The organism is Spirosoma endbachense, from assembly GCF_010233585.1.
Taxonomy (GTDB): domain Bacteria; phylum Bacteroidota; class Bacteroidia; order Cytophagales; family Spirosomataceae; genus Spirosoma; species Spirosoma endbachense.
The window spans coordinates 5,558,065-5,615,735 of record NZ_CP045997.1 but is presented as its reverse complement, the minus strand read 5'-3'; the positions used below and the strand labels follow the sequence as shown (position 1 = coordinate 5,615,735).

Annotated in this window: 48 protein-coding genes and 1 riboswitch; of the genes, 21 read left to right on the top strand and 27 right to left on the bottom strand. The window is 48.1% G+C overall.

The window, feature by feature from the left end; translation table 11 throughout:
- Positions 1–24 precede the first annotated feature (24 nt).
- The gene (locus tag GJR95_RS22670; RefSeq protein WP_162388030.1) at positions 25–1,731 is read left to right on the top strand and encodes a hypothetical protein; all 1,707 of its coding nucleotides are present in this window, start codon (positions 25–27) and stop codon (positions 1,729–1,731) included.
- Positions 1,732–1,877: 146 nt separating this feature from the next.
- Here GJR95_RS22670 and GJR95_RS22665 read toward each other — a convergent pair whose 3' ends face one another.
- Both GJR95_RS22665 and GJR95_RS22660 read right to left on the bottom strand, forming a co-directional pair.
- The gene (locus tag GJR95_RS22665; RefSeq protein ID WP_162388029.1) at positions 1,878–2,132 is read right to left on the bottom strand and encodes a hypothetical protein; all 255 of its coding nucleotides are present in this window, start codon (positions 2,130–2,132) and stop codon (positions 1,878–1,880) included.
- Between the two features lie 169 nt (positions 2,133–2,301).
- On the bottom strand, positions 2,302–2,649 hold the full coding sequence (locus tag GJR95_RS22660; RefSeq protein WP_162388028.1) for a hypothetical protein: 348 nt from the start codon (positions 2,647–2,649) through the stop codon (positions 2,302–2,304).
- Between the two features lie 525 nt (positions 2,650–3,174).
- Between GJR95_RS22660 and GJR95_RS22655 the strand changes: the two genes are divergently transcribed.
- Complete coding sequence (locus GJR95_RS22655; protein ID WP_162388027.1) at positions 3,175–3,903, top strand: DUF72 domain-containing protein; 729 nt, start codon at positions 3,175–3,177, stop codon at positions 3,901–3,903.
- Positions 3,904–4,120: 217 nt separating this feature from the next.
- On the opposite strand, the gene GJR95_RS22650 is transcribed toward GJR95_RS22655, so the two are convergent.
- On the bottom strand, positions 4,121–4,528 hold the full coding sequence (locus GJR95_RS22650; RefSeq protein ID WP_162388026.1) for a response regulator: 408 nt from the start codon (positions 4,526–4,528) through the stop codon (positions 4,121–4,123).
- Between the two features lie 264 nt (positions 4,529–4,792).
- On the bottom strand, positions 4,793–7,720 hold the full coding sequence (locus GJR95_RS22645) for a PAS domain-containing protein (RefSeq protein WP_162388025.1): 2,928 nt from the start codon (positions 7,718–7,720) through the stop codon (positions 4,793–4,795).
- 789 nt (positions 7,721–8,509) lie between these two features.
- Here GJR95_RS22645 and GJR95_RS22640 point away from each other — a divergent pair.
- Positions 8,510–9,958 (top strand): RNA polymerase sigma factor, encoded by a 1,449-nt coding sequence (locus GJR95_RS22640; protein ID WP_162388024.1) that lies wholly within the window; start codon positions 8,510–8,512, stop codon positions 9,956–9,958.
- Positions 9,959–10,283: 325 nt separating this feature from the next.
- Here the strand turns inward: GJR95_RS22640 and GJR95_RS22635 are convergent, their stop codons facing one another.
- From GJR95_RS22635 to GJR95_RS22625, 3 genes are all read right to left on the bottom strand, one after another.
- Positions 10,284–11,144, bottom strand: coding sequence for a UbiA prenyltransferase family protein (locus GJR95_RS22635; protein ID WP_162388023.1), 861 nt, complete (start codon positions 11,142–11,144; stop codon positions 10,284–10,286).
- Between the two features lie 393 nt (positions 11,145–11,537).
- A complete protein-coding gene (locus GJR95_RS22630) occupies positions 11,538–12,152 on the bottom strand; it encodes an outer membrane beta-barrel protein (RefSeq protein ID WP_162388022.1) in 615 nt (204 codons plus the stop codon).
- 270 nt (positions 12,153–12,422) lie between these two features.
- Positions 12,423–13,415, bottom strand: coding sequence for a multidrug DMT transporter permease (locus GJR95_RS22625; RefSeq protein ID WP_162388021.1), 993 nt, complete (start codon positions 13,413–13,415; stop codon positions 12,423–12,425).
- Between the two features lie 130 nt (positions 13,416–13,545).
- Here GJR95_RS22625 and GJR95_RS22620 point away from each other — a divergent pair, with 130 nt between their 5' ends.
- Together GJR95_RS22620 and GJR95_RS22615 are read left to right on the top strand one after the other, a co-directional pair.
- Positions 13,546–13,989 (top strand): DMT family transporter, encoded by a 444-nt coding sequence (locus GJR95_RS22620; protein WP_162388020.1) that lies wholly within the window; start codon positions 13,546–13,548, stop codon positions 13,987–13,989.
- A 61-nt stretch (positions 13,990–14,050) separates the two neighbouring features.
- Complete coding sequence (locus GJR95_RS22615; protein WP_162388019.1) at positions 14,051–14,668, top strand: PD-(D/E)XK nuclease family protein; 618 nt, start codon at positions 14,051–14,053, stop codon at positions 14,666–14,668.
- 355 nt (positions 14,669–15,023) lie between these two features.
- On the opposite strand, the gene GJR95_RS22610 is transcribed toward GJR95_RS22615, so the two are convergent.
- A complete protein-coding gene (locus GJR95_RS22610; protein ID WP_162388018.1) occupies positions 15,024–16,313 on the bottom strand; it encodes a dipeptidase in 1,290 nt (429 codons plus the stop codon).
- Between the two features lie 71 nt (positions 16,314–16,384).
- Positions 16,385–17,086 carry a YceI family protein gene (locus GJR95_RS22605; protein WP_232540828.1) on the bottom strand — a complete coding sequence of 234 codons (702 nt, stop codon included), beginning with the start codon at positions 17,084–17,086 and terminating at the stop codon, positions 16,385–16,387.
- 284 nt (positions 17,087–17,370) lie between these two features.
- A riboswitch (SAM riboswitch) is annotated at positions 17,371–17,470 on the bottom strand.
- Positions 17,471–17,825: 355 nt separating this feature from the next.
- On the opposite strand from GJR95_RS22605, the gene GJR95_RS22600 reads away from it, so the two are divergent.
- The 3 genes from GJR95_RS22600 to GJR95_RS22590 are packed head-to-tail and all read left to right on the top strand — an operon-like array spanning position 17,826 to position 21,927.
- A complete protein-coding gene (locus GJR95_RS22600; protein WP_162388017.1) occupies positions 17,826–20,825 on the top strand; it encodes a glycoside hydrolase family 3 N-terminal domain-containing protein in 3,000 nt (999 codons plus the stop codon).
- Entirely contained in the window at positions 20,822–21,277 is a 456-nt protein-coding gene (locus GJR95_RS22595) for a DinB family protein (protein ID WP_162388016.1), read from the top strand. The genes GJR95_RS22600 and GJR95_RS22595 overlap by 4 nt, the downstream gene beginning before the upstream one ends.
- Positions 21,278–21,309: 32 nt before the next feature.
- Positions 21,310–21,927: a class I SAM-dependent methyltransferase gene (locus GJR95_RS22590; protein WP_232540827.1), complete on the top strand. Its 618-nt coding sequence runs from the start codon at positions 21,310–21,312 to the stop codon at positions 21,925–21,927.
- Positions 21,928–22,100: 173 nt separating this feature from the next.
- On the opposite strand, the gene GJR95_RS22585 is transcribed toward GJR95_RS22590, so the two are convergent.
- The 3 genes from GJR95_RS22585 to GJR95_RS22575 form a co-directional block, all read right to left on the bottom strand.
- Positions 22,101–22,409, bottom strand: coding sequence for a nucleotidyltransferase family protein (locus GJR95_RS22585; RefSeq protein ID WP_162388015.1), 309 nt, complete (start codon positions 22,407–22,409; stop codon positions 22,101–22,103).
- 228 nt (positions 22,410–22,637) lie between these two features.
- On the bottom strand, positions 22,638–24,530 hold the full coding sequence (locus GJR95_RS22580) for an amidophosphoribosyltransferase (protein WP_162388014.1): 1,893 nt from the start codon (positions 24,528–24,530) through the stop codon (positions 22,638–22,640).
- 168 nt (positions 24,531–24,698) lie between these two features.
- On the bottom strand, positions 24,699–25,268 hold the full coding sequence (locus GJR95_RS22575) for a hypothetical protein (RefSeq protein ID WP_162388013.1): 570 nt from the start codon (positions 25,266–25,268) through the stop codon (positions 24,699–24,701).
- Positions 25,269–25,485: 217 nt separating this feature from the next.
- Here GJR95_RS22575 and lpdA point away from each other — a divergent pair, with 217 nt between their 5' ends.
- Complete coding sequence (gene lpdA / locus GJR95_RS22570) at positions 25,486–26,886, top strand: dihydrolipoyl dehydrogenase (RefSeq protein WP_162388012.1); 1,401 nt, start codon at positions 25,486–25,488, stop codon at positions 26,884–26,886.
- Between the two features lie 94 nt (positions 26,887–26,980).
- On the top strand, positions 26,981–28,345 hold the full coding sequence (locus tag GJR95_RS22565) for a M28 family peptidase (RefSeq protein WP_174260218.1): 1,365 nt from the start codon (positions 26,981–26,983) through the stop codon (positions 28,343–28,345).
- Positions 28,346–28,419: 74 nt separating this feature from the next.
- Here GJR95_RS22565 and GJR95_RS22560 read toward each other — a convergent pair whose 3' ends face one another.
- The 4 genes from GJR95_RS22560 to GJR95_RS22545 all read right to left on the bottom strand — a co-directional run bounded on the left by GJR95_RS22560 (position 28,420) and on the right by GJR95_RS22545 (position 33,967).
- Positions 28,420–29,568: a BamA/TamA family outer membrane protein gene (locus GJR95_RS22560; protein WP_162388011.1), complete on the bottom strand. Its 1,149-nt coding sequence runs from the start codon at positions 29,566–29,568 to the stop codon at positions 28,420–28,422.
- Positions 29,569–29,742: 174 nt separating this feature from the next.
- Positions 29,743–31,428: a hypothetical protein gene (locus tag GJR95_RS22555; protein ID WP_162388010.1), complete on the bottom strand. Its 1,686-nt coding sequence runs from the start codon at positions 31,426–31,428 to the stop codon at positions 29,743–29,745.
- 79 nt (positions 31,429–31,507) lie between these two features.
- Entirely contained in the window at positions 31,508–31,999 is a 492-nt protein-coding gene (locus GJR95_RS22550; protein ID WP_162391821.1) for an NADH-quinone oxidoreductase subunit C, read from the bottom strand.
- An 18-nt stretch (positions 32,000–32,017) separates the two neighbouring features.
- Entirely contained in the window at positions 32,018–33,967 is a 1,950-nt protein-coding gene (locus tag GJR95_RS22545) for a M1 family metallopeptidase (protein ID WP_162388009.1), read from the bottom strand.
- Positions 33,968–34,166: 199 nt separating this feature from the next.
- Between GJR95_RS22545 and GJR95_RS22540 the strand changes: the two genes are divergently transcribed.
- From GJR95_RS22540 to gpmI, 5 genes are all read left to right on the top strand, one after another.
- A complete protein-coding gene (locus tag GJR95_RS22540) occupies positions 34,167–35,756 on the top strand; it encodes an N-acyl-D-amino-acid deacylase family protein (RefSeq protein ID WP_162388008.1) in 1,590 nt (529 codons plus the stop codon).
- Positions 35,757–35,927: 171 nt separating this feature from the next.
- The gene (eno, locus tag GJR95_RS22535) at positions 35,928–37,208 is read left to right on the top strand and encodes a phosphopyruvate hydratase (protein ID WP_162388007.1); all 1,281 of its coding nucleotides are present in this window, start codon (positions 35,928–35,930) and stop codon (positions 37,206–37,208) included.
- Between the two features lie 72 nt (positions 37,209–37,280).
- Complete coding sequence (locus GJR95_RS22530) at positions 37,281–37,592, top strand: FtsB family cell division protein (RefSeq protein ID WP_162388006.1); 312 nt, start codon at positions 37,281–37,283, stop codon at positions 37,590–37,592.
- A gap of 65 nt (positions 37,593–37,657) precedes the next feature.
- Entirely contained in the window at positions 37,658–38,176 is a 519-nt protein-coding gene (locus GJR95_RS22525) for a low molecular weight protein-tyrosine-phosphatase (protein ID WP_162388005.1), read from the top strand.
- Between the two features lie 58 nt (positions 38,177–38,234).
- Positions 38,235–39,806, top strand: a complete 1,572-nt coding sequence (gpmI, locus tag GJR95_RS22520; protein WP_162388004.1) for a 2,3-bisphosphoglycerate-independent phosphoglycerate mutase — start codon at positions 38,235–38,237, stop codon at positions 39,804–39,806.
- A gap of 65 nt (positions 39,807–39,871) precedes the next feature.
- On the opposite strand, the gene odhB is transcribed toward gpmI, so the two are convergent.
- The 3 genes from odhB to mce all read right to left on the bottom strand — a co-directional run bounded on the left by odhB (position 39,872) and on the right by mce (position 45,269).
- The gene (odhB, locus tag GJR95_RS22515; RefSeq protein ID WP_162388003.1) at positions 39,872–41,515 is read right to left on the bottom strand and encodes a 2-oxoglutarate dehydrogenase complex dihydrolipoyllysine-residue succinyltransferase; all 1,644 of its coding nucleotides are present in this window, start codon (positions 41,513–41,515) and stop codon (positions 39,872–39,874) included.
- A 78-nt stretch (positions 41,516–41,593) separates the two neighbouring features.
- On the bottom strand, positions 41,594–44,380 hold the full coding sequence (locus GJR95_RS22510; protein WP_162388002.1) for a 2-oxoglutarate dehydrogenase E1 component: 2,787 nt from the start codon (positions 44,378–44,380) through the stop codon (positions 41,594–41,596).
- Between the two features lie 454 nt (positions 44,381–44,834).
- On the bottom strand, positions 44,835–45,269 hold the full coding sequence (gene mce, locus GJR95_RS22505) for a methylmalonyl-CoA epimerase (RefSeq protein ID WP_162388001.1): 435 nt from the start codon (positions 45,267–45,269) through the stop codon (positions 44,835–44,837).
- 130 nt (positions 45,270–45,399) lie between these two features.
- Here mce and GJR95_RS22500 point away from each other — a divergent pair, with 130 nt between their 5' ends.
- Positions 45,400–45,726 carry a HesB/IscA family protein gene (locus GJR95_RS22500; protein ID WP_162388000.1) on the top strand — a complete coding sequence of 109 codons (327 nt, stop codon included), beginning with the start codon at positions 45,400–45,402 and terminating at the stop codon, positions 45,724–45,726.
- Positions 45,727–45,801: 75 nt separating this feature from the next.
- Positions 45,802–46,371: an acyl-CoA thioesterase gene (locus tag GJR95_RS22495; RefSeq protein ID WP_162387999.1), complete on the top strand. Its 570-nt coding sequence runs from the start codon at positions 45,802–45,804 to the stop codon at positions 46,369–46,371.
- 18 nt (positions 46,372–46,389) lie between these two features.
- On the opposite strand, the gene GJR95_RS22490 is transcribed toward GJR95_RS22495, so the two are convergent.
- The 6 genes from GJR95_RS22490 to GJR95_RS22465 all read right to left on the bottom strand — a co-directional run bounded on the left by GJR95_RS22490 (position 46,390) and on the right by GJR95_RS22465 (position 51,852).
- Positions 46,390–47,418 carry a methionine synthase gene (locus GJR95_RS22490; RefSeq protein ID WP_162387998.1) on the bottom strand — a complete coding sequence of 343 codons (1,029 nt, stop codon included), beginning with the start codon at positions 47,416–47,418 and terminating at the stop codon, positions 46,390–46,392.
- An 83-nt stretch (positions 47,419–47,501) separates the two neighbouring features.
- The gene (locus GJR95_RS22485) at positions 47,502–48,464 is read right to left on the bottom strand and encodes a phytanoyl-CoA dioxygenase family protein (RefSeq protein WP_162387997.1); all 963 of its coding nucleotides are present in this window, start codon (positions 48,462–48,464) and stop codon (positions 47,502–47,504) included.
- A gap of 232 nt (positions 48,465–48,696) precedes the next feature.
- Positions 48,697–49,206 carry a GNAT family N-acetyltransferase gene (locus GJR95_RS22480; protein WP_162387996.1) on the bottom strand — a complete coding sequence of 170 codons (510 nt, stop codon included), beginning with the start codon at positions 49,204–49,206 and terminating at the stop codon, positions 48,697–48,699.
- 6 nt (positions 49,207–49,212) lie between these two features.
- Positions 49,213–50,046 carry a sugar isomerase domain-containing protein gene (locus GJR95_RS22475; RefSeq protein ID WP_232540826.1) on the bottom strand — a complete coding sequence of 278 codons (834 nt, stop codon included), beginning with the start codon at positions 50,044–50,046 and terminating at the stop codon, positions 49,213–49,215.
- Positions 50,047–50,089: 43 nt separating this feature from the next.
- Positions 50,090–50,980, bottom strand: a complete 891-nt coding sequence (locus GJR95_RS22470) for an ROK family protein (RefSeq protein WP_162387995.1) — start codon at positions 50,978–50,980, stop codon at positions 50,090–50,092.
- 89 nt (positions 50,981–51,069) lie between these two features.
- Positions 51,070–51,852, bottom strand: a complete 783-nt coding sequence (locus tag GJR95_RS22465; RefSeq protein ID WP_162387994.1) for an SDR family NAD(P)-dependent oxidoreductase — start codon at positions 51,850–51,852, stop codon at positions 51,070–51,072.
- A 277-nt stretch (positions 51,853–52,129) separates the two neighbouring features.
- Between GJR95_RS22465 and GJR95_RS42560 the strand changes: the two genes are divergently transcribed.
- Complete coding sequence (locus GJR95_RS42560) at positions 52,130–52,258, top strand: hypothetical protein (RefSeq protein WP_262889725.1); 129 nt, start codon at positions 52,130–52,132, stop codon at positions 52,256–52,258.
- A 7-nt stretch (positions 52,259–52,265) separates the two neighbouring features.
- On the opposite strand, the gene GJR95_RS22460 is transcribed toward GJR95_RS42560, so the two are convergent.
- The gene (locus GJR95_RS22460; RefSeq protein WP_162387993.1) at positions 52,266–52,979 is read right to left on the bottom strand and encodes a hypothetical protein; all 714 of its coding nucleotides are present in this window, start codon (positions 52,977–52,979) and stop codon (positions 52,266–52,268) included.
- A gap of 62 nt (positions 52,980–53,041) precedes the next feature.
- Positions 53,042–54,235, bottom strand: a complete 1,194-nt coding sequence (locus GJR95_RS22455; RefSeq protein WP_162387992.1) for a Gfo/Idh/MocA family protein — start codon at positions 54,233–54,235, stop codon at positions 53,042–53,044.
- Positions 54,236–54,308: 73 nt separating this feature from the next.
- On the opposite strand from GJR95_RS22455, the gene pnuC reads away from it, so the two are divergent.
- From pnuC to GJR95_RS22440, 3 genes are all read left to right on the top strand, one after another.
- A complete protein-coding gene (gene pnuC, locus GJR95_RS22450) occupies positions 54,309–54,974 on the top strand; it encodes a nicotinamide riboside transporter PnuC (RefSeq protein ID WP_162387991.1) in 666 nt (221 codons plus the stop codon).
- Positions 54,975–55,660: 686 nt separating this feature from the next.
- The gene (locus tag GJR95_RS22445) at positions 55,661–55,960 is read left to right on the top strand and encodes a chitobiase/beta-hexosaminidase C-terminal domain-containing protein (protein WP_162387990.1); all 300 of its coding nucleotides are present in this window, start codon (positions 55,661–55,663) and stop codon (positions 55,958–55,960) included.
- A 740-nt stretch (positions 55,961–56,700) separates the two neighbouring features.
- Positions 56,701–57,351 (top strand): response regulator, encoded by a 651-nt coding sequence (locus tag GJR95_RS22440; RefSeq protein WP_162387989.1) that lies wholly within the window; start codon positions 56,701–56,703, stop codon positions 57,349–57,351.
- Positions 57,352–57,671: the final 320 nt, after the last annotated feature.

Sequence of the window (57,671 nt, the reverse complement as noted above, 5' to 3'; positions counted from 1 at the left end):
CCGATATAGGTAAGATATTCTGCAATGAAAAGACGAAATTTTGTAACACTCAGTGCTTCATCCCTTTGCCTGATTCCGGCACTGGGATTTAAGGGGATTATCACTATAGCTCCCACCAAACCAGCCTGGTTGCTCGAGTGGATAAAAATCAACGATCAGCAATTGGCCAATTATAAACCGATAAAGGTCACAGACCCGGCCAGCAGGTATGTGGGGAGCTACATGAACGATATGGACATACCGAATCCGCATTCTACAAGCGGGTTTATCATGCGGGCATCCACCTTGATTGCCTGTCCGGAATCTGCTCATTATCAATCCAAAGAGGTTCTAAAAGAGGTGGAGGCTGCGGTTCGGGCTTTGCTTAAGATGCAGCATGCCGATGGCACGATTGATTTGCTGGAAACCAATTTCCATTCAACGCCCGACACGGCTTTCCTGCTGGAGAATATCATTCCGGCGTATAAATTTCTGAAACAAGCCAATAGTACCGGTTCGGAAACAACCCTCGATTTACTAAAAACATTTTTGACAAAGGCGGGTGACGCCCTTAGTGTAGGTGGTATTCATACGCCAAACCATCGGTGGGTGGTATCGGCGGCACTGACAAAATTAAACGAGGTGTTTCCTGATCCCCGGTACACCAAACGTATCGACCAATGGCTGGCCGAGCATATTGACCTGGACCCCGACGGCCAATTCAATGAAAAGAGCACCAATACCTATTCGCCCATTGTTGATCGATCGCTGATCATCATGGCCCGAGGCCTGAAAAAGCCGGAGCTATATGAGCCGGTTCGCAAAAATCTGATGATGACGCTTTACTACGTCCACCCGAATGGCGAGGTCGTGACGGAGGCTTCGAATCGGCAGGACAAGGGCACTATCGGTACTATGGCCAAGTATTACTACTGCTATCGCTACATGGCCCTGCTCGACAAAAACGGTGAAATGGCAGCCATGTGTCGGTTAATTGAAAAGACCTGTCCCTCAGAGCAACTGGCGGGCTATCTCGATTATTTCCTGGAAGACCCAATGCTCTGGAACGAACTACCGGCCAGCAAGCCTTTACCAACCAGCTACGCCAAAGCCTTTCCCTACTCAGGTGTGGTGCGTATCCGGCGAACTAACTGGGACACCACGCTCTTGTCGAACAATGCCAGCTGGCTCACCTTTCATAAAGGTAATGCTGTTTTGCAAGGTATGCGAGTGGCGGCTTCATTCTTCGGGAAAGGACAGTTTCAAACCGACAAAATTGAGCAGCAGGGTGATACGTGGGTTATGCAGAAATCGCTCGATGGCCCTTATTATCAGCCATTTTCTGCCGACAAGATTGACACTGAGGGTGATTGGGACAAAATGCCAAGGGCCGACCGCCAACAGAGTGAAGTCCAGATGCTTGATACGACTGTAAAAGTTAAAGAGGCAGCGAATGGGCTACAGATAGCGATTGACATTACAGGTACGGAAGGCGTACCCGTGGCGCTTGAACTCATCTTTCGGGCGGGTGGTACATTGGCGGGTGTGATCAAACATCCGAAAAAAGTTAATTCGTACCTCTTATCAGGTGAATCGGGCTCGTATACGGTTGGTTCCGACACCATCAATTTTGGGCCGGGTAAAGCCGAACACAAAGGCGTGCAGCTACGGGGAGCCCTTCCGGCAATGGATACGCCCACCGTTTATCTAACCGGGTTTACACCATTTCACCATATACTTAATCTTTCGTGACCACTGGTCTATTGGTCAAACTAAAAGTCAACATCCTTCCGTATTGGTCATAATCCGTGAAGCAGTAGCTAGTTGCTTTGGCAGAAAACTCCCTCCCCTCTCGGATCGAGATCGTTTCGCGTTAAGTCACAGTTGACTTACAGAATTTAATCTGCTTGGCTGGTTAGCCTGCCTAGCTGACGAAGCAGCTCATCATGATGAGCAGTGATCGTTTCATACTGCTGACGTTCTGCAACAAGTCGATCAGTCATATCGATGATTAACCGACTCCCGGTTTCCAGATCGGCTAGCTGACTATAACTAAATAAAAGGCTCATATAAGCCTGGATGGCTTGGCGGCTGCGAGCAATGTCGGCTTCGAGTTGTTGTAGTTGCTGATTAAGTTGCTGTCGTTGAGGCATTGTCATCCTGTGGTTAAAAATAGTATCGAACTTAAGTTACGGCCGGCGTAATTCTATTTCGTCGTGAGGAATCTGTTTACTCGTTGCAGGCTATTCATACTGAATAGGACTTCGCCGTATTGATGCTCCTCAAGTGGTAGCCGTGTTCCCCGAATAAGGTTTTGTCGTCTCAGCTCACTATAGCCTGTAAGACCTCCTTAAATTCAGACAACGGGAGGGGTTGCCGTATCGCCTTACTGGCCTGTTGACCCACCCAGGTAAAGGTGACCAGATAGTATGATTCGCCATAGAGCTGAGGTCTTGTTGATTCAGGATAATGTTCAATCAACAGCAGCCGTTGGGGGATCAGCTGGTACTGCTTCACGAGTTCGGTAGCCATCAATTCAGATGTTGTTGTGATACTGATTCTTTGCTGCGTCTCAGTTGCGATCACGATTTGCAACTCGCGGTCGATTCGAATCAGGCAGGTGCTGGCCATTCGATTGGGTGTCTGAAAGATGAAGATAGCTTCCTCCATGAATTAAGCCGGCAATACAGTTGGTCTTCTGAAATTGACTGGCCACTGCCTGTACATAGTTTCGCCTGGGCCTGGCTCAACAAAATTGCCACCTGCCAGCGACAAATGGCTATTTACACCCGAATCTGGATCAGCGATGAATTCCCAATTAACAAACATGGCAATGACGATTGATTTAAGTAGGCTGGTATCCGTTGGTAGTCAAACGGATCAGGGCAAACTTCGGCATATTACAGGAAAGGAGTGGCCTGGAATCGATTAGAAAAACCTTAGAAATTGTCGATGGTGTTTTGTTGTGCAGGTCATGCCGCCTTTTTGCTAAAAAGAATGCGCTTTCCCCTGTTCGTTGACTTTTTAAGTTGGCTACCAAAAATGTTACTTAATGCTTTATCTCTGGTTCCCAGGTGATGCCATGCGAACGAGCGTGTGCCGATAAAAAAGGTTTGGCAACCCTACAATCAGATTTTTTATCGATTTCTAACCGATTGTTTTTCCTACGGTTTTGTTCCTGTTAGCCTTTTTCCTATGAGCATCTACATTGGCACCTCTGGCTGGAGTTACGACCATTGGCAAGGGGTTTTATACCCCAATCCCACCCCCGTCCATCAGCGGCTGGGCTACTACGTGCAACAATTCCAGACCGTCGAACTCAATAGCAGCTTCTACCGATGGCCTAAACAGGCTACCTTCGCTAGCTGGTATGAACGCTTACCTGCCGATTTCCGCCTGTCGGTCAAGGCACCCCGAGGACTCACGCATGCCAAAAAGCTCTATGCGCCCGAGGCCTGGATGAAACGAATCAAAGAATGCTGGCACCTGCTCCACCAAAAACGAGCCGTTCTACTGGTCCAGCTGGCCCCTCAACAAGGGTATGATTATGACCGATTGGCTTATTTCTTAGCCCAGATTCCGGGCTGGATGCGGGTAACGCTTGAATTTAGACACCCCAGCTGGCATACCGAAGCTATCTTTCATCTACTGGAAGCGCACCAGGTCGCTTATTGTATCATGAGTGGTGCTCACTTGCCCTGCATCCTGCGGACTACAGCAGATTTTGTGTACGTGCGCTTGCATGGCCCTGACTTCCAGTACTTGTATGGAGGCAGCTATTCTGATGCAGATCTGGGCTGGTGGGCAGATCGAATCCGGGAATGGGCGACAATGGGTAAAGACGTGTATGCGTATTTTAACAATGATGGAGCAGGCCATGCCGTACGTAACGCACAACGCTTGCAGCAGTTGTTAACCAGCTAATTTTTTAAGGGATACCTTCGGGCATCAAGGGCAATTATACTATCTCAACCCAATAGCCCAGAGTTTATCGATGATCCGCTGAAGATCAGCCAGACTATTGGATTTAAGTAGCAAGGAGCCGGTACTGGCTTCCTTACACTGTCTGATCGGTGACCAATAAGTCCGACCAATTGATACGAGGAATTACCTTCAGAAGAGAATCCGCTTTCAGGGAAGATCACAGATGGAGTTCCCACTGCTGAGCCAATTGGCCAAACAGGACCAACAGGAGATCCATGGAAGGCGGCTTGGTCAAAAAACCATTGGCCCCCAGCCGGCCCGCCCGCTCCTGATCGTCATAGCTCGACGAAGTGGTCAAAACAACGACCGGTATTTCCCGATAGACAGCATCCGCCCGCAGTTGTTCCAGAGCCTCAAATCCATTCACTCGCGGCATATTCAGGTCCAGAATAATCAGGCTAGGTAACGCAACGCTTTGCCGGAGGGCGGGCAATAACTCCTCTCCATCACTCAGCAGTTTGATGACGATTGATGGATTTACTCGCTTAAGGGCAATCTCGAAGAGGTATTGGTCGTCCGTATCGTCATCGACAATCCAAACGTGAGCTGGGTTAAGACTGGACATTCGTGGCAATAAAGGATGTAGGCAATAAATCGCTCAGGGTACTATACGTAAACATATCAAAAAAAATTCTCCACTTCCATGCACAACGTAAAATATGTACCAAAATCATTGATTACAAACCTATACGGTTTTTGACACTGCATCGACGGCCCGGCTTATAGGTTTAAATTGGCCGAGCACTCCCTTCGACGTTGTCAGTCTACTGCCCTCAGCCGCCCGGAACTGGTATCTCATTCACGGTAACGGGTCATCCATCGAGCGATTCTAAATGGGCAAGTATATTCTAAACGTGGCGCCCTGGCCTGGTTGACTACTAGCCGTAATGGCTCCACCATGGTTAGCCACTACCTTTTCACAGATGGCCAGACCAATACCCGTACCGGCAAACTCACTTTTACCATGCAACCGCTGGAACACCTGAAAGATGCGATCCAGATATTTTTCATCGAAGCCAATTCCATTGTCCACTACATCAATCCTGTAGTAGTTTTTGGCCGTTCGGGCTGGCTTTACTGAAGGCGGTAACTCACTCGCCTGTAAGGTATGGGCGGTGATTTGAATCACCGGGTTAACCGATGGGCGACGAAACTTGATGGCATTACCCAGTAGATTTTGGAATAACTGGTTCAACTGCGACGAATCACCCTCAATGGCAGGTAACGGTTCCACATTAACCTCCGCATTCGTTTCCGCTATCGTCAGTTCTAAGGTAGTCAGCACCTGCTCAACAACCCCATTGAGCGATACAGATACGCTGGTGTTACCCTGCCTGGAAATGCGCGAAAAATTCAACAGGTCCCGTATCAGCGTAGCCATTCGGCTGGCCGCTGACTGCATTCGCTCAATGTAAACCAACTCATCCCCCGATAATGAAGTCTGTCGCATTTTGAGTAAATCACCGAACTGCTGAATTTTACGAAGCGGCTCCTGCAAGTCGTGAGAGGCTACGTACGCAAACTGCTGGAGGTTATCATTGGACCGATTCAGTTGTTGAACCGTTTCTTCCAATTCCTGATTGATGGCCGAAAACTGCTCATTGCTAGCCGCTAACTCCTCATTACTAGCCGCTAATTCCTCATTGGCGGCTTCCAGTTCTTCTGTGCGGAGCTGCACTTCGGTTTCGAGGGCCAGCTGAAGTTCCCGCTGGAGGGTAATATCCTGGGCGGTGCCATTCATCCGAATGGCTATACCGGCGGCATCAAATACAGCCTTACCGTGCGCATGAAGGATTCGTTTCTGGCCCGTTCTGGGATGGATGACGGTATAGATATCATTATAAACACCGTCGGATTCAGGATTTAAGGCCCAGGCAACTGCGGCTGCCACTCGCGGTTGATCTTCAGGCTGAAGGATCGGAATCATCTCCTGATAGTCTTTTCCGTGCGGGTTATATCCAAACCACTCGATTAAGCGGTCGGAGTAGGTAAGCCCATTGGTGGCTACATCAATACTCCAGGTGCCTAGCTGCGCCAGTTCGATCGCCCCACGCAGGCTTGCCTCCGCTTCTTCCAGCTTTTGGCGAGCCAGTACCTGCTCGGTCACCTCGATAGTCGTACAGATGACTCCATAGACTTTTCCGATGTGGTCAAACAACGGTTTGTAGGTATAATCGTAATAGCCATAATGGACAACGCCCTGTCTGATCAATGCAATGGGCTCTGCCTGCTCCACATGGATCTCGCCGGTAGCCAATACCCGCTGGTACTTGTCAAAAAGTTGTGTTCGTTTCAATTCCGGGATGGCATCCATAATTGGCTTTCCAATGATTGAAGCGTCACGCCCAAAGATGGCGAGCATTTTTTCATTGGCTTCGCGCAGGATCATATCCGGTCCTACAAACACCAGCTTGGCAACGGGTGAATTGTAGAAGACGGTGCGCGAAAACCGCTCACTTTCCTCCAGCGCCTGTCGGGCCAGTACCTGCCCGGTCACATCGACCGCCATATTCAGAATCGCATACACCTGTCCCTGCTCATCAACGATAGGCTGATAGGTGAAATTAAAGTAAAACGTACGCAACTGACCATCAATAACGAGATCACAGCGATCTGCCAGCGCCTGATAAGCCTGCCCCGTGGTGTACACCTGATCCAGAATTTGAAGGAAGGGCTGATCGACCAGTTCGGGTAATATGTTGGCTAAGGGTTTGCCAAATACATCCGGGCCTTTTCCCCAAAACCGGAGCATCGGCTCATTTGCCAGCTCGATGAGTAGATTCCGACCTACGAACAAGCCGGTTGCCACGGGTGCCTGTTCGATCAAAGAGCGAAACCGGGCTTCCCGATCAGCTATTTTCTGGCGGCTTCGCACCTGCTGGGTGACATCGGTAGCTACTACCAGAATGCCGGTGATACGCTCATCGTCTTCTCGCAACGGCTGGTAGGCCAGATCGACATAAATAGTTTCCAGCTGATCATTGCGGACAATATCGGCCGCCACCTCTGGGGCAATAAACGGAACACCCGTATCCAGCACACCTCTGAGAAGCTGGTCAAAGCCCTGGCCGCCAAGTTCGGGTAAAGCCTCCAGTAGCGGTTTGCCAACAATCTGATCAAGTCGACGACCTACTAATTGCCCATAAAAGGGATTTGCCATGCGGAAGGTCAGATCTGGATCACTGATGATGGCAATCGCCACGGGTGATTGCTCAAAATAGGCCAACACCTGACGTTGACTTTCGGACAGTCGTTGATGGGCAATGACCTGTTGGGTGGTTTCCTGACAGATGACCTGTACACCGGCAATCTTACCTGTTTCATCGCGAACGGGCCCGTAACTAAAGGTCCAGTATACGTCCTCCAATCGACCATTTCGGTAAATTGGGATGAGTTGATCTTCGCTCCAGGTCGATTCACCACCAGCCATGACCTGATCGATCAGGGGCTTAATGGTAGGCCAGATTTCAGGCCAGCAGTCTTGCCCATGCTGGCCGAGAGCGGTTGGGTGTTTACCTTCGTTTCCCAGGCTAGGGCGATAGGCGTCATTGTAAAATTGAATCAGCTCAGGTCCCCACCATAAAAACATGGGAAATTTTGACGAGAGTAAGGTGCTAACGGTTGTCCGTAAGCTTTGGGGCCATTGATCGGGCGTTCCGACAACTGTTTTCGACCAGTCATGATTGCGCGTGAGTTCTCCCATCTCACCTCCACCGGCCAAAAAAAGATAGCTATTACTGAAGTCGGCGGGTTTCAAGGCAGAAAAGTATGGCTAGTTTGTGTGCCAGGCTATCCTCTCTAGAGGTGCCATAGCTTACACAGGTGGTTAGAAACTGATCGATCAAAGATAGGGCACGTAGTTAAAACATAGTAGACCAGTAAAATAAGAAAATGTTTATTCATCGCCGTTGAAAGTTCCGGCTACAAACCAATAGTCAGCGAGCAAAAAAAAGCTTCTTAAATTTAGGCCGTTGGCTTCGAGCCATGCCACTCAATCAAACCAATAGAGTATTACAGAAATCGTTGAGATAACGCGTCTTTCTTAGGTCTTTCGCTCAGTGTTGTGCGACCAAAACGGTAAGCGAAAGTGCTTAATCAAACGATTGAGGACATGAAAAAAAGTGAAAAATAAGGCCCTTCCTGTTTCAGGGTACACAATAAACCAGTCAAACCGACGTTTTAGATCTGTTACGTTTCTTCAGCCCCACTGGTTCAACAGATGGGGCTTTTTCATTTCCTGATACGCTTAACGTCGCGATCATGGAAAGCGTGTCTAATTTATTAAGCTCCAAAACACGATCCAGTAGCCATTCAGAGATGGTAGATGCTTGCCAGTAATCATTCTGCGCTTATCCTCAGACGGGATGTATGATCAGTTTCGGTCGGAGGAATGCGAACCGTTGCATCGGCAAACCGTCCTCGCTGTGTCGGTTTAAAGAAACCGACACCACAACAAACCCATCGATTGCTTTATTGACGAATTTACCAATAAATAATTTGGCCTGTTCAAACTGCCACCATTTGAAAAAAAAGCATCATTGTCACTATGAATGATGTACCGAAGAGTTTTTGGGAAACTATTTATAAGCATAACATAGCTAAAATGATTGGCGTCTGCTATCGATACACGTATAATAGGCAGATCGCAGAAGACTTAGCTCATGATGCTTTTCTGGTAGCTATTGATAAATCGTCAAGCTTTGAAAACAAAGGTTCTTTTGAAGCCTGGTTAAGGCGTATAGTGGTCAATACAGCCTTGCAATACCTCCGGGAGCAAAAGAAAAAGAAGTGCCATCTAGGCAGGATTGCCTATGTCATGGCTTCAACCGAACCCCAGAATGAAAATCAACTCAATGAGGAAACTAACTTCTCTGAGGCTGAGCTCCTGGAAGCGATCGAGTGTTTGCCCGAGCATCATAAACTCGTCTTTAATCTATACGTATTCGACAATTTCACGCATGCTCAAATCGGGGTCGAATTGGGAATTAGCGAGGGAACGTCAAAATCACATTTGGCAAGAGCCCGAAAGTCGATTCGGGGAATTCTTACAAAGAAGGCAAAAGGGAACAAAAAAAGGAAGAAGTTAGCAGTATTGATATTGCTCCCGGATAGGCTTTGGCATATAGATGATTTGTTTACCAGGAAATTAAATTATTTCGAGATACAGCCTCAAAAATCAGCTCCAATCGATACAATAGATTTTAGTGGAATTTCAATACCAAAATTCAAGTCGCCTACCATATTCTCTGAAAACTACCTAAAGACTGACGTTTCAACTTTGGCAATTGTGGTGAATATAGCCGTTGTTTTGTTTCTGCATTTTAATTCGTACAAGGAGATTAAAGTTTCTACGTCAATGGATAATTCTACTGTGCGCTCGCTTGGTTTTTCTGATATAGATTCAAAAAAAAATCATGATAAAAAGGTTTTAAATTTTGATACAACAACTGCCACCATTTCAGATAATGGCATCATATCAAATGAAAAAACTAAACATATTGAGAAGATGAAAACAGTAAACACTTTAGGCGCATTGCTCCTTACAGGCTCGACGCTGGCTTTTGATTCAACAAACTTATTGAACAAGCCCCAACAATCCACTCAATTAAAAAATCAGGAAATAGTCGAAAACAATGCATCAGAAACGACGATATCAACGGGACTAATTAAATCAGATAACAAAGTAGATTCTTCTGAAATGTCTGGTACGTTTTATGCCTCAACATTGTTTTGGTCAGCTGTAAATAATGGACTTTACCTCATGGGAAAGCATGTAAAGGTCAATATCAACTCAAATAAGTTTAGCGGAAGTGGCACCTTTTCATTTATAACTAAAATAAATTATCTGGTAATTAATGGAACTCCAATGAAGTTAAATGAAACAATACAGTTATCTGACAAGAAATATAGCCTGATCAAGTTATCTGAAGCAGAGGCAATTAAAAAGTATGGAGATAAAGGAAAATTGATCGTCGAAATAACGTTGGCTGAATAGATCATTAAAGTATAATTTTCTTACCATCCGTTTTATGGTGGCATCTGGAAACGGGATGTTAGTAGTGCTGTAAACTTAGCTGATAAGAATAATAATAGACGTAAGTAGCTAAGCAGGAATATATAGAATAAAGGCTTCATTGTGTCGGTGCAACAAACCAGTACTCTTCCAATTTCTATTTAATACGTAATAGTGACAAACCTATAAGGTTTTTTGAAACCTTATAGGTTTAAATTGGCCGAGCACTAGTTCTATAATCACTGTGGTTAATGTAAACGTAATGACAGGTGGTTATTAGAACCCATCCGGTACGCCAACTAAAGTACTATGGCAGGAGCTTCAGTAATATACCGGGCAACATCAACAGGCCATCTAAATAGATGTAATAGCTATAATCAGATTCATTCCTGACGATACGGCCCACTGTTAGTACTAACAACATCATGGGCAGGCTTAAGCAGACAACCTGCCGCAAATCAAAGCCATTTGCATACAATAGGGCAATCGATAGCCCGAAGCAAAGAGCAATGGCAGCACTAAATAAGCGTAGTTGCTTGTTGGTCAGCATCGACACAATTGTCAGCCACCTCGACTGACGATCCTGGTCACGATCGCGATAGTCAAAACACAAGGCCACACTGTAGATAAACAGGAATCGATTCAGTAGCAAAACGCTTATCAGTGACCCGTCAGGACCGCCAACGGGTGGTACTATCAATAGGGGTACGGCTACTGTTACATAAGTCCAGACCAGGGCCAGATAAGTCGTCTTTAAAACAGCAATCCGGCGCAAGGCACGAAACGGTGGCCAATTGATTTTAGGGGCCGTATACAAAAAAGTCAGCACGATAACCGGCAATAGATCGACCAGGTAGCGCATTAAATGGCTTAACTGCCAGACTCCGACAAAAACCGCACTCATTAACAAGACGAGCAGTGTCAGTTTATGCTCCTTATTCCAGCTACTTCGTTGCGATGTGGCTGTCGTATCGGTCAGATACCAGTGCAGCGAATAACTTCCTAATGTACCGGCAAAAATGAACAGTAAAAACGAGTTAGGTAGCTGTAGGGTGAATAAGTCGGCCGTAGTCTGGCACATAACCACCGCACAAAGTGCGATATAAGCATTGCCAAAGATCAAAAATTGACCAAGAGCCTTTAAACAATGGCGAATCGAATGATTCATAAGCAATAATCGACTAGACTTATCCTTAGTTCTAATACCCTTTATTGCGATAAAGTTTCCAACCTATTCTGGAGCAAAATGATTATTTGTTTACCTGCTTGTTGATCTTATGTTTCTGTCTTACGCTGCGTTATTAACTGAATTTGACAGCTAGTAAGGAGCCACCGGGCTGGCATCCTAAAGTAACTTTGTACGCTTTCGACCGCGACGGCAGACCGTAACTGGGTCAACAACAGCACTCCGTCGCCTTTTCAACCGCTTACCTTTCTCGCTACTCAGGTGAGTGATTATCCGCTCATATTCACGGTCAGGGTGAACGAACAAAAAAAGGCGTCCTATCGGCGAGTTTTCTCTACCGATAAGACGCCTTCCGTCAATAAGTTACCAGCCTGTTTAATGCCGGCTACCGCCAAGTGTGTAGCCAGCCTTCACGCTGAAATATTCATTTTTCCCAATCAACTTAGCATTGGTGAATTCGTTGGTGACGGTTGTATCCTCCAGCAGATTGAAAGCCGCTTCGACGTTAAACTGGAAAATTTTAACCCCTGCTCTTACCAGGGCTCCCCATTTATTCGTGATGGGCAACGAGTAATAGAGCGTTGTGTTTCCTGCGCCCATCACCTGCTGGTCACTCTGTGCGGCCCGAAAAAATCCGGCACCGGCACCGATGTAAGGGCGAAATGCAGGGGTTTTACCAACTACATAATTGAGCGTCAATGCCCCCGACATAATTGATTTAGCCTGTGTCTCAAAATAAATGAGATTCCCCAATACTTCGGGGCGCTGAATAAAAGCCTGTTCAAACCGGATTCCAATATCGAAGTGATTCGTAATTCCATATTGCGGCTCAATGCTATAGACAAACCCTGGACTGCTTCCATCTTTATTACCAGACCGGTCGGCAGGAGACGCGTAGCCCACCGACAGATTTAATTTAAAAGGCTCCAAGCGTTGGGCAGAAACAACGGTTGAGACAAGAAAAAAAAGAGCAAATAGCGACTTGTGCATAGTGGTTTGGCAATTGAGGGAACGTGGTGAATACAGTAAAAAGAATACGCCTTAGGCCGTTGTGCCAGGCCCAAAATGAGCTGCACAACCAGAACAAGGCTCTACTGCTGTTACCCTCAACGGCCTCAAACCGTTGCAATGTTCATGCTATTTTTATGTCATTTTAACCGCACCAGGTTATTTAATCCGATTCTGATCTAAAGAAATTGTCTGGTAAGAAGCAGAAGGCCAGCTCCTTTAGCTCAATAAATAACGATTGCCTTTAGCGGCTCATTTGGCCGCAATAATCAGCACCAGTCCCAGCACATAACACAGGCCCATTAGGGTCAGGTAGCGACTGGACGTTGCCGGTGCACCCCGGAACTCATTCCAGATAAATACACCCCACAAAACCGCAATGATGGTTGCCCCCTGGCCAAGCCCGTAGCTGATGGCATAACCCGCTTCGCCTGAAGCCAGCAAACTGGATGCCATTCCCAGACACCAGATCATACCGCCCAGCATGCCGATGCCGTGATTACGAGTACTCACCTCGCCATACCGCACTGTGCTATTGGCTGCTTTACCCGTAAAGCGACGCAGAATGGGCAGAAACAAGGGTGTGCTGATCACGACGCCAAGACCGAATAAAACCAGAGCGGTATAGGGCGTTAGTAGCCCCGGTGCAGGATTGGCGAAATCGGTAGCCATTGCTCGTGCCACGAAGTAGAAAAAGAAACTCATCAGGAAACCGCCAACCAGCGAAATCACCAACCCGTTTGTGCTAACCGCCTGCCCAACCGTACTCTTCGATCGATAGGCCAGAGCACTGAAGACTACCGCCAGAAAGATGGCGAATACCCCACCCGACAGCAGCCCAACATTGCCAATCGGTGATAAAATATAGTTGACCACTACCCCCAAAATCAAAGCCAGCCCAATGCCTACGGGCATGGCGACCGACAACCCCGCGAGTTCGATACCGACAACAATAAGGATATTCGCGATATTAAACACAAAACCGCCCACGAGGGCGTAGAGTAGATTCTGTTGATCGGCCTGACCAATGTCAGTCAGAAATGATCGCCCGGCCGAGCCCGAGCTACCCAGCGTGAATGCTAGTAACAGGCTCAGAAAGAGGATGCCATAGGTATAATCGCGATAGAAAATCGTGGTCGGCACCGACTGAGTTGCCAGTTTCTGGGTGTTCGCCCATGAGCCCCAGCAAAGCATCGTAACAAAACAGACAACTACAGCCAGTGGGTAGTGTGTAATAATAAACATAACCAATAAGAGGATTTAGGATGAGTCTGGGCAAGCTACAAAAATGCACACTTTACCACAACGCGATAAGTTGCCAGAAAAGCAGGCTTAAAGACAAAGCTACAGCCACCTATTGCCTACCTTTGTGATCATGAATTACATCTATATTCTCTTTGCCTTTCTAGTCGGTTTAGCCATTACCGTTCAGGCAGGTGTGAACGCAAATTTGCGACAGGCAATGGCCAGTCCTATTCTGGCAGCGGCCATTTCGTTCGGCTCCGGCTTTATCGTACTCGTGCTGCTTTTACTGGCTTCGGGCGGTTCGGTTCCTCCGCTCGATACGGTCAAACAGGTAAGCTGGTGGAAATGGATGGGGGGCGCAATGGGTGCCGTTTATATGATCACAGTGATTGTCAGCGTACCCAAAATCGGAACGGCTAACCTCGTAAGTCTGAGCGTAGCGGGGCAATTGCTGGCCGCTGTTGTTCTGGATCATTACGGTTTTATGGGCTTTGCACTCCACCCCGCCAACGGCTGGCGATTACTCGGTCTGGTGCTGATCATGGCCGGAGTATTGCTGGTGGTGAAAAACTAAGTCTGCTATTTTCGGTTTACAGTTTTCAGTAGACTGGCGCATCAACTGTAAACCGAGAACCGTGATAAATTACCGCTTCTATCCTTCTCTGCTCAATGTATTTTCGCATTATCTGGGCGGAGGAAATCTCTCTGCTCAGGAATTGATTGACTCGATCAATCGCGTACCAACACCGACCACAGCCGCGCAGGAGCGTGGCATTTCCTTTGAGGAAGCGGTCGTAAAGGGTACTGACGAAGAGCGTTTTGATGCCGAAATCCTCCGAAAAGTCAGGAAGCTTCTCCCCCGCCCTATTGTCGAAACACAGGTCTATTGCCAATGGCAGATTGACGATGTGCTGTTCTACGGCTATGTCGATCTAATCGGAAAATTCAAGGCCGTCGATATAAAGACAACGGCCTCTTATCAGCCTGGTCGCTATGTTCATAACCACCAGAATCTGTACCTCCACGCCCTGAAGCGCAAAGGGATCAAGCTCATGGAATACGTGATTGCTGAATTTCAGCCGGGTGGTCGTACCGAAGCCTATGTCGAGAGTTATACGCTGACCCACCCGATCGACAAGCAACTGGAGGACATCCGTTTATTCAAGGCGTTTCTGGAAGAACACCGACCGCTGATTACAGATAAAAAAATATTTGTAGCCCCAGGCGAGGATGCCGACGCCCGACGACACTGACCAGCCATTCACACTAAATACGTACCCTGCTTGTGCCTACCCGGCCAGCCCGGATCAATGGCCGGCCGGATTTGTAGGACTTGTTGGGCACTCGAAATGTATGCTTAGCTTATGCTGATTTCGCCGGTGTATAGGCGCAATCAGCTGTATGTATTGTCGGCCTTAGTAATACTGTTGTCAGTCCGACCCCCGATGGGAAGGGTCGGCTGACGCAGTGGGTACTACTCACCTATCATGTGCAAGACGTTAACGTTACTGGAACGGCTACCTCCTGCAATCTACTGTCTTCACCGATCGGTCGTTGATCAACGCGTGTTCAGATCGGTCAACGCTCCAGCTCGTACCAGGAAGCGTTTTATTGTTTAGCGGCCAGTTTCTGTTCTCGCTGCAATTCCTTTGCAGTGGCTTCTGCCTCACGGAATACGCGCAGAAAATTCCCACCCCAGAGTTTTCGAATCTCCTCCTCCGAATAACCACGTTTGAGCAATTCGCGGGTCACATTCGGCAACTCGCCAACGTGAGCATAGCCAGTCACCCCACCGCCATGATTGAAGTCCGAAGCCAGACCAACGTGATCGATGCCAATCAGGCGAACGGCATAATCAACCGCATCCAGATAATCAGCCAGGGTGGTGTATTTGTAGCCGCTACTCGAAAAATCGCGATAGGCCGCCTGAAATTTCTGGTAATCGGCTGCATTGAGTTTCGACTTGGCATCGTCGCCGGGTTGCAGGCCAAACGGTTCCCAAACGTTCTTTTTGTAGTTAGCTAACTGCTCTGTCGATGGATGCAAGTAGGCCGAAAAGGCGACAATACTCACCACACCTCCATTGGCTGCAATGGCTTTTAGCTCGTCATTATTGAGATTACGTGTGGCATCGACCCGCCCCCGCACTGCCGAATGGGAGGCAATAACGGGTGCGCGACTCAACTGAATTGTCTGAAAAACGCCCGCTGGCGTCAACTGCGAGACATCAATAATAGCACCGAGTCGATTCAGTTCCGAAACCGATTGTTTGCCCAACACCGACAATCCCCCCAGTTCGTGGGGTTTGTCGCCAAATCCCACCGATGGCCGTGATGAATCAGCCCAGTCGTTGTTACCGGCATGCGTCAGACCAAACACCCGCACGCCCTCCCCATAAAGCAATGGCAGTTGAGTCAGGTCTTTGCCGAGCGAGAAAGCATTCAGAAAGCTCAGTAAAATGGCATGTTTCCCTTTTGCCGGAATGCGTTCCAGATCGGCCGCCGTGTAGGCAAACTCCAGCCGATCGGGGTGCTGGCTCACAAACCGGCGTAAAGCGGCCAACTTCGTATCGATCTCCTTTCGGGCTTTGGCAATATTCTCCGGGGTCTTTTTGGCTGTACCGGCAAACAAGGCCACCGTCGCTACGTCCAGGTCGCCCCGCTCCAGTTTAGGCAGATCAAACTGGCCTTTCGTTTCTGTACCGGCATCATTACCGGCGGTATTAAAATCGGCCAGAATGTCCAGATGCGGATCGATGGTTAGGGCGTATTTATGCACCCGACGCACGACCGCATCGGTTAGAGAGTCTGATTTGACCGGAACTTGCTGTGCACTGGCCGTAAGCCCAAGGGCTAACGACCAGGCGAGTCCGGTGGTGAAAAACGGGGAAGGTTTCATAGTGAGGATTGATGAAATTTGATTTCTAGTTGTTGATGAAGTGGACACGTAACAATAACCCAATTATAGTCTTACCGACTCGCTACAGCATTCGACGGTATGGCTACCACCGTTACATCGAGTGTGAAGTCGTCGTAAATCGCTTTGTCGCCAATGGTTTCGAAGAAGCTCTTTGAGCCATAATTGATGCCGTATTTAGTCCGGTCAACTGTCAATTTGGCCGTTGCCGTCAGCTTGCCACTCTCTGTTTTGAGCTGAGCCGGAAATTTGATGTCGTGCGTAATGCCTTTGATGGTCAATTTCCCCTCTAGACTATATTTGCCGTCGCCTGTTGGCGTTACCGACGCAATTGCCAATCGAGCCGTCGGATACTTTTCAACCCCGAAAAAGTCGTCATTTTTCAGGTGTCCTACCAGCTTGGCATTTTTATCAGCATCGGTTAAATCACTCACGGTCAATGCCTTCAGATTAACCTCGAACGTACCACTTTTCAGCCTGTCTCCTGCCAGCAACAGCGAACCGCTACTGATTGGAGCCAGTCCCGTATGCTCACCGGTTACTTTTTTACCTGTCCAGACGAGTCGGCTTTGTTGGGTATCGACTTTATACGTGACTTCTTTCGCTTTTGGCGGAGTTGGATTTGCCACCGAAACCAGCGAGAGGGCCATCAGGCCAAACAGGAGTTGAATTGTCTTTTTCATATCGATCCGCCGAAGCGGTATTTTCAGGTATTTAGTTTTGGTTTTTTGATGAGCCGGTACATTGAGTGTCATGGCTCGTGGCGTGTATTCGGCAAGGTATGCAGGCGTATCTAGCTGGTATCGTTACTTGTGTTTTTCGTCATTTCCCTATAAAGATATTTATTCCATAGATTTAATAGAATAAAATTGAAAATAGCCTTCTTGCTGCTCATCAATAAATAGAATTTACTGACTAGAGCGAAGCCAGCCGAACAAAATGACTCAATGGCAACAAAAGCAGGATATTGGGCTCATGGAGCGGGCTGCTCCGGAAAAACGAGAAAAGCAGCGTTGGGCGTGCGTAATCATGGAATGTAAATTTATAGTTCCTAACGAAGTAGGCAGGTTAGCACTATCGCCAACTGGCAAGTTGCTAAGGGTTCAATGAGCCTGTCTCTCCCCCTTTCGGTATAAATCCACAGCTACTTTGCAGGTAGTAAGTGTAAGACGGTTCAAAGATAAATGACTCGTTTCCAGAAAAGCAAACTTCTCCTATAGATTTTGTTATTTTTTTAATTCTTCAATGAATAGATGCTTTCACTTTACGTAAACCTGAAATCAGAAGGCACCAAAACCGGCTATTCGTTGCCGGTGAATAAATCGTGTAGGTCGAACCGTTCGTTTGGCCCGCGCAATTTTGTTTACAGAAGCGATACAAATACAGATTTAAACCCTCCAGTAAATTAATCCAGCATATAGAGCAAGTTGTAAAGAGTGTGTTGTAGCGGAGCTTTTCGTATTTTTGACCCTTCACGACCCAATTTTTTCGCTCATGCCTTATTGTCGGCTCCTGATTATTACTTTCATCAACGTTATTTTTCTCACAAAGGCTTTTTCGCAGTCAACAACTCCTTCTTTCCTGCAACTGAATGCCAGTCAGAACCGCTGGGCCGACTCCGTCTTTGCAACGCTGACACCCGATGAACGCATCGGTCAGTTGATCATGGTTTCGGGCTACTCGAACCGAAAACCCACCTATGAAGATTCGCTCGTAAATCTGGTTAGAACCTATAAGCTTGGCGGAGTAGTCATGTTTCAGGGAGGGCCAATCCGGCAGGCAAAACTCACCAATCGGTTACAGGCACTTTCGACAGTCCCCCTTTTAATTGCGATGGACGCCGAGTGGGGGCTGGCCATGCGGTTGGATAGTACGGTTCGCTATCCCTACCAGATGACACTCGGAGCCATGCAGGGCAACGATTCGCTCATCTACACCATGGGCGCAAATCTGGCTAAACAGGCCCGCCGGTTAGGTGTTCATGTCAACTTTGCCCCTTCGGTCGATGTCAATAATAATCCCAATAACCCGGTTATTAACTTTCGATCTTTTGGCGAAGATAAATATGCGGTTGCACGTAAAGCCCTTGCCTATATGCGGGGCATGCAGGACAACCATCTGTTAACCAGCCTGAAGCACTTTCCGGGTCATGGCGATACAGGTACCGATTCGCACTATGATTTACCGCTGATCAATAAAAGCCGGGCGCAACTCGACTCGCTGGAGTTGTATCCGTTCAAACAGTTGATCAACGCCGGAGCCGCCGGTGTCATGATCGCTCACCTGAGCATCCCCTCCCTCGACACAACCCGTAACCGCCCCTCAACACTTTCACCCGCCATCGTCACCAACCTGCTCAAAAACGAACTGGGTTTTCAGGGATTGATTTTCTCAGACGCGATGAACATGAAGGGCGTCACGAAATATTTCCCATCCGGCCAGGCCGATGAGCTTGGTCTGGAAGCGGGTATGGATGTCCTGGAATTTACCGAAGATGTTCCGGCGGCTATGGCTCAGATTAAACAGGCTATAGCTACTGGTCGTATGACCCAGGAATCGCTGGACGCCCGCTGTCTGAAAGTACTACGCGCGAAGGCGTGGGTTGGTTTGAATCAATACAAACCCATTGTGCTCGATAATCTGGTCAATGACCTGAATCCGGTTAGCGATGACCTGCTCAACCGCAAACTCACTGAAGCAAGCCTGACGGTTCTGAAAAATACCAATAATCTGTTGCCCCTGCAACGGCTGGATACGTTACGGATTGCCTCAGTAGCCATTGAAAGCGATAAAGTCACGGCCTTTCAGAAAATGGCCGCCAACTACACACTGGTTGATCATTTCAATATTACCTCCAAAACACCCGATTCGACACTGGCTCAGGTTCGGGATTCGCTCAAAAATTATAATTTGATTCTGGTCGATGTGCATCTGAATAACATCCGGCCTGCGGTCAAGTATGGCCTCCAGTCAAAAACTGCGGGGTTGGTCAGTGAATTAGTGGCGACGGGCAAAGCCGTGGTTACAGTCTTTGGAAACGTCTATGCGCTCGACAAGCTGACCTTTCCGGCAGATACTGTTCTTGCTAGCCGCAACATCGAGCAGGCGCGGGCCATTGTGATGCCCTATCAATTGACTACCTACGCCGAAGAGCTCTCGGCCCAGTTGATTTTTGGCGCGATTGGCGCATCGGGCAAACTCCCCGTTACGGTTAACCAACGCTTCCGGGTGGGCGATGGACTGGCGATCAAACCGCTTGGCCGTCTGAAATACACGATCCCCGAAGAGGTTGGCATTGATAGCCGTTACCTGATGCAACAGGTTGATTCACTGGTAAATGTTGGGCTGGCCCAGAAAGCGTTTCCGGGCTGTGTGGTACAAATGGCCAAAGATGGCAAAGTCATCTTTCACAAAGCATATGGTACACACACATACGATGCATCGCTGGGTGCCGAGCCAAAGCCAACGCAGTTAGACGATCTGTTCGACATGGCCTCTGTAACGAAAGTAAGCACCTCAACGCCCGCTCTGATGAAGCTGGTCGATGAAGGGAAGTTCAACCTCGACGGTAAAATGGTCGATTACCTGCCCTGGCTCAAGAAATCGAATAAAGCCGATTTACGCTGGCGCGATGTACTGACTCATCAGGCCCGGTTGAAAGCCTGGATTGCTTTCTGGAAAGACACCAAAAATGAAGATGATTCCTGGAAACCCAAAACGTTCAAAGCTGAGCGCTCCGGTCGTTATCCCATTGAAGTGACTGATAGCCTGTTTGAATTCAAAAAATATCCCAAAACGATCTATCAGCAAATTAAAGACTCGCCACTGAACGAAAAGAAAGAGTATGTATACTCTGACCTATCGTTCATTCTGTATCCCCAGGTGGTGAAGCGAATCACGAAAACGAATTTCGAAGACTATCTCAAAACAAATTTCTATCGGCCATTGGGCGCTACAACGCTAACGTATCACCCCAGAAATTTCTACTCGCTCAATCGCATTGCGCCGACTGAGTATGACTCACTGTTTCGCAAAACACTGATCTGGGGGCGCGTTCATGACGAAGGAGCTGCCATGCTCGACGGCCTGTCGGGTCATGCGGGCTTATTCGGTACTGCAAATGACCTGATGAAATTAGTGGAGATGTATTTGCAGAAAGGGAATTACGCGGGCCAGCAATTTATTTCAACCAAAACGATGAATGAATTTACCCGTTATCAATTCCCTGAACTGGGCAACCGACGCGGACTTGGCTTCGATAAACCGTCGTTCAAATACTCTGGCAATGCGCCCCAATCGGCCACTAAGGACAGTTTTGGGCATTCGGGCTTTACGGGTACGTTCATTTGGGCCGAACCAGCCTACAATCTGGCCTACGTTTTCCTGTCGAACCGCGTCTACCCGACCCGCAACAATAATCGAATTAGCGAGTTGAATACGCGTACAAACGTGGTTGAAGCGTTATATCGAGCGGTTAAACGTGGCATTCAATGAAAAATTACCTGATCCACTTACTGAACTACGAGCTCTGGGCTAACCTACGTGTCATTGAAGCGATAGAAGGTATAGACAATCCACCAGCGCGGGCGCTTGCCGTCATGGGGCATATTTTATCCGCACAACAGGTCTGGTTTGGCCGTGTGACAAAAGAGACAACATTTGTTTCCATCTGGGAAGATATTCCGGTAAGCTGGATGGGTGAAACCGCCGAGCGCCAGCATCGCAAAATAGTCAGTTACATCAACGCCCTTGCCGAACCGGAGTTATTACAGTCTTTTGACTACGTTACGTCCAAAGAGCAACCATTTCAAAGCACCCTGATCGACATTGTGACGCACATGAGCCATCATGCGGCTTATCACCGGGGACAAGTGGTGCAACTCATACGGCCGATGTTGAAGGAAGCACCCATCACAGACTTCATTGTCTGGGTCAGGGAGAGCTAGCAAGCGCAAGAACGTTTTATAGCTAGCTCTAAATGGTGAAAACGCCCAAAGACATCGTACGGGATGGATATGATCGATTGGCCAGCGCTTACCGTAAACACTATCAATCGGATCACGAAACGAACTACCCGAATTGGTTAGCCAGCTTAGTTCCCCTCTTACCGCCGACTAGTAAAGTGCTGGAACTGGGGTGCGCCGATGGCCTACCAACGGCCCGTTATCTTAGCCAGCAATTCGATTATCTGGGCATTGATCTGTCGCCGGTACAAATTGAATTAGCCCGGCAGAACGTTCCGGCGGCTCAGTTTGCCGTAGCCGATATGACAGCACTCTCGTTTCCAGAACAGACGTTTAGTGGTATCGTGGCGCTCTATTCAATTATTCACATTCCGCTAACCGAACAGCCAGTTTTACTAAGGTCGTTATATAGGTGGCTTAAGCCCAATGGCTATTTACTCTGCACTGTTGGAGCGGGCGAATGGACGGGCACTGACGAAAACTGGATAGTACCCGGTGCATCAATGTATTGGAGCCATACGGATGCCAGCACTTATTTGTCCTGGTTTACAGCAATGGGCTTTACAGTTGTACACAGCGATTTTATTCCAGAAGGTAATTCAGGCCATACCTTGTTTTTGCTGAGAAAGTAAAATGCGAAGACTAGGTACAGTAACCTGCTAGTCGCTTATTTTTCAGTCAGGCCTTTCGCTTCGAGCCGTGCCACGGTTCCTGATGACGATTAATAAACAACGGTCCGCCGTGCGGTGGCACGGCTCGAAGCAAAAGTCCTGTTAGCGTTAATATTGGCTATTAGCTAAGCTCGTCACTCATAAATAGCCATTTTCGTTTGATCCAGTATTTTACTGAAATAAGGGTTTTTCACCGAGCGCTGTGTGACTAAATCGACAGGGCGCTTTAATATTGACTCCAGGGCATCAGCTATGGCAAAAAAGTTTTCTCCATAGCTGATAGGATCTAACAGCTCGTCAAAATCAATTAGCAAATCAATATCGCTGGTTTCAGTAAATTGCTCCGTGCAAACTGACCCAAATGCATACGCTCGCTTAACACCGTTTTCCTTTAAAATACGGGTCACAATTGATAATTTATCAGCCAGAATGGCATGTATCATCGTTGATTTATCTATCCAGACAACGCTGCCTGTAGAATACTACTATGCGTTGCACTCCTGACAACGTGGAAGAACCTGCAACCATCACCGACTACCGCATTCCTGCTCATATTCATGCCGACTTTTCTGCTACAGACTCCACTCCTCAACGCATTTATCAGGTTGTAATAATACAAAAAAAGAGACGCAAGTTGATTGCGTCTCTTCCAGTTACTTATCAGTTACAGGTTAGTAGGCCCGTACTAAACGGCCTTCCATGAAGTTTACAAATGCTTTGTTCACCACGTTGTTACCGCCGGGGGTTGGGTAATCGCCTGTAAAATACCAGTCGCCGGAGTGATTGGGGCAGGCCCGATGCAGATTCTCTACGGTTTGATAAACAACTGCTACTTCCGCGTTCAGATCAGCAGGTGTGACGATCTGGGCCACCTTCCGCGACAATTCTTCGTGGGTGAAGGGCTCAAAAATTGCCTTCACGTAATTCTGCTGCGACGAATTACCCGACTCAATGGCTGCTACGCTCTGTGCATACACTTCATCGACAATGTAGTCCTGTCCGCGTTCGCGGAGTAGTTCAAGAGCGGCCCGAAAACCGACAAACTCTTTGAATTTCGACATGTCGATACCATAGCAATCCGGGAAACGAATCTGTGGGGCCGACGACACAATGATGATCTTCTTGGGGCCAAGCCGATCGAGCATACGCAGGATACTTTTCTCCAGCGTCGTACCGCGAACGATAGAGTCGTCGACAACGACAACGTTATCTCTCCCCTTCTTAATTACTTCAAACGTAGTGTCGTACACATGCGACACCATGTCATCGCGTTGCGAATCTTCGGCAATGAAGGTTCGCATTTTCACGTCCTTGGAAACCAGTTTCTCAACCCTGGGCCGGAATGAAAGCACCCGATCCAGTTCTTCCTCGAACAGAATCCCCTCCATAATGGCTTTTTTGCGCTGTTTATAGAGGTACTCTTCCAGACCCTCAACCATACCAAAGAATGCCGTTTCGGCCGTATTCGGGATGTAGGAGAAGACTGTATTTTCGAGGTCGTAATCGATCTCTTTCAGAATCTGCGGAACGAGGAGCTTACCTAATGTTTTGCGCTCGTTGTAGATATCGGGATCGGTGGCGCGGGAGAAATAAATGCGTTCGAAACTGCAGGAACGCTTTTCGATCGGCTTCACAAACTGGAGTTCGTTGTATTCGCCGTATTTGTCGATGATGAGCGCGTGGCCTGGTTGCACTTCTTTAATTTCGCTGTATTCGGCGTTGAAAGCGGTTTTGATGGCGGGCTTTTCGGAAGCTACAACCACTACTTCATCGTCGGCATAATAATAAGCAGGGCGAATACCGGCTGGATCCCGGGCTACGAATGCGGCCCCAAAGCCGGTCATGCCCACCATTGCATATCCTCCGTCGAAATCGCGGCACGAGCGGTGCAGAACGCGCTGAAGATCAAGATTATCCTCGATAATGTCCGACAGGTCGGGGTTTTCGTAGATGCCTTTAAACCGGTCGAATACCCGCTGGTTTTCTTCATCCAGGAAGTGACCGATTTTTTCCATTACCGTAACGGTATCAACCTTATCCTTCGGATGCTGGCCAAGCGAAACGAGTTTATCAAACAGGGTTTCGACATTGGTCATGTTAAAATTCCCCGCCATGACCAGGTTCCGGCTCCGCCAGTTGCTTTGCCGAAGCATAGGATGGCAGTTTTCAATTTCGTTGGCTCCATGGGTGCCGTATCGGAGGTGCCCCATCCAGACTTCGCCCGTAAACGCGATATTTTCCTGGAGCCATTTGGCGTCTTTTGCTTTTTCCCGATTGCCTTTCAGGGCTTTGCGGAATTTCTTGTTAACCTTCTCAAAAATGTCAGTTACGGGTCGCTGGTCAACGGATCGGTAGCGGCTAATGTAGCGGTGACCGGGCGGTACGTCGATCTTGATGTTGGCAATACCGGCTCCATCCTGGCCCCGGTTGACCTGCTTTTCCATCAGCAGATACAGTTTGTTTGCGCCGTAGAGAGCCGTACCGTATTTATCGATGTAATACTGATACGGTTTGCGGAGTCGAATAAGGGCAATTCCGCACTCGTGTTTAATAGCGTCGCTCATAACAAGGACCGTTGTACCGGCAAAAATCGCCGAGGCAATTGAGTATTTGGTTGATGAAAAGGTAACGGACTACTGGCGGGTTTCGTTCGACAATAGACTTGAACAAATATAGAAAAAGATATAAGAAGGGGAGTGGACAAAGCCAATATCGACCAAAAGAATGTTTATTTACTGGACCTGACCTTCGACCAAAAACTCGTTTTTGTCGAAATAAGGCAGCTTTTGATAGCCGGATAATTTATAGTGCCGTACGCGCCATAACTGCCCGCCAGCCGGACCACTTTCGAGCAATAAATGTCGCTCCGACGAATACAAGGGGTTATCGGTCTGCAAAATGGCTTCGATTAGCCGGGGCTGATGTGTCACAGAATCCAGACGTACTTTTAACGATCGTACGGTCAGTCGTTCTTCCGAATTTTTCAGCGTGTACTGGTAGGTGAGCGAATCGGGCCGAACAATTTGATAGCTACTCCGGAGAGCTGGCTTATTTATATCGGCCTGCATAAATAGTTCAAGTTCTCGGCTCCAGTTAACATCATTCTTGTTCTCCTGGCTCTGCTTTTTATTGACAGCCACCGTTTTATGAACGAGTGGTTTTTTAGCCGATAGTTCGGCGATCTGATGCTTGACAAAGCCTAAAACGTCGTAATAAACAATAGGCTGATTTTGTTGAACAGAGTCGGTACAACTGCTGATCAGTAGGATCAACAACAGGCAACAAGAATAAACGAAACGCATAAATCTATACTAAACGGCACCGGATGGGGAGCACCTTATCGCATCATCAACACCTTTTTTTGCAAATCGGTTTGGGTAATCAAATTCTGAACCAAATTTGCAGTCATAATGCTTTACTTACGGACGCAGGATGGTAAACAGTTGGGACTAGATTGATCATTTTCAGATCCGGTACCTACTGTCTAACATCCGGTCTCCAGACATAACAATCATCTTCATGGAATACGATGTTATTATCATTGGTTCGGGGCCAGGCGGCTATACAGGTGCAATTCGTTGTGCTCAACTCGGACTCAAAACAGCCATTATCGAAAAATACCCCACGCTGGGTGGCACCTGTCTAAATGTCGGCTGCATTCCGTCGAAAGCGCTCCTCGACTCGTCGGAACACTTTTATAATGCAGCCCATACGTTTACCGAACATGGTATTAAGTTGTCGGATTTACAGGTCGATCTGGCACAAATGATTAAGCGCAAGCAGGAAGTTGTTGATGCGACGACCAAAGGCATCAACTTTCTGATGAAGAAAAATAAAATCGATGAAATTCATGGCGTTGGTTCGTTTGTTGATCCCCATACGGTGAAAATCGTTAAAGCCGATGGTTCAGAACAGGTCATCAAAGGCAAGAATATTATCATCGCTACGGGGTCGAAACCCATGTCGTTCCCATCGATGCCCATCGATAAAAAACGCGTCATTACGTCAACCGAAGCGCTGACCCTACAGGAAGTACCCAAGCACCTGATCGTGATTGGAGCAGGTGTGATCGGCGCTGAATTAGGATCGGTCTGGGCACGGCTTGGCGCCAAAGTGTCGTTCGTTGAGTTTGCCGACTCCATGATTCCGACAATGGATAAAACACTCGGCAAAGAACTCCAGAAAGTAGTCAAAAAACTCGGTGCTGATTTCTACTTCAGCCATAAAGTCACGAAAGTAGAAAATACGGGCGACGAAGTAGTTCTTAGCGTTGATACTCCCAAAGGCGAACAGATTACGCTTACTGGCGATTACTGCCTGGTTTCGGTTGGACGACGGCCCTACACGGATGGTCTGAATCTGGAAGCAGCTGGCCTGAAAGCTGACAATCGGGGTCGGGTAGAAGTAGACGACCACCTGCGCACGAGTGTTCCGCACATCTATGCACTAGGTGATGTGATACGCGGGGCTATGCTGGCCCATAAAGCCGAAGAGGAAGGTACATTCATTGCCGAAACCATTGTCGGTCAGAAACCCCACATCCATTATCGTTTGATTCCCGGCGTAGTTTATACCTGGCCCGAAGTAGCTTCCGTTGGCTATACGGAGGAAGAAGTAAAACAGGAAGGCATTCCTTATAAAGTGGGTTCATTCCCGTTCAAAGCGTTGGGCCGCGCGCGGGCCAGTATGGATATCGACGGTCTGGTAAAAGTGCTTGCACACAAAGAAACCGACGAAATCCTGGGCGTTCACATGATTGGTGCCCGGGCCGCCGATATGATTGCTGAAGCCGTTACGGCCATGGAATTCCGGGCCTCAGCCGAGGATGTATCCCGGATGTCGCACGCCCACCCGACCTACACGGAAGCGTTTAAAGAAGCCTGCCTTGCCGCTACCGACAACCGGGCCATTAATATGTAATGCGTTAAAGCGAACGAAGGAAACACGCCCGGTTGCTGGAAAGCGGCCGGGCTTTTCTGTATATTGCTCCCTTAACCAATACAACCGCCCAATCATGAAAAAATTGTTTACAGCTCTTTTGAGCCTGTCTGTTGCCTGTGCCCATGCCCAGAACGCAGACTCGGTCACCATTCGAAAGATTTACAACGAAGCGCTGGCCAATGGCAAATCCTACGAATGGCTGCGCCATCTGACCAAGCAGGTTGGGCCACGACTGAGTGGTTCGGAGGGTGCGCAAAAAGCCGTTGACTGGACCAAACAGGTCATGGAACAGCAAGGGTTCGATCGCGTCTTTTTGCAGGATGTCATGGTGCCGCATTGGGTGCGGGGTGCCAAAGAAGAAGCCTTCATCCATAACGGCAAACAGAAAGTCACGGTCCCGATTGCGGCTCTGGGCGGATCAGTAGCGACCGCGCCCAAAGGGGTTGAAGCGGGTGTTATTGAAGTCAAAAGTTTCCCGGAACTACGGGCCATGAGCCCCGATAAGGTCAAAGGGAAAATTGTGTTTTTCAATCGCCCGATGGACCCAACCAAGATCAACACCTTTGAAGCCTATGGCGGAGCTGTCGAGCAACGGGCCAATGGTGCCACCGAAGCGGCCAAACTCGGAGCCGTGGGTGCCATTGTCCGCTCGATGACGAATGTTCACGATGACTACCCGCACGTTGGCGGTATGCGCTACGCAACGGGCGTTCCGCTGATTCCGACTGCGGCTATCAGCACAAACGGAGCTGACCTATTGAGTAAATCGCTGGCAGAGAATCCAAACCTTACCTTTTATTTCAAACAAAACTGCGAATCATTGCCCGATGCAAAATCGTATAACGTAGTTGGCGAAATCAAAGGCAGCGAAAAACCGGACGAAATTATTGTGGTTGGCGGCCACCTCGACTCATGGGATCTGGCCGAAGGAGCCCACGACGATGGAGCAGGCTGTGTTCAGTCAATTGAGGTACTTCGGATTCTGAAAACACTGGGTATCAAGCCAAAGCGCACCATTCGAGCCGTGATGTTCATGAACGAAGAAAACGGCTTGCGGGGTGGTGTCCAATATGCAGATCTGGCGAAGAAAAACAACGAAAAACATATTGCTGCTGTCGAATCCGACAATGGCGGCTTTACACCACGCGGCTTTGGCATCGTTGGAACGCCAGCGCAACGGGAAAAAGTAACGCCCTGGAAACCGCTGTTAGCGCCCTATGGCCTGACAGACATTGGCGCTGGTGGTGGTGGTGCCGATATTGGCCCACTGGCTCAACTAGGAACGGTATTGTTCGGATTTAAACCCGATTCGCAGCGTTATTTCGATTACCACCACACCATGGTCGATCGCTTTGAAACCGTCAGTCAGCGTGAACTTGAACTGGGAGCCGCGTCAATGGCTTCATTAATCTATTTACTGGATCAATACGGCTTGTAATCGAATGGTTCAAGTTTAATGTCCCACAAACCACCTTCTCAAAGTTTCTGTACTTTCGGGAAGGTGGCTGTCTTTTAAAAAGCTTCCCCCGTAAGGATATAAAATCCTAGCCCTTCGCGGGTGACGCCAACGTCGGCTCGCAGATACACGTCTTTCTTTTTGAACAATAAGTAGCGAACTCCACCACCACCCGTAGGCAACAATTTATCAAGCTGAATCTGTCCCGGCGATGCTCCTACCGTACCCACAGCCGCAAATACCGCGGCTCCGAACCGTCGACTAAATGGAAACGGCAACCAGCGATACTCAAGCTGTGTTGCCATGTACATTTTATCCCGATAGCGCCCCGGATAGTATCCTCGCATGATAATCTCACTTCCCAGTAGTGCCATCTGGTTAAAGGGTACGTTACCGCTGGTCAGGGCACCATAGGCCTGCCAGGCCAATACCTGTCCGGGTCGAACGGTTCGAAAGAGTCGAACATCCACGGATAGGTTCGAAAACGACAGCGAGCTTCCCCGCGATCTTCCGTAATTCAGGTAGGCAAGCTCAGCGAAAATACCCCGTCGTGCATTCAGTGCATTAGGTCGGCTATCATAAACAAACCCCGCCCCCAGCCCAAGATTAGTGGTTCCATTATTTCCCAGCGGCAACTCACGCGTGATCGTCTCCGACTGCTTAAATTCGACCCGGCTTAACTGCTGATAATCGACTTCAATACCACCAAACAGATTTGGTGCAATCCGGCGCATGGCTCGCTCCCGAAGCTGAATCGACATGGCATCAATCGTTGCCGGATGGTCGGGTTTGGTATCGGGGCCAATGCCGTAGTAGAGCAACGGAAACCGCTGAAGTCGTCCTCGTCCCAGAAAAAACCAGCGATCATGGTCGCCATAGATGGTATGATCGATATTCAGTCCGTATTGCCCGCGCAGTGTAACAAAACTAAACGCCTGAATTTCGCTGAGACGGTTATGCGTTACGTCGTTATTAGCATGATAGAGGTACAGCGCCGAAACCCCGAACTCAAAACTGGTTTCGGGTGCATAACTAAACGTCGGATAGAAGGATACGTGGGGGTTTGCCGCCGAAGTTGTATCATTAAAAAACCGGTTATACGCCCGTTGGATTATATTTTGGGCCACTGATGGCTGAATTAGTCCTATCAGGAACCCAGTGGTAAGTAGTAAGCCTGATTTGATTTTATTCTGTGATCTGCTCATAGAACTGCGCCTTGTTGAATTCCTGCAAGGCTTTGGTCTGATCAACCAATTACAGGAGTCTTACTCGAAGATCGCTCCAATAGTTTTGAATTATTAAAATATCATTAAAAAAATGGTCACTTAGACATCTCTTTTACGGAGGGCTGTCTCGAGGCTCCCGTCGAAAACCATGTTTTATAAATTTTTATTAATTGCCTTTCGTGCTTCATCAAATGCACCAGGCAATGGCGCGTTTCGTTTGTCGATTTTGCCGACCCGATTAATGATGGTTACCGACAGCTCACCCTCCGCACGCATCCGTTCAACGGCATCGAAAAGCTGTGAATCGGTCAGCAACAGGTGATCACCCGAAAGATTATAGCGGGTAGCCATCTCCGGCCATAACGACTTATCGTTTCCCGACATGGGCAAATAAACCAGCGCAAAATCTCGGGAGCTATACGAACTTCGCAAACGCTGGGCATCGAGTGCGGCCTGCCGACCGGCTTCATCGGAAGGGGATGTTAGCAGCAGGTAAATAACTTTACCCCGGTTGGCATTGATGACCTGATCAAGTAACGACGAGCCGTTGCCCAGATCGTCGCGCGTTACAAACACACCCGGCGAAATCTCAAGGCTGCTTGCCTTACGCCCGGCATCTCGTAATGTTTTCATGGCTGACCGAATGCGGGTACTGTCTTTCACTTCCAATCGATACAATTCGTCGAGCGATCGTTCCAGATCGGGTTCGTTTACCTGCGGCCGGGCGTAGTCATAAAGCAAACGGGCGTAGTCGAGTGTCAGACCGGGCAGTGAAGTAGCCAGCCAGTAGGCCGCCAGGTAATCTACGGACGAACTATCATACAGCCGAATACTGCGCTGAATCAGCGTTTCGTAATTCACCAGGCGCTGTAATGTATCAGGATTACGCTTAACCAGCCCATCGAAAAACTTAAGATCTGATGCACGGGCCGAGTTATTTAGGGCATAGTCGTTTAATCGAAGCCGTTCTTCAGCCGTCAGGTTTTTACCGTAACGTTCCAGCAAAATCGACAAAGCCCGTACCGTAAGTCCGTTTGAGCGGCCGTTGCTGACCTGGGCCGAAATGCGTTGCGTCACATAACTGGCGAAGCGATTCATGGCCGATGCACGGGCAGCGGTCAATACCTGATCGTGGGCCGGCCGGAGCGAATCGGTTAATACTTTACCTAATTCTTCGTTTTCATAAGTGGCCTTATCGTACATAAATGCAGCCGCATTGTAGCGATCCGTAAAGCCAACCCATCGATTCAGGAGAGGGAATGTTTTCTCTTTGGCCGCAAAGGCCAGAAATGGCATATGATAGGCGCTCGAAATAATCCGGTATGCGTTTTCATCGCCCATTCCATTAACCCTGGCCGACAGTTTTTGGCCATCCGGCTTATTGGCATACGTCGCTTCAAAGGCTTTATAACGGGCAAATTGCTGGTTTACCTGTGCATTAACGCCCCCAAACCGAAACGGCACCGCCACCGTGAATAACGAATCGGCATCCAGTTCAATACTTAAGGCACCTGCCGAAGCCAGGAAAGCCGTTGAGATACGCCCATAGGTAAAATACATTTCTTCCTGCGTGTAGATGAGGGGCATCGACACCCGAAACGTACCATCTACATTCAACGGTGCCGGACGAACCAGTTCCCGGCTGGCCTGCAAAATATTATTTCGGCTGACCAGCACCGTCGGGGATTCCCGATACAAGCGTGCCGATAGATTTCGGATTCGACCCGTCACGATAACCGAGTCTACAGACTGGCGATCCGTTTGGGCATGGGATAGACCTGGAAGTAAATAACAGGCAGTAAACAGCAGGCTAATCAGGAGCCGAAAAGGGTTTTCCATTGCTTCAAGAGGAACAAGATAAAGCAATAACTAACTGAACCCTCAAAATGTCAACTTTCGGCAAAAAAATGCCAGAGGCTTACTTCGTTTTTATGCCGTGATATTGCTCTTCTTCCTGATAATCGGTGCGCAATGGATACCCAACCCAATCGGTTGGCAACAAAATCCGGCGCAGATCAGGATGGCCTTCAAAATGAATACCGACCAGATCGAATGCTTCGCGCTCATGCCAATCGGCAGTACGCCAGATGTGCGCCACACTCGGTACAGATGGCAACTGGCTACCAGCCGTCTTTCGCGATACCACCACTTTCAGCATCAGATTATGCTCGTAGGGAATTGATGTGAGGTTGTAAATAACTTCCATCGTATCAGCCTCTAAACCGTTGTCGATAGCCGTAACGCAGGCCAGCAGGTCAAAAAATAACCGGTCGTCATCGCGCAGGGATTGGCAGAGTTCAACCAGCTGACTGGCTGGAACAACAAGGTACGGTTGCAGATTTTGCGTATTGGCTTGTAGATCCAGGCCAAACCGGGCAGTTAATGTATTGGTTATTTCGGAGAAGGTCATCATCTAAAAATCGCAGAATTAGGCCAGCCAGGCCAGCCATTGCATCCAATTTTCAATCCAGAACAAAAACTTAGTGGCAAATTTAGCCGCCGGAGCCGATGATGGTTCAAGTGTAAGGCTATTATTGTTCAGGTCGGTATCCATGTAGATTTTCTGCTTCGGATCTACTTTTGCCCACAAAACCCTGGCTTTTTCGGTGAGTGTAAACTGCCGCTGACGCGCTTTACCATCCCAGAACAACATGAGCTCTTTCCCATTGGCAAAATGAACCAGCACGTCCACAGGCATTTTTCCATCGCCGTTACGCTGAACCGTTATAATGGCCTGTTGCTGACCATTACGCTTCCGGTTTTTGAGCGAGCTCAGTTCATAGTCGACAACATTGTCGCCATATAATGCCTGATCGAAAAACCAGTTCATATCGGCCCCGTATTTGGTACCAAGCCGCTTCGTCACGATTTCGTTCACAATCGCAATGAAGTTATCGGCATCAGGGTGTTTAAATTTCCAGCGAATAAAATACGTCTGCATGATCTCGTCCATCACCGGCAGGCCAACCAGACCTTCCAGTGTTTTCAGCCAGGTTGCAGTTTTGGAATAAGTCAGAACACCGTATTGCCCCTCTGGAAGTTGCCACGTATTACCGAACGACGAGCCAATGGCCGGGTTATCCTGATGCACATAACTCGACCGTGAACTTTCCATATCGCCCATTTTAAAGCCCAGCAAATCGAACTGCGAGGACCGGACTCCATACGTTGCGTCCATAATCCGACCCTCGTAGTACTGATTAAACCCTTCATCCAGCCAGGCTTCTTCAAACTCGTTGGACGCTATGAGCTGCATAAAATACTGATGACCAAATTCATGAATAGTCACCTCTTCCGGGAATCGGGCTCCGGCAGGCAGAAACCAGGCCGAGCCAGCCGTTATGAATGTTGGGTATTCCATGCCAAATGACCCACTGGCATGCAAGGGTGGATCAACGATCGTTAAATTGGGAAACGGATATTTCCCCAGATGCTTATCAAAATAAGCCAGAGCCGCCTTAGCAGCCGTGAAATGCCGCTCAGCCTGGTGTCGATGCTCCGGCTGCATCACCAGTTCAAGCTTTACCTCCCCGCCAGAGGGTCGTTTCCAGGTATCATTCACCACCTGAAAATGAGGAGAAGCCGTCCACGCGAAATCGACTACATCTTCGGCGTGGTAGTGAATCTTTTTGGTGCCATTTGAGAATAATTTTTCGGACTGATAGAGCCCCGTAGCGCTAACCCAATATTCTTTTGGGGTTGTAATGTTTACGTCATAAACTCCATAATCGGCGTAGAACTCCGAATGAGCATGAAACTGGTGACAGTTCCATTGGCCTTTTGTGGCATAACGCGTTCCGGCAGGTTCATACACACCGATTTTAGGAAACCACTGCCCAACCAGAAAAAAGTCGCGGCTGAAGCCCGTACGGGCAAAAATTTTAGGGAGCTTGGCCCGAAACTTTATGTCAAGCGTAATCGTCTCGCCCGGACCAACGGGTTTCGATAAGGGTACTCGAATAACCGTGTGATCGTCCGTATTTTGGTCATCAGGCTGGACGAATTTATAGGCCAGCGGTTCCCCTTTGGTTTTCATCGATAAAACCTCAATGGAACCATACGGGTCTTCTTTCGAACTAAGATCAATTTCGGTTCCCCGCAACTGCCCGCCCGATTCGCGCATAAACGTTGACTGATCATTGCGAAAGGCATTCAGGTACAGGTGAAACTGCAATTCCCGAATAACATCGTTGGATGCGTTGCGCCACGTTAAGGTTTCCTGCCCATCGAGTTTTTTCGTGATTGGGTCCAGTTTCACGTCAATCTGATAATTAGCCAGACGCGGACTAAGGGGTGTCGGGAAAATGGTCTTTGCTGGCTGAGCAAACCCATTCAGTACAGCACCACATAGAGCTAGAGAAGTCAGGAAGTGTTTCATCAGGCAAATGGAAAGGATTGGCGAACAGGCAAGATCGACGGTTACTGTTACTGATTCGATTTGATCTAGTCAAATATAATGCTTAATCGATCCCATCAATCAATCGGCTCTGGGTAGCCATCCGTACGATTTGGTTCTCCCCTAAAAAACGCCCATATTGATTAGTGAATCAACCTCTTTGAACTAGTTCATCCAAACTATGAAGCACTGTTTTCTCACAATCATTCTATCAATCCTCGTTTCGTTTTTCGCCAATGCACAACCCTACGATCTCCTTATCAAAAACGGTCGTGTCATCGACGGTACGGGCAATCCGTGGATACATGCCGATGTAGCCGTCCAGAATGGCCGTATTGTGCGGATCGGCACCATACCATCAACCGATGCCAAACGAACAATCGACGCCAGTGGGCTGATCGTTGCGCCTGGCTTTATTGACGTTCATACCCATGTGGAAGGTAGTTTAGAAGCGCAGCCCGGCGCTCCCAATTTCGTTTACGATGGCGTTACAACCATAATTACGGGAAATTGTGGCGGCTCCAGTACAAACCTTCGCACGTATTTCGACACCCTGCGGATGCAGGGCATTTCGGTGAATGTAGGGTCATTGATCGGCCACAATACGGTCCGCATGAAAGTAATGAAAATGGCCTTCCGCGAACCGACCGCCCGCGAACAGGCCGACATGGAAGCACTGGTCGAGCAGGCCATGAAAGATGGGGCGGTTGGCTTATCAACCGGGCTGATCTATACGCCCGGCACCTATGCCCGTACACCCGAGGTTGTCAACCTGGCAAAAATGGCTTCTCGTTATGGCGGTGTTTATGCTTCACACATCCGCAATGAAGGGCAGAATGTGAAGCAAGCCGTAGAAGAAGCGATCCAGATTAGCCGCGAAGCTCACATTCCCGTCGAAATTTCTCATTTTAAAGTAGCCAGCAAACCGCTCTGGGGCAATAGTACCGAAACGGTAGCTATGGTTGAAGCAGCCCGGCGCGAAGGCTTGGATGTGACGGTCGATCAGTACCCTTACACGGCTTCGAGTACGTCGCTGGAAAGCATCATACCGTCGTGGGCGCTAGCCGATGGCGATTCAGCCGTATTGATGCGCTTTCGTGATTCAGCCAGCCGAACCAAAATTCGGAACGAAATGCTGGAGAGTCTCAGGAAAAATCTGCGCAAGAATTATGAATATGCGGTCGTAGCAAATTATAAACCCGACACAACGTTCAACGGTCTAAGCATCAATCAGATTAACCAGAAGCTAGGGCGCAAAAATTCCGCTGAAACCGAAGCCGATCTTGTGATGGATTTGATGGAAAAGGCCAACCTGAAACGGATTCAGATGGTATATCATACAATGTCGGAGACTGACGTCGAAACTATTCTTCGGTATCCGAACACCATGATAGCGTCGGATGCGGGAGTCGCTAAATTAGGATCAGGCATGCCACATCCGCGTGCTTATGGTACAAATGCCCGCGTTTTAGGCCGTTATGTTCGCGAGCGTCATATTATCCCGCTCGAAGAAGCAATCCGGCGAATGACGTCACTGCCAGCCCAGCGTTTCCGATTAACCGACCGTGGACTCATTCGCCCCGGCTATGCAGCTGACCTTGTTCTGTTCGATGAAAAAACCGTTTCTGACCGGGCCACCTACGACCAGCCCCATGCCTACACAACTGGCATTTCGTGGGTGCTGGTTAATGGAACGCCTGTTATTGAGAACAATAAACAGACAAATCAGCGACCCGGTCAGCTCCTTATGGGGCCTGGCTATGTAAAATGATAGAGGATATAGGTAGTTCTGCCAGACTGTATCATACATCCTCCATCATACATAAAAAGTTTTGCCTTGTATTTCGTTACTTTGCTGCCGGTTCGCCAATCGGCCTAACGACTTGGTAGTCATGGCTGAAAAAATTGGCTTTTTCGTTGTTAACCCTTCTTATTTTCTGCGATGAGTACCATTCAAAGCATTCATGCCCGACAAATTCTGGATTCGCGAGGCAACCCGACCGTTGAGGTAGACGTTCGGACAGAAAACGGATATCTGGGTCGTGCGGCCGTTCCATCGGGCGCATCCACTGGCTCCCATGAAGCTGTCGAACTCCGCGACGACGATTCAAAAATATACGTCGGTAAAGGTGTCCTGAAAGCCGTCTCGAACGTAAATGACCTTATTTTCCCCGAACTGGTTGGAATTTCGGTCTACGAGCAAAGCATGATTGATAAAATTATGCTCGAATTAGACGGTACGTCAAACAAGGGCCGTTTGGGTGCCAACGCCATTCTTGGCGTGTCTCTGGCCGTGGCAAAAGCAGCCGCTCAGGAAGCAGGTCTGCCCCTGTATCGGTACGTTGGTGGGGTTAATGCCAATACGTTGCCTGTGCCTATGATGAACATCCTCAATGGCGGCTCTCATGCCGATAACTCCATCGATTTCCAGGAGTTCATGGTTATGCCCGCCAATGCACCAAGCTTCTCGGAAGCCCTGCGTTGGGGTACCGAAATCTTCCATACGCTCAAAAAAGTGCTGAAAAGCATGGGACTGGCGACCAATGTGGGCGACGAAGGTGGATTCGCTCCGAACATCAAATCGAACGAAGAGGCTATCCAGACGATTCTGCAAGCCATCGAGAAAGCAGGCTATCGCCCAGGCGAAGACGTTTGGATTGCTATGGATGCGGCTTCTTCCGAATTCTACAATGCAGCAGAAGGCGTCTATCATTTCAAAAAATCGACCGGCGATAAACTGACTTCGTCCGAAATGGCGGGTTACTGGAAAGACTGGGTTAGCAAATACCCGATTCTGTCGATCGAAGATGGCATGGCCGAAGACGACTGGTCAGGCTGGAAAGCACATACCGACGAGTTGAAAGGCACTCCAACTCAACTGGTTGGCGATGACCTGTTCGTTACGAACGTAACACGCCTGCAGGAAGGTATCGACAAGGGTATAGCCAACGCCATTCTGGTGAAAGTAAACCAGATCGGTTCGCTGACCGAAACAATCGATACGGTAAATCTGGCGAAGCGCAACGCGTACAAAAACATCATGTCGCACCGTTCCGGCGAAACCGAAGATGCAACGATTGCTGACCTCGCGGTGGCGCTGAATACGGGCCAGATTAAAACGGGTTCGGCTTCACGTTCTGACCGGATGGCTAAGTACAATCAACTGCTTCGTATTGAAGAGGAATTGGGCGAAACAGCGTACTTCCCAGGACTTAAATTTTAAGCAGGGAGCAAGGGGCACGGAGCCGGGTAGTCAGTAACTTCCCGGCTCTGCGCCTTGCCTCTACCCTATGCTATGCTAAATCGTCTCCTCCATTATCTGCGCAATTTTTATGTTGCTTCTGGCTTAGGACTGCTGGCATGGATGACGTTTTTTGATGCGAATGACCTCCCGATGCAAATTCGGAACTGGTGGAAATTGCGCGAACTGGAAGGAGAAGCTACATTCTACCAGACCCAAATCCAGAAAGTCCAAACCGAACGTCGCGAAGTGCTGGGCAATGACCGGCTTCGGGAAAAGTATGCACGGGAAAAATACCTGATGAAAAAGCCTACCGAAGATATTTTCGTCATCGTTGACGAGAAAAATGAACCGATTGAAAAATAATGCTGAACGCTAACTAATGTTTCTGTAGCGGTGAAACATCAGTTAGCGTTCAGCATTCATCATTTATGATAAACGTTCTCTTCGTTTGTTATGGTAACATTTGCCGGTCGCCAGTGGCAGAGGGCGTATTCCGGACGTTGGTCGAAGAACAGGAATTAAGCAAACTTATTCAATGTGATTCGGCTGGCACTGCGTCTTTTCATATTGGTCAGCTCTCTGATCGTCGAACACGGGAAAACGCACTTGAACATGGTCTGACACTCACCCATCGCGCCCGGCGTATAACTGGCGACGATCTGGCCCTGTTCAACTATTTCGTGGCGATGGATGAGACTAATCTGGAAGCCATTGAGAAGTTAAACTACCGCAGTACAGGACTATATTCCAACGACACTATTTTTCTGTTACGTGAATTTGACCCCGACGTCAATGACGAACCGAATGTTCCAGACCCCTATTACGAAGGACCTGAAGTTTTCGAAGAAGTCTATCAAATCACGCTACGCTGCTGTCGCCAACTGCTTACGTACTTAATTCAACAGCATAATCTTAGTGAACGAAAGGGTGAATTAGCGAATGAGTGAGCTATAAAGCGTCCACTTCTTACTAATTCACCCTTTCGCTCAATCATTCATTGAACTTATGAACAAAAAAGTCATTCTCATCATCCTCGACGGTTGGGGCATCCCGCTCAAACCCGAAGTATCGGCCATTGAATCGGCCAGTACGCCTTTCATGAACTCGCTGTATCCGAAGTACCCGAACAGTACACTGGAAGCATCAGGACTGGCGGTTGGTTTGCCAGCCGGACAGATGGGCAATTCGGAAGTAGGTCACATGAACCTGGGAGCTGGGCGTATCGTTTATCAGGATCTTGTTAAGGTTAATAAAGCCGTTGATGAACATACCCTTGATCATGAGCCAGTACTGGTTGATGCATTGACCTATGCCAAAACACAGGGGAAGAAAGTCCATTTTATCGGGCTGGTTTCAGACGGTGGTGTTCATGCGCACATCGACCACATAAAAGGCCTTCTTTCCATCGCTCAAGCCCACGGCTTGACGGATGTGTTCGTCCATGCCTTTACGGATGGCCGCGATACGGACCCTAAAGGTGGCGTTGGCTATCTGACCGATTTGCAGGCGCATATGGCGACCTCAACAGGACAGATTGCGAGTGTGATTGGCCGCTATTATGCGATGGATCGCGACAATCGCTGGGAACGCGTTAAAATTGCTTATGATGCCATGGTTCACGGCACGGGTCTGCTTACCAACGATGCCATCGGTGCGTTACAGGCTTCCTACGATGCTGGCGTTACGGACGAATTCGTGAAACCGATCATTGTCGCTAAAGCCGACGGTTCGCCGGTAGCCGTTATTGAAGATGGCGATGTGGTATTATGCTTCAACTTTCGCACCGACCGTGGCCGCGAAATCACCCAAGCCCTTACTCAAAAAGACTTCCCCGAACAGGGCATGAAGAAATTGGCACTGGATTATATCACCATGACGAATTACGACAGCGAATTTGTGGGCGTAAAAGTCATTTTTGATAAAGACAATCTGGAAAAAACACTGGGTGAAGTGATCGCCGATGCAGGCCGGAAACAGATCCGAATTGCCGAGACGGAAAAATACCCGCATGTAACGTTCTTCTTTTCGGGAGGTCGCGAGGAGCCTTTTGCTGGCGAAAAGCGTCTACTCTGTCCATCCCCCAAAGAGATGGTTATCTACGACGAACAAGGCGCACCGACCACAATACCGGTAAAAACCTACGACCAGAAGCCCGAAATGGCTGCTTTCGACATCCGCGATGCCATCATTCCGGAGTTGCTGAGCGAAGAGCCGGACTTTATTTGTCTCAACTTTGCCAATACGGATATGGTTGGTCATACGGGCGTTTTTGAAGCTGTCGTTAAGGCCGCCGAAACGGCCGATGCCTGCGCAAAAGCCGTTACAGAAGCTGCGCTGGAACATGGTTATGCTACGATCATCATCGCTGACCACGGCAATGCGGAGTACATGCGTAACGACGACGGTACGCCTAACACAGCGCATACGACCAATCTTGTGCCCTGCATCCTGGTTGATAAAGACTATCACCCAGCGCTAAACAATGGCAAACTCGCTGATATTGCCCCAACCATCCTGCAACTCATGGGTATTCCCCAACCGCCAGAAATGACGGGCGTGAGTTTGATTAAGGAGTAATCTTCACTGCACAAAAAGCCCTGCCAGGTATCCTGGCAGGGCTTTTTTATACTTTTTCGTTCTTACTACATCTCCAGCAGAAGGCGAGCGGGGTCTTCCAGAATCTGCTTCACACGGACAAGGAAGCTAACCGATTCTTTACCATCAATGATACGGTGATCGTACGATAGGGCGACATACATGATTGGCCGAATTACGATTTCGCCATTTACGACAACCGGCCGCTCAACGATATTATGCATACCCAGAATAGCCGACTGAGGTGCGTTAATGATTGGCGTTGAGAGCATTGAGCCAAATGTACCGCCGTTGGTGATTGTAAACGTACCACCGGTCATCTGTTCAATGGTCAGCTTATTGTCGCGAGCCAGCCCGGCGAGCCTGCCGATCTCTTTTTCGATTTGCGCAAAGCTTAACTTTTCAGCATTCCGGATAACGGGTACAACAAGCCCGCGCTCCGTTGAAACGGCGATAGAAACATCACAGAAATCGTTATAAATGATGCTGTCTCCGTCGATCTGAGCATTTACGGCTGGGAATTCCTTCAGAGCGGCACAAATGGCCTTCGTAAAGAAAGACATGAAGCCAAGCCCTACGCCATGCTTCTCTTTGAATTTGTCTTTGTATTTGTTCCGCAGATCCATGATCGGCTTCATGTCCACCTCATTGAAGGTAGTCAGCATAGCCGTTTCATTCTTAACAGCAACCAATCGGCGGGCAATTGTCCGGCGCAGGGAGGTCATTTTTTCCCGACGCTGACCACGTTCGCCAGCTACAACCGGTGCTGGTGCTGCGGGTTTAGCCACAGCGGGTTGTGCCGGTGGTGCAGGCTGAGCAGCGGGTGCGGGTTGTGCCGGAACAGGCGATGCTTTCAGTGCATCTTCTTTGGTTACACGCCCACCAACACCGGTTCCCTGCACTTGTTGCGCACTGACACCTTTTTCATCCAGAATTTTAGCGGCAGCCGGTGAAGGGTAATGAGCGGCATAGCCATTCTGGCCATTACTGGCGGCTTCAGCAGACGCTGCTGGCTGAGCGGCAGGTGCGGGTTGAGTAGGTTGTGGCGTGACTGCAGGCTGAGCAGCAGCTGCACCCGTTTCAATCTTCGCAATTAACGCGCCAATGGGCAACGTTTCGCCTGCCTGGGCTACGATCCGGAGTGTTCCGGCCGCTTCGGCTGGGAGTTCAAATGTAGCTTTGTCCGATTCGAGTTCGCACAAAACTTCGTCGAGAGCAACCTGATCGCCATCTTTTTTACTCCACGAAGCAATAGTTACTTCCGTAACTGATTCACCAACAGCGGGGACTTTCATTTCCACAACGCTACCACCCGTGGCTGCAACTGGAGCCGCAGCAGGTTCGGCGACTGATTGTAAAACCGGAGTCGATTCGGCAACTGGAGCCGCCGGTTCCGCAGGTTTAGGTACTTCGGCCTTGGCTGGTTCAGGCGTTGGGGCCACACTTGGTGCGCTACCGCCGTTATCAATTGTGCAAATGCTGGCACCGATCGGCAACACATCGCCCTCCTGTGCCAGAATGTGAAGGATTCCGTCGGCTTCGGCCGTTAATTCAAACGTCGCTTTATCGGAGTCGAGTCCACAGAGAACGTCGTCCATTTTTACAGGATCACCTTCTTTTTTATACCAGGTGCCAACAGTAACTTCGGTAATGGATTCCCCCACAGGAGGAATTTTCATATCAACGGCCATTTTTCTATAGTTTGTGGTTCTTGGTTTGTGGTTTATCGTTCTGTTAAAACGATAAACCACAAATGGCAAAACTCCTTGTTATTCAAACGCTCTGCGAACGATGTCTGCTTGTTCCTGGGTATGTATTTTGGGGTAACCCGTTGCTGGCGAAGCCGCAGCCTTCCGTGAGATAATCGGCAGACCCATGCCGACACGCAACAGATAAGACCAGTATCCCATGTTTTCAGGTTCTTCCTGAACCCAGAATAGCTCGGCTTTTTTGTACTGACTCAGTACGGCATCCAACTGTTTTTTAGGCAATGGGGCCAGCTGTTCCAGCCGAACGATGGCCACATCATCACGCTGATCAGCCTGCTGCTTGTCCAGGAGATCATAATACACTTTCCCCGTGCAAAGTAAGACACGTTTCACCTTTTTCGCCTGTGCATAACTATCGCCGATAACCTCCTGGAAGCTACCTTGCGTCAGGTCTTCCACTGGCGAAATGCATTTGGGATGACGTAGCAACGACTTAGGCGACATAACCACAAGTGGTTTACGGAATGCCCATGCCAGTTGTCGACGCATCAGGTGGAAGAAATTGGCTGGCGTCGTTATGTTGGCCACGACCATATTGTGTTCAGCATATAGCTGCAAATAGCGTTCTGGCCGCGCATTCGAGTGCTCAGGCCCCTGACCTTCGTACCCATGCGGAAGCAGGAGTGCCAAACCATTCTGGATACCCCACTTCGATTCGGCAGCCGCGATAAACTGGTCGATGATCAACTGGGCACCATTCGAGAAATCACCAAATTGTGCCTCCCAAATGACCAATGCGTGGGGGTTGGCCATGGCATAACCATATTCAAATCCCAGCACACCGTATTCCGACAGCAGCGAGTTGTATACCTGAAACTTCTGCTGGCCTTCCTGAATGAAATCGAGCGACGAATACGATTGATTCGTTTCAGCATCATGCAGCACAGAATGGCGGTGCGAGAATGTACCACGCTGTACATCCTGACCACTCAACCGAACGGGCTTTCCTTCGAGCAACAGCGAACCATAGGCCAGCAACTCAGCTGTTCCCCAGTTCACCGTTTTCGTATCGTTGAGCATGGTCTGCCGATCTTTCAGCAGCTTGTCAATTTGCTTCAACGGCTTAAATCCTTCCGGTATTTTCACCAGAGCTTTACCGACCAGTTCCAGCGTTTCGGGCGAAATCTTTGTTTGGGGCGACTGGTCAAAATCGCTCGGTTCACTAAAGCGAAGTTCAGCCCAGTCAAGGTCAAGGCGCAGTGGTTTATACGGGATTTCAGCTTTCTGTTTCACCCGATCCAGCCGATCCTGCAATTGTTTTTTAAACTCCGTATCCATGCGCGTTGCCAACTCAGCGTCTACATCGCCCCGCTTAATGAGTAGGTCTTTGTAGAGTTCACGCGGATTGGCGTGCTTATCGATGATGTTATACATCGTCGGCTGAGTAAACTTCGGCTCATCGGCTTCATTATGACCGTAGCGACGATAGCAGACCATATCGATGAATACATCACGATTGAACTTCTCACGAAACTCAACCGCCAGTTTAGCGCAGAAAATTACCGCTTCTGGATCGTCGCCGTTCACGTGAAAAATCGGCGCATCGATAATCTTCGCTACATCTGAGCAGTAAATCGACGACCGGGCATCTTCAAAATCCGTCGTAAACCCAATCTGGTTGTTGATCACAAAATGGACAGTACCGCCGGTCTTATAACCCGCAAGCTTAGCCATTTGTGTCACTTCATAGACAATACCCTGTCCGGCCACGGCGGCATCACCATGAATCAGGATGGGCATTATTTTGGTAAAGTCGCCTTTGTATTCTTCATCAGCCTGTGCACGTACAAACCCTTCAACTACAGGATTGACGGCTTCCAGGTGCGACGGGTTCGGAGCCAGTTTGACACTGATCTGCTTTCCCGATTTGGTTTCAATCAGGCTGGAATAGCCAAGGTGGTATTTAACGTCACCATCACCATGTACCTGATCGGGCACATTTCCTTCGAACCCATCAAATATTGATTCGTAGGATTTGCCCAGAATATTCGCCAGCACGTTCAGGCGCCCCCGGTGAGCCATACCGATCATCACTTCCTCAACGCCCATGTCGGCCGCCTGATTGATAATGGTATCCAGCGCCGGAATAGTTACTTCACCACCTTCGAGCGAAAACCGCTTCTGACCCAAATATTTTGTGGCCAGGAAGTTTTCAAAAACGGTAGCTTCATTCAGTTTTTCGAGAATGCGTTTTTTCTCATCCAGAGAAGGCATAAACACGAGTGCTTCCTTCTCAATTTTATTTCGGAGCCAATTCTTGACATCCAGTTCGCGGATGTACATATACTCGAAACCGATCTCACCGGCGTAAATCTTCCGCAGCGAATCCATAATGACCCGTAGCGTAGCGGGTCCGATTCCGAGTAATTTACCTGACTCAAATACGGTGTCCAGATCTGCATCAGACAGCGCATAATCGGGAAGATCGACCCGAGGCTGGCGGTCTTTACGGGCTTTCAGCGGGTTCGTCTTGGCCAGCAAATGGCCACGAGACCGATACGCTTTAATTAAACTAGCGACCGAAACTTCTTTTTCGGCGTGGCTGGCATCAACTGGCTTCGCCGAAACATCGGCCTGAGGGGCGGTTTGCCCGTTGCCATTGGCTGAAGCGCCATTGGTTTTACCATTGGAACCATTGGCGTTTTCGCCATAGGTCAATGAGAATTCAAATCCTTTGAAAAATTGCTGCCAGCTTTCGTCAACTGCCTGGGGGTCTTGCTTGTAAGACTGATAGAGTTGATCTACGTAAGCCGCGTCGGAATTGGCGATATATGAGTACTGATCCATGACGGGGGCGCGTCGTTGTTTTGACCCGCAAAGGTAACGTATCGGCCAAACAGTTGGCCCTAAAATTTTTGGTTTTTATTCTATGTCTTTGCTAGTAACGACACCCTTCGTTTTATAACAGTATTAATGAGGGTTTAGTTGACAAACACCAGCTTAATCCAACGACCAAGTAGAATAAAGTATGAGATCATAGCTCTATGTACATTATTTTACATTTCGACCCGATACAACGACAAAATAGCCCGCTCTTTTGCCTTCTTCGATAGCCTGTTCAACCATCAGACTGTATTTGCCCATTAAGCAGAGTAGTAAAAAACAACAGGATATAGTGCACAATACCAATGCGATTCCTTACTGACCGCTACTAGTTTGAATGGGGAAACGTGTTTATAGTCTGGTTTGTCCAGAGTGTCGTAAAAGATGGCCAGCTGATGAAAGTCACTGCCTTATAGCGCTAATGGCTCGGAGTTAAATCCTTCGTCGCTATTTTTCGCTCCTGGCATAGCTCTATTAATACGCCATTGGTCCCTTTCGGATGTAAAAAACAGACGAGTTTATTATCGGCACCTGTTTTGGGCGTTTCGCTCAGCAGGATAAAGCCTTCACCTTTCAGCCGATCCATCTCTGCATAGATATCATCAACTTCAAAGGCAATATGATGGATACCCTCCCCTTTCTTTTCGAGAAATCTGGCAATTGGGCTAGCTGCCGTTAAGGCTTCGAGCAACTCAATTTTGGTTTGGTTGATTCGAAAGAAAGACGTTGCCACGCCTTCCGTTTCCACTGTTTCGGCCTTGTAGGGCTGAACGCCCAGAAGCTTTGTAAATAAATCATTGGACGCGGCAATGTCGCGGACAGCAATACCGATGTGTTCGACGTTGGTGAGCATATTATTATCTGGACTGAGGCCCAATTAGTTGGTAAGTTGAGCGACGACGCTGGGTAAACAGAACTTTTCCGATTGGCAGAAAGTTAATAGATCAGCATTAATTCGCGTCAAAATCGATTCTATTACGACTATGGTTACTGTTTCAGAAATCGCTAAAAATAAGATTGTTGAACTACGCCAGAAAGATGGCATTGCCGACGAATATTCCATTCGGGTGGCTGTGCAGGGCGGAGGTTGTTCGGGCCTGATGTATGATCTACAATTTGATGCAACACAGCAACCAACCGACCATGTCGTTGAAGATAAAGGCATTAAGATTCTGGTAGACCGTAAAAGTCTGTTGTATCTGGCCGGTACTGAGCTTGATTTTTCGGACGGTTTGAATGGCAAAGGATTCCAGTTTAAAAATCCGAACGCCAGCCGTACCTGCGGTTGTGGCGAAAGTTTTGCCGTATAACATTCCGATACTACTTTTGAAAAACACCGTCCGTATGATGACGGTGTTTTTTTATGACCCCACTTTTCCCTTACCATGTCGCTTCAAGCCAAGCCCGTCAGTCATTCGCGCACAACGCTGACTGAGTTAATGATTCCAGCTTATGCCAACTTTGGCGGTAAGATTCACGGTGGCACCTTGCTATCGCTGATGGATAAAGTTGCCTACGCCTGTTCAGCAAAGCATGCCGGACAGTATTGCGTAACGGTTTCTGTGGATGGAGTCAACTTTCGCCAGCCGGTTGAAGTTGGTGAACTGGTTTCGCTTATGGCATCGGTTAACTATGTTGGCCGGACTTCGCTGGTCGTTGGCATAAAAGTTATCGCTGAAAACGTAAAAGTCGGCACGGTAAAACATACGAACACCAGCTATTTTACGATGGTCGCCAAAGACGATCTCGACCGCCCAACCGAAGTACCTCCCCTCCTGCTCGAAACACCCGATGATGTTCGACGTTTTCTGGAAGCGATGAAGCGGAAAGAACTCCGTGCGGCCTACAGCGAACACTTCGATAATGCCCGCCTGCGGATGCTTCATAACGAAAATATTGATCAGCTTACCGGCGAGCGTTGTCAGCTCACCGATGAGCTGAAAAAAAGCCTGTAGAACCGGTAGGTATTGACCCTACAATTCGGCACGAACAATTTTTGCTCCGGCCACCATGTTGGCTAATTTTTGTTTTGCTGCCCATCTGGCTGTCTGGCTGAGACCACAATCGGGCGCAACGGCCAGTTTTTCGGCTGGAACAAAGGGTAAACATTTACGAATGCGTTCAGCAACATCGTCTGGAGTTTCGATGTAATAACTTTTTACATCAATCACCCCGACGGCAACATCGAACTTTTCGGCAAATCGCTCTAACAGATTAACTTCGGCAAAATTCAGGATGGTCATCTCGGAGTGAAGCTCGTCTACGGTCATATCCAGAAAGTCGGGGAGCATAGGAGCAATCGTTTTCTTACCGACCGACCGGCCTTTATAATTTCCGAAACAGAGGTGCATGGAAAGCCGGGTTTTGCCAACCCCCGGCGCAACTGTCCGATTGAAAATATCGACAAACCGTTTTGTATCCTCGCGGTAGGCGTAGCAGGACATTGACGGCTCATCGACGCAAATCTCCGGAACACCAAGGGCAACCAACTCAGCAATCTCCTTATTGACGAGTGGCAATAAGGCTTCAGTCACCTCCCAGCGATCTTTGTATAAACTTCCGGGCAACAACCGCCCGCTGAGTGTATAAGGGCCAGGGATCGAAACTTTTAGGCCCTGACCCTCTGGAGCCAGTCGTTTCAAACGCAGGTATTCGTCTACTACGCCCAATCCGTTAGGGGCCGTGAGTGGCTCAATAATGTTGTGTTTACCCCGCTGGTCGTGAGCAGGCGGCCCAAATCGCCTGAGTTCGGTATCGTTATTCTGAATCCCATTGATGTATCCATAGAACGATAGATTAAAATCAAACCGGGTTTGTTCACCATCGGTTATAACATCTAAACCAGCCGCCACCTGATCGTGAACAGACGCAACTACGGCGTCTTCAATCATTTCGCTGATATCAGCAGGACCAAACTGAGCAAGATTCTGACTCGAAAATTCGAGCCAGCCAGGGAACGGCATCGATCCAACAACTGTAGTTTTAACAGGAACTGACTGCATTTTTCAATGAATAATGTGTACTATAAACCTTGTTGTAAGTTCGGAACAATTTTTACATTTCACATTATTCATTTTATTTTCTGCTAGAACGGCTTTTTACCGATTACTTTTTTGAAGACTTCTTTCAGCAACACCGGTAAGGTAAAATTGTGGCTAACGGCATAGCGAAAGCTCCCCGTATTGATGGTTTCTATTGGCTTTCCATTCTCGCTGTGCTGTACTACTTTTCCGGTAGCAATATTAACGACATGGCGCAAATTCAGGTTGTTGGCAAACATGTCTGAAAAACGGGGCGAGTAATACATGCATCCTTCAAAATAATAGTGCGTTACCTGCGACCAGCGTGTCACATTCCCCCCTTTAATTGGCATGCCCCCATGCACCAGATTTGACGACCAAATCAGTACATCACCTTTTTCCATATGAATTTCCTGGCGCTGATATCCTTTAGCTTCCATGAATTCCTCCATAAAATCTTCGTAATGCGGATATTCAGCGTAGTTCTCCTCTGCTTCTATACCGATATCAAAGTAATTGAACTCCTCCTGCCGCTGCGAACGTGGATAGTAAAATAATGGTCCGTTATTGGTATTTGTTGCTTCTAATGCCACCCACACGCCACACATAAACCGAGCGGGCGTGCTGCTAAAGTGAATGGTATCGGAGTGGGCCCGCTGCTGTGTGCCGAATTTGAAATTAAGCGTCTGAAATGGAATTGGTTCGCGCTCATAAAGCAAGCGGAGTACGTCAAAAATCTGTGGTACGCTCGCAATCTCGCGAACAGTTGAGTATTTTTTCCATAGATCCTGATGACGGGAGGGCTGCTCGCCAACCTTGGCTGGATATTCGTTCTGGATCTGCTGTAGAGTTCGATCAATCAATTCGTGACTTACCTGCTGGCGCAACAACAAAAATCCTTCGCGATTATAATGCGTAACCATTTCATGCTGCTCGGGTGTCAGCTCTTTTTTTTGTAATAAATCATTAAAAAAAGGAGATTCGACCCATGGCAAGTTCATTTTCTCAGCTAAGGAGACATTCTTCATGTTTTTTTTCTTTTTCAGGGTTACTGACTATCAAAATAATTTTCAAAAGAGGCAAATTAAATCAAATGATAACATCAAATAAACCTGCTGCCTATCAATAAATTAGAGTAGCGATTTTTTGTGTTAGTTCCTTTTTATTAAATGCGATTAAAGGTATTAATTCTTCAATTAATTACGATGTACCAGCCCAAAATATGATACTATAAGGAGGCAATAAAATGCCTTTTTTTTGTTAACGGTAGACCCTATACTCCCACCAAAGCATATCCTCTACGCGGTCGAACAATCTGAATTTATTTTTTTCCAGTACTTTTTGGGAGGCCACATTTTCAGCTTCAGTATCTGCTATTACTCGGCCAACGCCCGGTTGTTGCGCTGCCCATGTCAATAAACCACCTACCATTTCACTCATATAGCCATTCCGCCGAAAGGCAGGGTAGGTGCCATAACCGATCTCAATAGTCTCATTCTCATCGGGTTCGCCTTTGAATTTTGCCTCCGCAACGAACTGTTGTTTCTGGCGATCGATAGCCAGCCACATGGTATGGTAAAGTGCGTCATTGGTTGGGTCCTGCAGGCGTGGAATAGCAAAATAAGTAATGATGCTCAACACGGGTTCAACCACTTCCCGATGCCCCTTTTTTAGCCCAAATTCATTTTCTAACTGGTTCTGGCCTGCGATATGAAGGCGAAGTTGATCGAGCGTCAGGGGAACGATTGTAAGGCGCTGGGTTTCAATCATTGTTTGCTATTGATTCGGTTCGCTAACGTAACTCGGAATGCCCACATTTTCGTACAGCTTTGCCAGTCGATGGGCATGTTCATCGTAAGCCGACTCAAATAGTTCAACAGCGCGCTCAGCTCCCACCACAACGCCCGCGCTGAGTACTTTGGGTGGTCGTCCGGCTTCGGTCAGCAGTTGCGCAATTTCGGCTTTGATACTATTGACAAGCACAGCTCCTCCTACTGTGCTTCCGGGTGCTACGGGCGTATCCAATCCCGGTATTGCCAACATGGCATCGCCAACGGGTGCACCCGTGTCCAGAATCAAGTCAGCAAAATCGCTGAGCTTCCTGCCATCAGCCCGTTTGCTTGTGCTCTTTTCAGAATGCTCTTTTGTAATCAGTGCCACCACTTTTACGCCCTGTCGCTGAAAAAGTTCAGCCATCTCAATTGGCACAACATTACAACCAGATGAGGAGATAATCAGCGCAGAATCCTGATCCGTTAGCGTATAATTTCGCAGAATACGGTCAGCCAGCCCCGGCACATTTTCCAGAAACATAGCCTGCCTCTGCCCATTGGCCCCGACCACAAGATTATGAAACGTCAGCGAGAGTTCGACGATTGGATTAAAACCAGGGAAAGAGCCGTAACGGGGCCACATTTCTTCGACCATAATCCGGCTGTGGCCCGACCCAAAGACATGAACCATACGGCCTGCCAGAATTGTATCGGCAAACCACTTAGCGGCCTGCTGGATCTGAGTAGTCTGACTTTCGACTGTGTCAAGAATTTGGCGGCACCTGGCAATATACTGGTGTGTCATTTCTACACTACCGGGTTTCCCGTTGAGATTCATCGGATTAAGCGTATTTAGTTCAGTCAATTGTGTAGTTACAACATCAAAGAAATCCTGGCTCTGATTGAATAGCGAAACTTGCGGCTCCAATAGCGCCTGCCATATCGCCAAACTGAGCAATTTTAATCGGTGTGGTTTGACCGCCCGGTCGCCATTCGTATAGATTCATAAATTCGGCCAGCGGCAACAGTAAATCATCTTCAGCCTGCGTAATGCCCCCACCCAGAACGACCAGATCAGGCGAGAAGCAGTTAATGAGTGAGCTGACCCCAACCGCGAGCTTCCGGACCGACGATAGCCAGACCCACTGCGCGAAATAATCGCCCTGTTTATAGGCTTCCAGTAATTGATAGGTTGAAGTAAATCGGCCTAATGATCGTTTTTCGACGGTTGCATTTCCAATCGCATCTTCCAGACTGCCCGGCATTCCGGTAATGTCCCGATCCCTTTCACTGTCGACCGCGATGTGACCAAGACTTCCTGCCTTCTGAAAATTCCCCTGATACAATCGGCCATCAATCAGAACTCCTCCCCCAACGCCCGTGCCCAACGTAAGCATGACCACATTACGTTGCTTTCTGGCAACGCCAAACCGGCTTTCGGCCAGTAGAGCAGCGTGAGCATCGTTAACAATATGGACGGAATCATTCAGATAATGGCCCCAATGAAACCCTTCCAGACCACTCAACCGTCCGGGCATGAACGCAATGTATTGATTGGTTTCGTTTGGTAAACCGGGAGCAGACAGGCCCGTGGCTTTGACTGGTCCTGATGAAAGCGCCTTTAAGTCGGCAACAGTTTCGGCGACCGCCAGCTTCCAGTCTTTCTCGCCGTTGGTAGGATGGTAGAGCTGCTTGACGATTTCACCCGTTTCTATGTCCATCAGCACGCCTTTAATCCAGGTCCCACCGAGGTCAATGCCGATTGCATTCATTTATCCGAACTCTGTTTTTTTATAGAAACCTGCTTTTGAGTGATCATTTGAACCCCGATTTCCCTGGTCATCACCAAAAGTAAATGGGTTCACAATTGCCCATCACTCACACTCCAGCCACCGTCTATAGTCAGAACCTGCCCTGTGGCAAAAGCCGAATAGTCGGACATGAAATAAACAGCCCCCCCATCCAGGTCATGAGGTAGTCCGATCCGGCCACCATCGAGCGGCTGTTTGGTTCGGGTAAAGGCCATGATCGTTTCATCTTTGGTGGCACGCTGGGCCATTGGCGTCTCGACCAGGGCCGGGGCAATCACATTGACGCGAATGTTGTCGTTGGCATAATAAGCAGCCACCGATTTGGTAAAGCCAATTACGCCTGACTTCATAGCGGCATAGGCATGCGTAGCGAAGTAAGCTGGTGATGGTCGCGACCCCAGCACTGACCCCATGTTCAGGATAGTGCCCCCCTCTCCCTGTGCTCTGAACGCACGAACGGCGGCCTGATTCGACAGCATCAGGGATGTTAGATTAAGATTGACCGTATAATGCCAGCCATCCAGGGTGAGTTCATGAAGAGGCCCATCACCGAAACGGCGACCACTACCACCTGCCACATGATATAGTCCATCGAATCCGCCGAAAATCTGTTGACAAAGCGCAATGGCTTTAGGGGCCGTTTGCGGGTCTGAAGCATCGCCGGACATAGCTAGTCCATTACCATCGAGTTGCTGTTCCGCTATTGTACAGCTTTCGGGGTTTCGTCCAACCACAACAACCTGTGCACCTTCCCGTACGAACGCTAGCGCAGCCGACAGGCCCATACCGGTCGTACCTCCGATAACAACGATTTTTTTAGACTCTAGCCACATTCCGTTTCACAGTAAAATTCTGTAAGCCATCCACAGCAAGTATTTTTTTGCAAATGAATATATTATGCGTCCAATATATAGCCTAATTTCTATTTGTCAGTCGATAGATCCTATATAATTTGCTTCTATGAAAACCGTGTACCAGTTTCTCGGCCTTTCAGAAATTTATTGGTTTAAGGATTTGGTCTTACCCATTTTTGTACCAATGATTGGGTTTTATCTTGGTAGGGCTTTGGCTTCGAGCCGTGCCACGGTTCTTGATGACGATTAACAAACCGTGGCACGGCTCGAAGCCAAAGGCGTACTTGGTTTACGGGTAAACGACTGGCAGGAATTCCGGAAATCAAGCCAACCCAATAAACCTACAGGATATTATCCGGAATTTCGACATACTTCCTTTACGTAATTGATACTTACTGTGTCGATAATCCGTCATAATGAGCCAGCAAATTAACTACCTGATTAACGGTCAGCTGGCCCTTGGGTATGCGTGCTTCCAGCTCCTTTGCGTTATCGCCCAATGAACGAAGCAGTGATTTTTTGGTCAGGGAGACCTTCTGAAGAGGTTTGTATTTCTGCTGAATATAATATTCGTCGATCATCTCGTAATAACCGACATAGCTATCCTGCTTGGCAATATTATAGCCGTTATTCGTATCCGCCGACTGTTTCAATGTACATTTTGTATGCCGGAGCAATTTCACCTTTCCTTCATACAGGTGCATAAAATAGATCCGCTGCTTTATCCCTAAAACATTATACGGTTGACTGCTGAACTTCGCCCCATTGATTGTAAAAGCTACGGGATGCCCTGTTATGATTCGCGTTGTATCGGATGAAAGCCGGTATGAAACCTCGTCTCTGCTCACATTAAAGGCAATTTCACAAGGCTGTCCTTTGCTGTTTCCGTCGATATCGACAGACCCAAATTGCCAAATAGGGAAATTCAGGAACTCACTACCCAGGTATAGCTTCTGAACAACCGTTGTACCGCGCGACTCCGTTACTGTGCATGTGGTAACTAGCTGCCCCTGCGAATTCTGGGACACGATACACTGACCCTTCACATTTTCTATCGCCATCACCAGGCCAACACCCAGAAATAGCTCTGCATACAGCGGTTTCATGCAATCAACAGGTTTAGGTCTATGAACTATCGTCGATGATCATTACTGAACTAGTTATTTCACTACACCAGATCACGTTCGCTGATCTTACCAGTCTGCTTGTCTTTCAGAATGACTTTATGGCGACCGTCGTGGGTTACTTCTTCTTTAATCAGGTAGTGTTGCTCGTCGTAATCGACCAGTGTCGTCTGCGGTGTTAGCCCTTCCTGGCCGCGCCAGACCGGCAGCATGACTTTTTCCCACTGCTTTGTTTCGGCTGATTTATAGGCAGCATCCAGCACTGCATTGACCACGTAGCCATCGTAGAAGGTTTCGGCGGGTTCACGACCTTCTTCCTGCGCTTTAAACATGTCGGTAAACATGTGATTATAGCCCAGATCATTTACTTCATCACCAACAGGAAACAGCCAGCCAGTGGTCGATTCAGCTTTTTCGGCTACGTAATCGGCCCCTTTACCAGTTGTGAACATTTCGAAACCCGTTCGTAGAAAGTTATTTATCCAGATCGTTCCTTCGGTACCCATCACCTCATCGCGAAGATCCATCCCCCCCCGGAACGTCCAGCTTACTTCAAACTGCCCAATTGCGCCATTTTCGTATTTTACCAGCGCAATTGCGTGGTCTTCAGCATCAATGGGTTTTACCTGTGTGGCAGCCCAGCACATTACTTCGACCGGTTTTACATCTTTACCGATAAAATTCCGGGCAATTTCAACACAGTGGCAACCCAGATCGAGCATACACCCCCCCCCCGCCTGTTCCTTATCCCAGAACCAGTCAGAATGTGGCCCAGGGTGGGTTTCGCGCGACTTTGCCCAGAGAATCCGGCCCAGTGCGCCATTTTTAACGCTGTCTATTGCTTTCAGGAATTTGGGCGTGTAACACAAATCTTCGAGGTAGCCCGCAAAAATGCCCGCTTCTTCGGCTGTCTGCATCATTCGCAGGGCTTCTTCGGCATTCCGGCCAAGTGGCTTTGTACATACTACCGATTTTTTGTGTTTTGCACACAGATTTACAGCGGTTTCATGAATGTTGTTAGGAAGGGCAATGCAAACCATATCGACATCAGGATGGGCAATCACCTCTTCCATATTGGTCGAAGCGAAGTCGCATCCATAGTCATCAGCAAATTTTTTAGCCGTTTCCTCCCGACGGGCATAAATAGCTACAACTTTGTCGCGGCTACGTTGTCCGTGAATGGATTCGGCATAGAAGCGGCCAATGAAGCCACCACCGAGCATGGCAATACGTTGCATAAGTAGGGTTGAGATAAATGGTTAATCCGTACTTTCGCAGAAAGGTAAGATTTCCCGCCGATTACTTCCATTCATGGCTGATTTTTTCGATATCAATACGATTTTCTTTACGCTCTGGGGTTATTCGATGAGCTATCTTGAGTTCTTCGGAGCGGTTAGCGGTGCGGTAGCCGTCTGGTTATCAGCGAGGGCCAACATCTGGAGCTGGCCGATTGGTGCGGTTAGTGTCTTCCTGTTTTTCTTCCTGTTTTATCAGGTTCAATTATATCCCGATATGTTTTTGCAGGTGTTTTTCTTCATCACCAATCTACAGGGCTGGTGGCGATGGACCCACCCGAAACAAAATGAAGCGGATACGAAACAGGAGCTTCGTATTAGTCGAATGCCTGCCCGACAATTCCTCATATGGACGCTGGCTGGTATCATTGCAACCGCGCTACTTGGCACTTTTGCCAGCAACCTGCACGAATGGTTTCCCGTACTATTCAGCAAGCCCAGTGCCTTCCCCTACCTCGATTCGTTCACAACCGTCATGAGCATTGTCGCAACGTTTTTAATGATTGAAAAGCGCGTAGAATGCTGGTATGTCTGGTTGGGCGTAGATGCCATTCTGACTTACATGTATTTTGTAAAAGGCGTGAAGTTTGTTGGCGTCGAATATTTTGCTTTCTGCTTTATTGCTGCCGTCGGAGCCTGGCACTGGACGCGGGAATATCATGGTTACAAGACTTTCGCTTAACCGTTGATTGACTGAATTCCTGAATTAGCCAACTCGTTGATCAAATAATCTGTAACCAGGCTTGTCCGTAGCCGATAAATAGTCTGTCCAGTTTGTTTATTGGGCCGATAAACAGAAAATGCAAGTTCAGTACTCATGTAGGCTGAACACTTAGTCCACCACACAAAGTACGGAAGAGCCAGTTTATTAGAAGGGTCAGTCTTCAAAAAACAAACCTCAAATAGCTGAATAGCGACCTTGTTTGAGTTTGAGGTGTTGTGCATACTGCTGTAGTCGGCCAAAATTAACCTTTAGGGCTTGTTTCTCTATGCCGATAGTGGGCAGTCGGCCGCGGCTGTTCGATGCCCAGAATTTTCGACTGGCTTGCGCCAACAGGGAGCACAAAGCCAATATGCTGGACCCGACGATACAACTGAAACTTTCTTCAAACCAATCCGTATGCCGGTTAACATGCGATGGAGTGAAAAAATTGACAGCAACCTTTATTACAATGCAAACGTATAGGTTCCTCGCATGACAACTGATAAGACCTATGAGCAATGGCAGCAAGCGGGCTACGATAACCATTCGCTAATTACAAATCCGGTTTTTGCAGTCCTGAAAACGAGGATTATCGAGTGCAGGATTCCTCTCCTGCCCTAAAAATAGGTTTCAAAAACTTTCCCATGGACATTTTTGGGCATACTATGACACGTGCCAAACCGCGGAGTGGAACCTTTGGAAAAACGTTAAACGTAGTCTTACTGCCCGACGCACGTGGCGGGGACATACATTATACGCTTGATGGGACAGACCCCACTCTTGGCAGCAGGGCTTATACTGAACCGAGTCTACTTGATCGAACCCTAACATTAAAGGCACAGACGTTCAATAACGGTTCGCCGGTAGGGTTTTCAATGCAGGAAGAATACATCCTGGATAAAAACAAGAGTGTTCCATCCTGGTTGAAGACTTTGCTCGCTCCTGAGGTCAAGTCAGTGCTATAAGATAACCCATCAGCTGGGTATAATGCAGCTGTCAATTGGTTTGGGGCTCTTGTTAACAATATTACGGACGGTGATTTGATCGATGCGACCGGTGGATACGACCGTGGAGCCTTTGTTTTGAAGGTAGTCAACGAGGGTAATGGTTATAGTTGGGGAGTCAGGACAAATGACATTATCGTTGCAGTCAATGACGAGCCAATTAATACAAAGGAGGATCTGTTCGTGAAAAAGTATTCTGTAAGCAGCGTGCGCTCGATCACAATAAGGCGTGGATAGAAAACTTTAAAGTTGACCATCAACTAAGATAGTATAACGGTACCAACTAGTACTCTTCTCCAATTTATAGTTTATACGGCATAGTCATGAATGGGGTTGATGACAAACCTATAAGCTGGCCCGGCTTATAGGTTTAACTTGGCCGAGCACTAGTTTGCTTCTGATGTTAAAGTAAACGCAAGCCAAGTGCTTTTACGGTACTCCGGATGAAAGGTTACGACTCATTCCCACTTGAGGTCTGTTGCGCAAATTCAACTCACCCATATTTACTCAGGGATTGGAACATACTCGAGTCATTTTATGGATCGATGTCGGCCTGCCATTGCTTTTGACAAGTGTAGATTTTCCCAATCATACTGTTTTGGTCAGTGATATATTGCAACTTATTACGATATTGTGTTACTTTAACCTCATTATCAGCCAAAATCTGGTCGATAATGAGGTTAACAGCATAAATTGATCGTATGGCAATGTCAATACTAATAGCGGATGATCATCAGTTGGTTAGAAAAGGGCTTCAACTGGTTGTTAAAGAAGTTTTGGGATTTAATACTCAGGTTCAATTCGCAGCAAATGGAGCACAGGTAATCAAGAAGCTGAGAACGACAAAGTTCGACATGTTGTTGACTGACCTAAATATGCCTGAAACCGATGAGCTGGGACTTATTGTAGATGCGTTGTCAGTTTCTCCTGAGCTTAAGATTCTGATAATAACTGTCAAACCGGATAAGGTATTCGCTACCCGTTTTTTTAGAGCTGGCGTTATGGGGTACGTTAACAAATCAGAACCAGACGAGATCCTTTCAGAGGCAATCCGTGTCATTAGCGGTGGCAAGCGGTATGTGTCTCAGTTACAGGTTGAAATGTTTACCAATGCTGTAATCAATAATGCGGTAGATTCTCCTTTTGATAAGCTGTCAAACAGAGAATTTGAGGTTACAATGCTTTTATTAAAGGGCTTTGGTGCTATGGAAGTGGCAAATGCATTGGCTATCAGTGCGTCGACGGCAAGCACATTTCGCTGCCGGATATTTGAAAAGTTGGAAGTGAAAAATATTATTGAGCTTAACCAGCTTGCTCAACAACATCAGGTTCTGGCGGATTTTGAAAACTAATGGAAAATATACTTCCTTTTCCTGCTTTGCTGAAAATTTATAAGACACTCTTTATATGACCGAGCATTTTATGAATTAGTATACTTCCAGTTCCCTGTTTCCCTATTACTTTTTCTTTGTTTATGAAGGCAAGAATTTGGCCTTTGCTTAATCCCGTATAGCAGCTGGCTGGTAAGCCAAAGTCCTAATTAAAAACTGATGTTACGCCACCTTTTGGATGGCTGGTTTAATTTTGAGTATGCAGACAACCCTCGACCTCTATACTGACTACTTACTTAGTAGTTTTGGCCAGACTACCGCGACTGGCTTGTCACGGCTGA

What these genes read in the sequence shown, in the direction of transcription:
- GJR95_RS22670 (WP_162388030.1), top strand. Translation starts at nt 25, where the DNA reads ATGAAAAGACGAAATTTTGTAACACTCAGTGCTTCATCCCTTTGCCTG.
- GJR95_RS22665 (WP_162388029.1), bottom strand. Translation starts at nt 2,132, where the DNA reads ATGCCTCAACGACAGCAACTTAATCAGCAACTACAACAACTCGAAGCC.
- GJR95_RS22660 (WP_162388028.1), bottom strand. Translation starts at nt 2,649, where the DNA reads ATGGAGGAAGCTATCTTCATCTTTCAGACACCCAATCGAATGGCCAGC.
- GJR95_RS22655 (WP_162388027.1), top strand. Translation starts at nt 3,175, where the DNA reads ATGAGCATCTACATTGGCACCTCTGGCTGGAGTTACGACCATTGGCAA.
- GJR95_RS22650 (WP_162388026.1), bottom strand. Translation starts at nt 4,528, where the DNA reads ATGTCCAGTCTTAACCCAGCTCACGTTTGGATTGTCGATGACGATACG.
- GJR95_RS22640 (WP_162388024.1), top strand. Translation starts at nt 8,510, where the DNA reads ATGAATGATGTACCGAAGAGTTTTTGGGAAACTATTTATAAGCATAAC.
- GJR95_RS22635 (WP_162388023.1), bottom strand. Translation starts at nt 11,144, where the DNA reads ATGAATCATTCGATTCGCCATTGTTTAAAGGCTCTTGGTCAATTTTTG.
- GJR95_RS22630 (WP_162388022.1), bottom strand. Translation starts at nt 12,152, where the DNA reads ATGCACAAGTCGCTATTTGCTCTTTTTTTTCTTGTCTCAACCGTTGTT.
- GJR95_RS22625 (WP_162388021.1), bottom strand. Translation starts at nt 13,415, where the DNA reads ATGTTTATTATTACACACTACCCACTGGCTGTAGTTGTCTGTTTTGTT.
- GJR95_RS22620 (WP_162388020.1), top strand. Translation starts at nt 13,546, where the DNA reads ATGAATTACATCTATATTCTCTTTGCCTTTCTAGTCGGTTTAGCCATT.
- GJR95_RS22610 (WP_162388018.1), bottom strand. Translation starts at nt 16,313, where the DNA reads ATGAAACCTTCCCCGTTTTTCACCACCGGACTCGCCTGGTCGTTAGCC.
- GJR95_RS22605 (WP_232540828.1), bottom strand. Translation starts at nt 17,086, where the DNA reads ATGACACTCAATGTACCGGCTCATCAAAAAACCAAAACTAAATACCTG.
- GJR95_RS22600 (WP_162388017.1), top strand. Translation starts at nt 17,826, where the DNA reads ATGCCTTATTGTCGGCTCCTGATTATTACTTTCATCAACGTTATTTTT.
- GJR95_RS22595 (WP_162388016.1), top strand. Translation starts at nt 20,822, where the DNA reads ATGAAAAATTACCTGATCCACTTACTGAACTACGAGCTCTGGGCTAAC.
- GJR95_RS22590 (WP_232540827.1), top strand. Translation starts at nt 21,310, where the DNA reads ATGGTGAAAACGCCCAAAGACATCGTACGGGATGGATATGATCGATTG.
- GJR95_RS22585 (WP_162388015.1), bottom strand. Translation starts at nt 22,409, where the DNA reads ATGATACATGCCATTCTGGCTGATAAATTATCAATTGTGACCCGTATT.
- GJR95_RS22580 (WP_162388014.1), bottom strand. Translation starts at nt 24,530, where the DNA reads ATGAGCGACGCTATTAAACACGAGTGCGGAATTGCCCTTATTCGACTC.
- GJR95_RS22575 (WP_162388013.1), bottom strand. Translation starts at nt 25,268, where the DNA reads ATGCGTTTCGTTTATTCTTGTTGCCTGTTGTTGATCCTACTGATCAGC.
- lpdA (WP_162388012.1), top strand. Translation starts at nt 25,486, where the DNA reads ATGGAATACGATGTTATTATCATTGGTTCGGGGCCAGGCGGCTATACA.
- GJR95_RS22565 (WP_174260218.1), top strand. Translation starts at nt 26,981, where the DNA reads ATGAAAAAATTGTTTACAGCTCTTTTGAGCCTGTCTGTTGCCTGTGCC.
- GJR95_RS22560 (WP_162388011.1), bottom strand. Translation starts at nt 29,568, where the DNA reads ATGAGCAGATCACAGAATAAAATCAAATCAGGCTTACTACTTACCACT.
- GJR95_RS22555 (WP_162388010.1), bottom strand. Translation starts at nt 31,428, where the DNA reads ATGGAAAACCCTTTTCGGCTCCTGATTAGCCTGCTGTTTACTGCCTGT.
- GJR95_RS22550 (WP_162391821.1), bottom strand. Translation starts at nt 31,999, where the DNA reads ATGACCTTCTCCGAAATAACCAATACATTAACTGCCCGGTTTGGCCTG.
- GJR95_RS22545 (WP_162388009.1), bottom strand. Translation starts at nt 33,967, where the DNA reads ATGAAACACTTCCTGACTTCTCTAGCTCTATGTGGTGCTGTACTGAAT.
- GJR95_RS22540 (WP_162388008.1), top strand. Translation starts at nt 34,167, where the DNA reads ATGAAGCACTGTTTTCTCACAATCATTCTATCAATCCTCGTTTCGTTT.
- eno (WP_162388007.1), top strand. Translation starts at nt 35,928, where the DNA reads ATGAGTACCATTCAAAGCATTCATGCCCGACAAATTCTGGATTCGCGA.
- GJR95_RS22530 (WP_162388006.1), top strand. Translation starts at nt 37,281, where the DNA reads ATGCTAAATCGTCTCCTCCATTATCTGCGCAATTTTTATGTTGCTTCT.
- GJR95_RS22525 (WP_162388005.1), top strand. Translation starts at nt 37,658, where the DNA reads ATGATAAACGTTCTCTTCGTTTGTTATGGTAACATTTGCCGGTCGCCA.
- gpmI (WP_162388004.1), top strand. Translation starts at nt 38,235, where the DNA reads ATGAACAAAAAAGTCATTCTCATCATCCTCGACGGTTGGGGCATCCCG.
- odhB (WP_162388003.1), bottom strand. Translation starts at nt 41,515, where the DNA reads ATGGCCGTTGATATGAAAATTCCTCCTGTGGGGGAATCCATTACCGAA.
- GJR95_RS22510 (WP_162388002.1), bottom strand. Translation starts at nt 44,380, where the DNA reads ATGGATCAGTACTCATATATCGCCAATTCCGACGCGGCTTACGTAGAT.
- mce (WP_162388001.1), bottom strand. Translation starts at nt 45,269, where the DNA reads ATGCTCACCAACGTCGAACACATCGGTATTGCTGTCCGCGACATTGCC.
- GJR95_RS22500 (WP_162388000.1), top strand. Translation starts at nt 45,400, where the DNA reads ATGGTTACTGTTTCAGAAATCGCTAAAAATAAGATTGTTGAACTACGC.
- GJR95_RS22495 (WP_162387999.1), top strand. Translation starts at nt 45,802, where the DNA reads ATGTCGCTTCAAGCCAAGCCCGTCAGTCATTCGCGCACAACGCTGACT.
- GJR95_RS22490 (WP_162387998.1), bottom strand. Translation starts at nt 47,418, where the DNA reads ATGCAGTCAGTTCCTGTTAAAACTACAGTTGTTGGATCGATGCCGTTC.
- GJR95_RS22485 (WP_162387997.1), bottom strand. Translation starts at nt 48,464, where the DNA reads ATGAAGAATGTCTCCTTAGCTGAGAAAATGAACTTGCCATGGGTCGAA.
- GJR95_RS22480 (WP_162387996.1), bottom strand. Translation starts at nt 49,206, where the DNA reads ATGATTGAAACCCAGCGCCTTACAATCGTTCCCCTGACGCTCGATCAA.
- GJR95_RS22475 (WP_232540826.1), bottom strand. Translation starts at nt 50,046, where the DNA reads ATGAATCTCAACGGGAAACCCGGTAGTGTAGAAATGACACACCAGTAT.
- GJR95_RS22470 (WP_162387995.1), bottom strand. Translation starts at nt 50,980, where the DNA reads ATGAATGCAATCGGCATTGACCTCGGTGGGACCTGGATTAAAGGCGTG.
- GJR95_RS22465 (WP_162387994.1), bottom strand. Translation starts at nt 51,852, where the DNA reads ATGTGGCTAGAGTCTAAAAAAATCGTTGTTATCGGAGGTACGACCGGT.
- GJR95_RS22460 (WP_162387993.1), bottom strand. Translation starts at nt 52,979, where the DNA reads ATGAAACCGCTGTATGCAGAGCTATTTCTGGGTGTTGGCCTGGTGATG.
- GJR95_RS22455 (WP_162387992.1), bottom strand. Translation starts at nt 54,235, where the DNA reads ATGCAACGTATTGCCATGCTCGGTGGTGGCTTCATTGGCCGCTTCTAT.
- pnuC (WP_162387991.1), top strand. Translation starts at nt 54,309, where the DNA reads ATGGCTGATTTTTTCGATATCAATACGATTTTCTTTACGCTCTGGGGT.
- GJR95_RS22445 (WP_162387990.1), top strand. Translation starts at nt 55,661, where the DNA reads ATGACACGTGCCAAACCGCGGAGTGGAACCTTTGGAAAAACGTTAAAC.
- GJR95_RS22440 (WP_162387989.1), top strand. Translation starts at nt 56,701, where the DNA reads ATGGCAATGTCAATACTAATAGCGGATGATCATCAGTTGGTTAGAAAA.